Genomic DNA, 57,671 nt, shown 5'->3' on the forward strand with positions numbered 1-57,671 from the left:
TTCCTGTTCTCTTTGGCGGATTTTCTCGGCTTGCTCCTCTTTGAGTTGCTGCTCTTTGGCGTCGAGTCGGTCCTTGGCTTCCCGCAATCGGTTCAGTCGGTCCTCTTGCTCCCGGAGTTCCTCCGGGAGCTCGTCTCCGCGGTATTCCGGACCGTATTCATCGTCTTCTGCTACGTCGATCTCGGCGGCTTCCTCAAGGATGTCATGGATTTCCGCGGTGATCTGCTCACGAGTGCGATTTTGGTCGAGTGCGGCGTCGCCTTGGACGCGACGGCCGTCCAAGGCGACTTCGCCCATCTCGGCCATGCCGGCTTCTCGACAGAGGCGAAGAATCTCGACGAAGAGGTGTTCGAACTCTTCACGGTGGTTCTTTCGAAAGAGGCTGATCGTGCGGAAGTCAGGGTGTTGATTCGCAGCAAGGTAGCGAAAAGCGACGTCTCGTTCGAGGAGACGATCGAGCTTGCGGGAGCTGCGGACGCCGATACAGTAGCCGAAGACGAGGATTTTGAGCATCATGACGGGATGGAAGGGCGGCCGGCCACGGCCGTCCGCCCGTTGGTCTGGATAGAATGGGTCAAGGCGGTTCTCGTCGTCAAGATGATCGATGACATCGGAGACGTAGGCTTCGAGGCTGTCCGGTTGGACCCAATCCGCGACGTTTTTTGGCAGGAGGTGTTGCTGATCTTGATCGTATCGGACAAAGTTGGACGTCATGAGAATCCTTACGCTGTACAGGAGTTTCAGCTAGATAAGATTTATGTCATATGGCTCGAAATCCAGAGAATCTGAGTCATCCCGTCGATGTTTCTTGGACAGGCTCATATCAGGTATTAATCGAAGTTGTAGGGAAAGTAGTCTGCGTTCTGGGATTTCGACGCGTTTGGCACTGTCTAGATAAGGACGAGCAGGTCGAAGAGTTAGTGATTGATGCTACTCTCAAACCTGCTCAGAGAGAGTTTAGACACGGCTACGCTTGAATGTTGGGAGCGTGAGCGGACGGCGACGCCCGTCAGGGCGTTCGCCGTCTGGCTCCACGCGACCGGTTGTTCACTCAGAGAAACAAAATCAATCCTTGCGCTTCTCGGCGTAAAACGATCGCACCAAGCGATTTTTCAATGGGTTCATCGGATATCTGACAGCGTCTCCGACCCGCCGTCGGCAGCGCCGACGCGGGTCGCGGTGGACGAAACCGCTGTCAAAATCAACGGCGAGTGGTCTTGGATGTACGCTGCAATAGACACCGAAACAAAGCTGTTGCTTGATGTCAAAGTGTTTGATCGGCATGGGACCGATCAAGCGGCTGCGTTTCTTTCTGGATTGGTCGAGAAACACGATCTCTCGGACGCGGTGTTTCTCGTTGATGGCTATGGCTATCGGACTGCCCTCTTTCGAATTGGATTGAGCGGTCGGCTCAACTACACAGAACGAAACCTGATCGAAAAGTGGTTTCACACGCTCAAACAGCGGATCGACCGCTTCCATACCTCGTGGGTGGGCAGTCGGCCGAGCGCCCAGCGGTGGCTTGAACAGTTTGTGCATTACTATAACCATCAGCGACCGCATCAATCGCTCGACAATCAAACGCCTGTTGAGGAGGAGCTAAACTAGACAGTGCCCGATCACCGTGTTTGTCTGACCAAGTGGGATGAGGTTGAAGCCGCCCGTCGGTACGGGTTCGAGTTGATCAACTTGCATCTCATGAACGAGAGCAGGTGCGTTGCCAGTATTCTCAACCTCGACTTCGAGGTGATGGTCACTAATATCGAATGTTACTGACCCCACCTCGAGCTGCGGAGAAACCTTCCACGCAACCCTCCCAAGCGTATCACTCTCGGGTGCCGACTTGGAACCACGGTGCGCGACGAGCTGCCACTGTCCCGAAGGCACCTCACGTTCGGAATTCGCAATCGCACCAAAGACATCCTATCGGGGTCGGCTCTCCGGTCGCTCACCACACTACGCAGACGTACTTGCAGAAACGGCGATCTTACCATCATTGGCGACCTCGATTCGATAGCCACCGAAACGAATTGCGGTGGTTCCGATTGCGATTCTGGGATGGGAAGGAAATAGTGGGGTGAGCTGATAATCGGTTGGTCGACGTTTCAAGCGTGGTTTGTGGAGGAAGCAACTTTTCATAGGTATTGAATCACGTCTTTATCAGTCGAAATAACAGGGTCAAAGGGCTGAAGTCGAGGAATCGATTCTTCCATCGAAACCTGCCCTGTATGTCGTTAAAGAACGTAAGCGACAAACCAAACAAGCGGTGATGAACCGAGCGGGCGAGTGCGCATATGCTACTTTGAATTTCAAGACCCTCTCGCTTTGCAAAAAATCTCTGTAACGAGATGCTTGCTTACTTTCAATATTTTTGATTAGAATGTTATTGACTTGAACACTTTTGTGAGGATATGTTATTTTACTATGGTTTATTTTTTGAACAGAGCGTTCACAAAATATGTAACAATATTTTATACATTTGTTCTCGTAGCGGGAGGCTATGGCATGGACGTCAAAACGATCGCTGATAGCAGCACGAAGCAATGTCGGCAGTGGAGTTCTTAACGGGAAACTCTACATCTTTGGTGGGATTAGAAGCGCAACCGGATTGAAAGCAGTCACACAAACATATGTGTATGACCCAACGATTGGGTCGCTCGGAGAATGGAAAGAGCTGCAAGACAAACCCCTCCCGGAACCACTCTGGGGATCTTGCGGGGTTGCAGCAAATGGGAAAATCTTCAGTTTCGGTGGTGCACCGCCAGATAGTCCCTACACAACAGGTGACCCACCAACGGATAAGATCTTTGTCTTCGAGCCAGACACGGGCTGGCGAGAACTCGGAGAAAAATGCCCGTACCCGAATTGGGCAATGGGTGGCGTATACAATCCTAACGATGGCCTCATCTATTGTATGGGAGGGGGGACGTCTGTAGATTGGGGACTAGCGCATCCGAATGACGCTACTGCGTACACGAGCACAGGCGCAGCACGCTTTGACTGTAAACGGATCTGGACATTCGATCCGACGAGTGAGACCGTAGAGAACGGTAGTCTTGCGCTAATGGGCCAAGCAAAGCGGTGGCCTGTCGCTGCCCATGTTCTTGTGAACAATCAACACTGTATTCATGCGACTGGGGGCTGGAAAGGTAACTTTGGACCCACGGACACGAACTATCGATATAACACAGAAACGAAAACGCTTTCTACAAAACGGGTCACGCCCAGGTCCGGATATTTTGCGACGCGAAATAACCCAGTGATCAACAATCGCATGTATCTTAGCTACCAACTCGTTGGAACAAAATATCCTGATTCATATTTGTTGAATCACGTTCGCTACAATCCTTCAGAAAATACCTACACAACACTCGGGTCAACACTTGCACCAAAACGGACAGGCTCTGGGAGTGGAGTGATTAACAATAAAATATACGTCGCTGGAGGTCACTACAAAAAAGATACGAATCACATCTGTATTGCAGATATGGATATGTTCTCTCTGTAACTCGGGCTACAGCTGCTGGCACTCATTTTGCCTATTCGAAACAAGTAGATCATGGATTTGCATAAGATATTATTTGATAACAATCATTATTCGATCTATGGTACTCCGTTCTGAGCCGTTGAAAACGTCGGCTGCCGACTTCAGAGTCGATAATATACGTTACTTGTGAAATGTGTGTGGGAAGTCACCAACTAACAAAGGTTCGATATCTCGTTTGGTGGCGGGTAAAATGATACACGACATCACCAGACGTTTTTTCTCGGAGTAGTCGTACTCATCATCGTCACTGGAGGGATTGCCAGAGCATCAGTACACCAAGAACACACGCAAACTACGCCTTTGACTGCGGCAGGTGGGAGTAACGAGCATGATGCGGATCGTACCCAAGTAACCGAGTGCAACTATTCGAAGCTGTCCAGCAGTGTTTCGACCGCAGTTGTTGAAGTAGTAACCCACAATAGGGGTTCCGCGTGGGAGGCCTCGGGATGGATATATGAAATAAACGATTCAGGCGCGTACATCATTACAAACTGGCACGTGGCTGAACAAGGAAATCCGACGGATATCAACGTTCGATTTGAAGGTGGTCGATGGGCGGAAGCCACTGTTGTCGGGGCGAACGAACTCACTGACATTGCAGTGATTCGAGTAGAGAATGTCCCCGAATCAGCCAGCGCGCTACCGATCAGCCAAGATTTGGCTATACGGGGAGAAGGGATAGCCGTCTTCGGTTCACCGTACTATTATGAGGAGTCGATTACTGAGGGCATTATTAGCGGTGTCAACCGATCATGGCCGGTTCGACTGCCGTTCCAAGGCGTCACACGTCCGACGACACCGATGATACAGACGGACGCGAGTATCGAATATGGGAGCAGCGGCGGGCCGTGGGTAAATTGTCAGGGTGAAGTCGTTGGAATGACGGTACTTGGCCCCCACATCTGTGACGAACTTCGGCATCTCGTCGCGGGCACTTCGCGTGATAGTCCCGGCCATCATCGCCAATGGGTCGTACCCTCTCTCGTACCTCGGCACTGAAACGATTGATGTAGACGAGACTGTTGCCGAAGTGAACAACATCAACACTGCGCGAGGAGTGATGGTGACTAATCTGACCGCAGATAGCCCGGCACGGAACAAGCTGCGACCAGCTTCCACTATTTCGAAAGAAATTAGGCAGTATCCGATTCCCGTTGGTGGCGATGTTATCCTCGCCGTTGATGGCGTCCCCATCAACGATTTGGAAGACCTCTACACGTATCTCTACTTGGAAACTCGCCCAAACGAGACAGTGACGTTCACTGTCCTTCGTAACGGAGAGCAGTAAAAAGTACAGGTAACTGTGAGCGAATATCCGGCATTGCCGCCACCAACACCGACAACCACACAACCGACAGTTACCGAGACGACAACGACACGAACTACGACGGAATTGCCTTCAATTGAGACGGCGACGAATGGTCGGAAATAACAGACGAGCATATTTATTTAATAAAACATTCAAATATGGGCGACATAGGTAAATTTATGTCCTCTGGTTTAAAGGACAATGGTCGCCGATTGATGTGCTCTCTATAGCGTACAACCGGGTAACGGGTAGAAAATGGATGTCACGAGTTCCTGTCTACGAAGACTGCGCTTCCTACGTAACTTACGATAGCATTCGTCTTTAGCTAAGACTCACACCTCGGTTGCGTAGCGGTAGCGAGCGTCTCTTGCAGTATTGATCGTTGCTTGTGGATCTTCTGCGCGTCCTCGATCAACCGCTCCAACAGCGGCGGTGGCGAGTAGCCGAGATACTCACCCAGTTCGTGGAGGATGAGCTGGGCGTGCGACCGGAAGGTCGCCGCCCAGCGTTCCGGCGGAAACACGATCTCATCATCGGCCTGCTCGGTGACCAGATCCAACAACTCACGGCTCACCAACAGTGATAGCAACGCTGCGTACAGCAAGATTTCCACGACAACAGGGTTGCGTGTGTCAAACTCGTCTAGTTCGTACTGCGTCTTCAACTCACGGAACAGCGTCTCTACCTCCCATCGACACCGATACAGCGTCGCTAAATCCGCCGGCAGGAACTCCTCTCGCGGCAGATTCGTGATGTACAGATGGTAGTCGTCGGCGTCCACAACGGGGACGCCGACCACGCGGAACCGCTTCGTGTCCAGTGAGCGCGTACCCTCGTACTGCCCGCGCTTGAACTCCACTTCGACCTCAACGTCGATGTACTTCCGCGAGAGGTCATCGACCACATCGTGGATCTGCTCGCCTTCCAAGGGAATGGCGCGGGCGCGCCATTCCCGTAATTCTGTCGTTATCACCGGATTAGCGCTCTTCTTCAACCGACTCACGAAGTAGCCGTCGTTCTCGTCGATTAACGCAAAGCGGCGGTACTTGAAGTACGCTAGGTCGAACAAAACGAGCCGTCCGCACAGCCACGACCCCGTCTTAAACAGCGTGCTGTCGTGCGTTTTCTCGTCAGTCACGTCGAGTCGTTCAATCGTTTGGTCGGTGGCGTTGTGGAGCAGGTGGAGCTTCGCTCCAGCCTGCTCCTCGTGGCGGGCTTGGAACTCCTCGGAAAGGAACTTGTGCAACCGCAACACCGTTCCATCCGCGATCATCACGTCTCGGAATCGGTCGATATCAGCATCAACAGTGGCGGGAACAGCGACCTCGTCGAGACCCCGCTCGACGAGGTCGCGGAGGTACTCTGCGAGTGCTGGCGTCAACCGGTGATAGAAGCCGCCGGGAGAGATCGTCTCGTCAGCTGTCGAGTTGTAGCTCCGTCTGAACCCAGCGAGTGTTCGGCTCTCGCCTGCGGCGAAGCCGAACACGAGCGCCCACACGAGGACAGGAATCTGGAGCTTTCCGTCTCGTTCGACCACGCCGAGTTCCTCGGCGTGATCTTCGAGGAACTCGGAGGGAAACAGTGTAGTAAGCCGACGCATGATTCTCGATGAGGAGGCGTCTGTGTGCACAGCGGACATCTCCTCATTCCTCTCGAAAAGTAGCCTCGATAAGCCGCCGCTGTCACGTGATTCTACTCTTAGCTAAAGACGAATACCTTCGCGCTTTACGTACTAAAGACCGGGCGGTTCATTGGCATTTACAACGCTTCCATCATTGCAGTAAAAACGCACAAATAAACGATTTTAACGATGTCTCACTATTCTACGCTGTTTAGCAATTCTCAGGGGTCCAGCGAACTGCGTGTACCTGTGATTGACCGGGAATTGGTTGCTCACCTGTGGAACTCCATCCCGTGATTTCGCCAGCTGAATTAATGCTTGAAGCTGCAGCTAGATCATTCCCAGGATCACTCTGGAGCAAGGGAAGTTCCTGCATTCCTTCGCTTTCAGTCCAAATGAATGCGTGATAATCTAATTGTGATGTATAACTCTGACCGACAATTTGGCCACGTGAATTGATGTCGGAGGCGACACTCTCGTTTCCACCTAAGTGACCTAAATCCTGCATTCCGTCTTTTTTCGTCCAGAGAAATGCATGTTGTGCTCCATCCGAAGTCTGACTGTGCCCCACAATGTGTCCCTTTGAATTAATGCCAATGGCAGCACTGTTGTACCCACCAAGGGTTCCGAGATCCTTCATTCCGCATTTCGGTGTCCAAACAAACGCGTGCTCGGCACCAGTGTCCGTTTGGCTTCGGCCTACAATTTGCCCGCGTGAATTGTTGTCAAAAGCTATGCTTGTGAATCCACCAAGAGTTCCAAGGTCTTGCATTTCACCGTTTGCTGTCCAAAGGAAGGCATGTTCCAACCCATCAGACATAGTGCTTTGTCCAACAATCTGACCACGAGAATTAATGGCTTCAGCATAACTGTCCGCTCCACCAAGGGTACCAAGGTCCTGCATCCCCCTTTTTTGCGACCACAAGAATGAATGTATAGTTCCATCTCCTGTTTGACTCCCTCCGACGACTTGACCTCGAGAATTGATATCTGAAGCACTACTATATGTTCCTCCTTCTAATGTTTCTAGATTTTGCATTCCCTTCTTCTCGGACCAAATGAATGCATAAACAGGGAATAACGAATCAGTAGTTGTGCTTAGCCCAACAATATGACCAGTGGTGTTAATACCGTATCCCCAACTGTTGAGGCCACCAAGTGTCCCGAGGTCGGTGATCGTGTATTGTGTTGCAATTGATGGAGTGTTTTGTTTCTTCTTATTGGTTTGGCTTCTTCCAGTGTTGGCAACCTGCTTTAGGCCACTATCAGACTGTGGAAATCTGGACATCCCATTTAGTAGTCCAAGACCACCAATGCCCCCCAAAAAGCTCCGCCGGCCGACTGGCCCTCCTGTGTGATGGGTTGTGGACATATCATTCTGTTCACTTTCCTTCGAGTCAAATCGCTTGTCTTCCTCTGACATCAGTCTATTATACATGGTTAGAGGTATTAAAGGAACAACATTGTTTAGTAGATTTAACACGGTAAGCTACTCTTACTGCCGTTCTATTTAAATAGGAGAGGATCTGTAGAATACTATCGACAACTACTCGTCGCAGGCAGGAGTACAATCATATCCATCCTCTACAGAAACGCAAGAAGGCTATCGAACGGCGAGTAGTGACGGAGATCGTCTGATTCATCTGGTTGCTAGTCACCAGTATTCTCCTTAATTTCAGATACCTACACTGCTCCAAGTACACCAGCCACAAAGACATCGATTGTCCTACCGACTGTATCCATTGCAACTCTCATATGAATGAATATTCCTCAGAATTTGTCTGGTACGTCACTTCTTCGGCATCCCGTCATCAGTGACCTCAAGCATCCACAATCATTGCCACCAATCTGGGTACAATCTTCTGAAATACGGGATAGTGGGAGCAGATTTCAGGGGAGTACTTGTCATTAGTTCTATCGTTGCGTGCTACAGTGCGCGATCAGTGATTATCTGCCATACGTGCGCAACGTGATCAGTGATCGCGTCACCAGTTGTGGACCCCGAGGAAAGGGTATCGTATTAGAAGTGAAATGCCATTCATCATAGAATCTTTTCATTTCCCCTTTCTAACCGTAAGAGGTGGCCATAGACGATCATCTAATCATAATCGCTATCCGTGTAACGAGGTGCGGTTTTTGATTGTAGCCGATTAGGCCGGAAACAGAATTCAGGACTAGTCAAATATATTTGTATAATATTTAACTGTTTATGGGGCGTACTCCTCAGTTGGTCATGGAAATCAACTGGAAAGCTATCAGCGCAGGGTTTCTCATCGATTTCATTCTCGCACTACTCTTTACGTGGCTTATTCCGCCCGCTCTAATATCTGTGCCTGTGAAGGTGATTCCTGGCCTCATTGGTGGTCTCACTGCCGGCTTGATGGTGGTAGGTGCAACTCGTGGGGCTACTAATGGGCTGATCGCAACCCTGTTCGTCGCAATTATCCTCTTCGTCAGTTTTGGCGTATCTGGATTTTTTGTGAAAATGATAGCTTGGTCAAACACATTGGGTTTGGGCATCTTTACTCTACAGATCCTTTCAGGTGCTGTTGGCGGCTTTATCGGGGGATGGTTCACGGGTCGTCGCGCTACCGCTCGTGAAACCATTAAAGAAACCAGCTGATTAAATTGAAGTCCAGTATTATAGAGAGATAATGGAAAGGCAACCCTCTGTCACCGATCTATCTCCTCGTGTCCATCACTCATTAATTGTCATAGCCGAACCAGACGATATCTTGATCAAGGGTCGCGAAGCAGATGACCACAAGTGTGGATACAAGGACGTGCCCATCTAACGGTTGATGTCGAGGTATACCGAGAATACGATGATGCTCAAGCGTATACTGACTGCTCTCGCGTCACAAATCATTGATTTTCTACCGCCTAAAATTATGAGCGGTAGTCAACACAAATAAGTCGCCGCTTTCGGAGATGTACGAAATTCGTGATCGAGAGGTGTACTCGAGAGGTGTACTATTGACAGCTGTCTTCCCTCGAGAGTAATAGTTGATTGTTGTTCTGAGGTACTGTGGTAGCATCTGAACCAGATTGTAGGGTTATTGGATTGTGACCTATGGACATGTATTTAAGTAAGGCATAATTATTTGATACTAAATACTAAATAATAAGTAACTGGTAATGACAATAGACAGATCAACCTACAACACACGCCAGTCAAACCACCACTTCCGTAGCCGTGGATCATCATTTGGCCGTCGCGGATTCCTTGGAGGTATTAGCAGCCTTGGTGCACTTGGAACGATCCCCAGTATTGTTCCAGCTCGTAGTGGATCTGCGGCTTTCAAACAAGAGAGTCACAATGCGAGCCAAGGGACCGACCCGTATACGATCACTGATCTCGGGACTCTTGGCGGAACCTCAAGCAATGCCTTCGACATTAATGCACGTGGAGATGTCGTTGGGGGAAGCGAGACGAACGATGGAGAGCATCACGCATTCCACTGGACAAAGAAGGTAGGGATGACCGATCTTGGGACGCTTGGTGGCTCTCATAGCTTGGCGTCTGCGATTAATACACGAGAAACCATTGTCGGTGGGAGTGAAACTGCTGATGGATACGAGCATGCGTTCCGGTGGACAGAGAGCTGTGGGATGGAAGATCTCGGTACCCTTGGAGGTTCCTTGAGTATTGCTGACGGAATCAATCAACGAGGGGATATCGTCGGGACGAGTTTTACGGGCGAGGGCTATCCCCGTGCCGTTCGGTGGACAGAAAGATAGCTGTCTCTTTCCATTCTTATTTCGAGCTTAGTGCTATGTGAAAGCAACAACTAAGACGTCCAATGTTTACAAATAGGAGGCTAGTACCTCAGGATATACTTAGTCGGTTCGTCAGATTTTGTTTAAAGAGAACTCAGCGGACCATTTTGAGTTGCAGCCGAAGGAAAAGAAAGAGGAAGACCGTTTAGGCCAGTATAAAATACTAACCAACGAGCAACCTACTGATTGTTCTTTTCAACATGATCAGTCAAAAAAGTCGGGTGGACCAAGCACCGTCACGCTACTGTCTTTCTTCTTGCTGCTACCGACTGCGATGGCGGTATTGTCGTCCTGAACGTTCACGTTCGTCTGCTCGACCCACTGACCTTGGTTGACGTTGGCTTTGGCGTTCTGTTCGTTTTCCTGGTCTTGCGCGGCAACGTTGCCGATGAATCCACCCGCGAATACCGACATAACGAGCGCCAGTGCAACCAGAAGTCGAGTTGCTTTTTTCATGGTTGGTAGTTCTTCGGCGATTCCGTGACGAGACACCACTGCCGCCCTCACCCGGAACCACCTCGGGAACTACTGTCGACGGACGCCTACATTAACCAGTGTGATTGTTCTTGTTTTTTCACCGATCTTAACGATTCAACAGGCGTTCTATCTTAAGCCGCTGTGAGTTATCCCACGGTCGTGGGTAAGATGCTTAGTTTGGCCTTTGACTCTTCTTAGAAGTATCTACCATCTATAGAATGACCACCGGAAGATACTGGCAAGATGATACTATCTTCAGTGATGCGGAACCTACGCCTCTTCGAGGATTTCCTCGGCGTTCTCAGGCCGAGAGGGACGCTTTGTCCGTGGAATAGCTCTCGACAACCCGAGGTTGTCCAAAAACTTAGCAAGATAGTTTAGATGGTACTCAACGCCGAACTCCTCGTTGAGGAGATGCTGGATCTCTTGTGATTTCCACGGCTGACCTTCTCGAAGAAGTTTGAGGAGCTGTTTCTGTTCGTCTTCATCGAGCTTCGGGGGCCTGCCGCCCCCGAAGTTCGGCGTCAGTTGCCCGAGACCACCGTCATTCCAGCGACGAGCCCAGCGACTGCCCGTCGAAGCAGATTTTCCGACATCGTCGGCGGCTTCCTCTAGTGTCGCACCCTTGTAGAGGCGTTTAACGAACGTGAGTCGTTTGGTGATCTTTGGATCGTCTGCTTTGTCCAGCAGACGATCCAACTCATCCTCGCTCAGATGGTGGGCGATTTCACGCCGACGATCTCCACCCATTATTCACTTCTTTCCCTCTATGCCCAAAACTTCTGTCACTCATTATACGATATTGGGATAAATCTACTGTACTAACTGCGAGAGCTGAAAAGTAGCAAAACGTATTTGTATTCCGTTTAAGACAGCAGATGGAAAACCGCGTTCGGTCGAGCGGACGAATTCCATCAAAACCGAGTTCCTCATCGAAGTCGTGGTAGTCCGCGACCTGATAAACTGGTATATACTCAATTCGCTCGGAAAGCACCGATATTTGGACTGTGGCCTTGAGTGAACCCTCGTTCTCTATGATTACTGGGATCTTAGTATCTTCATTCCTAACTTAAATGTACCGGAGAGGTTCTTAGTCTGAAAACGCTCCTCTCATTTTACGTCTTTTACTTCTCTCGTTTGGGGTACCAACCCTAAACGCAGCTGAGAGGCAGTCGTTCGTGATGCCAAGGGACGAGAACACACTCAATACGAACCTCAACTTCAGAGAACATGGATTCCGACAACCGACGAACCACACGCAGATCCGTCTTAAGTAGTACTGTAATCGCACTTACCGGCCTTGCTGGCTGCGCGAGCCTTGGTGGGACATCGAATGAATCGACGCAAACGAGGCATCGCCAGACCACCACAGGTCGTCGTACGACGACGCAGACGACTACTACAACCAGTGAGACAACTACTACAACCAGCGAGACGACCGAGACCACGACGCAAGACGAACCGGGATACATCGATTACCACTGGCACGGCCAGCTCTTCTTCGACATCGATGGTCAACTCGTCGATTTCGACCGCCCGGCGTACTACCTCGACAACTTAGAGAAGCAACAGCCTGAAACGGTGTACTTCCATTTCCACGACTCTGCCCACGGTCCGAACGAGTGGAGTAACGAAAAGAAAGTTATCACGTTCGAACGGGGTCTAAATCTCCTCCCGAATATCGCATATCAAAATCGTGGTGGCAGCCACGTCGTCGGATATAACGGAACGATGTATCACGGCGGACGCTCCGGTATGGACGTTTCTATTCGCGAAGGAACCGAGGATATCGACCCGACAAAATACGAAATCGAACACGCCGACCAGTTCTGGGTTAGTATCTCGACAGAGAGTAGGTCTGGCGGGAACGGTGACACGCGGTCAGGGAAAATCATGTTCGATATCAACAACCGCCGACTGGACTTCACAGCGTCGAAGTACCAGCGTGCCAGGACGAAGCGGTTCCAGTTCGAGAACAGCGAGCCACCGTACTACGGGTGGACAAACGCAGGAGATCCGATTACGGTCGCAGAGGTATTCGACCAGCTACCGGATATTTCCTACACAAACCGTGGTGACCACGTTATCAAGTACGCGAGTGGCGACAGCCACGGTGGGACGTACAAGGCGTCCGACGAGGGAACGGAAATCAGCATTCGACAGCGAGCGACCGACATCGATCCCTTATCATATGAACTGCAAGACGGCGACATCATATGGGTGTACGTACATAGTGACACCGCTCCGGACAACGAACACTGATTTCAAGAGAGACTAATATGACCGAATATACACTTGCCTTTAAGCCCGCGATCGGGTTGTATGGCCGCCATGATCCCAGTGCAGTACTCTTCGAAGATGGTGATGTTGTCTACGGTATCGAAGAAGAGCGACTATCCCGACAAAAACATGCACCAGAGACGTTCCCGAACAAAGCAATACGTGCTTGCCTCGACTACCGTGATCTCGACCTTTGTGATATCTCGCAGGTGATTCTTCCCTACGATCCCTCACTCCAATCGAAGATCCTCGATCACTATTTACGAGATATGCTTCGCCTTGATGGCATCGATTCGAAGCTACGTCACTTGGAATGGGTCGTGAAGTCACAGGTGCAAGGGGAGTTTTTCCCAACCAAACAAGTCGAAACCCGATTAGCTGAAATTGGGACTCCTGTGCCGCCGATTGAGACGAAATCGCACCACGCTTGTCATGCTGCCAGTGCGTTCCATCCGTCCGGATTTGACGAAGCACTAGTGCTTACCGTTGACGCCAAGGGAGAGTACGACTCGACAGTCGTTTGGCGGGGTGACGAAGACGGTCTCTCGCGGATCCGAACGTACGAGCATCCCAATAGTCTTGGTCTCTTCTTCGCTGTCATCACCGAGTATCTCGGGTATCGGATGTTCAACGGGGAGGGAAAAGTGATGGGTCTGGCACCATACGGTGAGGAGAACGAAGCGATTGAAAACGCCCTCAGAGATCTCGTTACTCCGGGTGTTAACTATGACGTGACAGAGCTCACGAAGCGGTGGGGCACAGACTATGGCGTTCGAAAACTAGAAGAGACACTCGGCCGTCCACGAAACGACACGCCGGGCGAGTTCGACCAGTGGCAGAAAGATCTCGCGTATGCCGCTCAACAGTTCCTCGAAGAGACTGTCCTCGACATCACGACGACGTATACGAACGCTCTCGGTACAGCAAACATCGGGCTGGCTGGTGGTGTTGCATTGAACTGTAAGATGAACCAACGGATTATCGCGTCGGATGCTGCTGAGAACGTATTTATCCAACCGGTTGCCCACGATGCTGGGTTGGCACTTGGCGCAGGATGGCTCGACCAATCACCAACTGACGTACCCCAGATGACTGATGTCTATCTCGGCTCCGAGTACGACACTGACGAGATCATCAGTGACTTAGAGACGAACAAAATCGAGTACGAACGTCCCGACGACCTCGAACGCTACGTGGCAGAGCGACTCGCCGACGGGGCACTTGTTGGCTGGTTCTGTGGCCGCATGGAGATGGGGCCACGTGCACTCGGGAGTCGAAGCATCCTCGCCGATCCGCGAACGATCGCGTCCCGTGACCGAGTGAATAAGTTCGTCAAACACCGTGAGGAGTGGCGACCATTTGCCCCGTCGATGCTCGAAGACGCCGCCGAAGAGTATCTTGAAAACGGTCGCCCAGCGCCATTCATGATTACAGCGTCTGACGTCAAACAAGAGAAGCGGGCCGATATCGAGGCAGTCTTACACCCGGCAGACGACTCGACACGGCCACAAACCGTTCACAAAGAGCAACATCCACGATATTACAAACTCATCTCGGAGTTCGCCGACATCACCAGCGTTCCAGTGGTATTGAATACATCGTTCAATGATCACGCCGAACCGATCGTTGAGACGCCGACGCAGGCGCTCAAGGATTTCTATGGAATGGGACTGGACGTCCTCGTACTCAACAATGTGATCGTTGAGAAATCACCGAATACGTCGATAGAGAGACCGTCACAACGAGTAGATAGCCGACAGCCGAAACGAGACACGCTGGTGGAGCTTCAGACCTGAACTGCTAGTTTATCTTCATAGAGATTCTCTAAGTAGTATTCAGACTGGTTCTGAAGTACATCATGCCACGAACCCAGCAGTACGTTGTCAATCTGTCTGCCGACGAACGAGCTGAACCCGAAGCGATGCTAGCGGCTGGAACGCACAAAACGCGCTGTTCTCACGCGTGCGCGCTGTCTGTTACACGCGGAAGAAGCATGTCATCGGTTGTGATCGAGTAACTCGCGACGAGTTTCGAATTCGTCGTCCGAGAGTTCGCCACGAGCGTACGCGAGTCGCAACTCTTCAAGTGCACTGTCCGTTTCACTCGGTGGAGTGCGAAGAAGGGTTCGATAGAGAGCGTACCCGATCCCGATGAGTATGACAAGCCAAATCAGCATCATCCCCAATCCCCACCATGGTGAGACGCTCCCGGCATATCTGCCGTCCATCATCCATCCACCTCCCCAGCCCATCATCGGAAACATAACAACCATCATCAATACCGGAAGGAGGACTAATACGGCCAATATTGCAACGATGCTTCGGGCAAGCGTACTATCGACATCTGATGTCGTCATAGTATCGTGTAGTACTTCAGATGTTATACCCGTTTTGTGAGTGTTGAGGATACGTTGTTAATTCCGCCATTGAGCAATACATGGATTTATATAGCGTTTGTTAGAGAGGTAGTTAGGACAAAACATGACTCTCTCCTAACTTCCCATCTCCACCTACCTTTAAACACTCTCTCGCTTGCATTACAAGGCTATAGATGTAATGAACAAGGGTTCAATCGAGATTCCGGACATAGGTTCGATAGTTCGTTAAGCAGATCCAATTTGATTTCTATCATGTATGGAAAGAAACCGTAAGTACCCGATTCAGATACTCATATACACCACTTTGGTTGCTAAGGCTCCTCAAAGATAAATGTTCGCTCTCAGTGCTATGTGACACTGTTGTACTCCCAACGATTGGTATATGCTCTGACCAGTCGCCGTCGAATCGCCGAAGTTTGAACGAGACGAGCAAGCAATTTCGGTCGCTGAACAACACGTGTGTACACCCGCCACGGACATCGGGTCACATCGTTGACGGTCAGTCCATCAATAGCCGTTGCAATCTGGGCGACAAGCAGTACGTCATTGGTATCTTCCAACACGCCCCGCATCAGTGTTGCAAGCCGATATTCTGACTTCATCTGCTCATAGAGGTGTTGTGGATAGTCGGATTCGTTACTCTCTCGAACCAGTCGTGCGAGAAGATTCGATGAACGAATTGCCTGACAGATTCCTTCACCCTGATAGCGGTTGGCGATTCCAGCAGCATCACCAACGAGGAACACACCCTGTTCGGGATGAAGACGTTCTGGATTGAGGCTCGGCCCTTGGGGAATCGTGGCAGCGTTAACATCCTCACGATTAGGTTGTGGAATGTCCATCCGATCACAGGCGCTCCAAAGCGCTTCTATGTAGTTGGTGGGGCGATCGGTCCCGGCCCACCCGATTCCAATGTTTGCTCGGGTCTTAGTTTTCGGAAAGCACCACCAGTATCCGACGTATCCCTCAAAGACGATTCGTGGCAGATGAAGATACTCAGCAAACTCACCTTCGACGTCAGCGTTAAGCGCAATCATATCGCCAGTATACTGATTCGTTTCACCTGCTGCTTTGGTCGTGAGTGATGGGTGGCCTGTCGCGTCAACCACGTAGTCGTAAGCTTCGACGAGTTCCCAGTACTGGCCAATCGAGATGTTTATTTCATCACGGACATCCACTGCCGGGCCATCCTCACCGGTGGCAAGTCGTGTGGCCCATTGGCGCTCCACGACATTTCTGTCCGTGATGTATCCGTATTTTGGATCAATACTTGATGTGGCGAGTGGTGGTTTGTTTGCGTGATTCGCAGAGCCATAGATTTCGATTTCGAACTGCTTGACACGGTTTACGAATCCGTTCTCGGCGATTTTTTCGAGGGGAACAACGAAGCCTCGTTGATTGCCTCACCACAGTTGACTCGCTTATCATCGTATGACTGGCGCTCGAACAGGGTTACATCTGCGAATTCTCGAAAACGCTCTGCGGCAGCGAGCCCAGCGACAGCCCCTCCGAGCACTGCAACCGTTGGCTGATTTACTGATGATTGCACGTCACCACGTCGTGCCATTTTACTACTTACGTTCCTCGTAGTGCTATGTTTTTCCCCCGTCTTTCCGGATCCCGGCCAAGAATTGTGGATATCAGGCTTCAACAGACGGCAATCGTTGGCGGTCAGTTCTGGTGAATCAAACGGCTGAAGTTTATCTTAGAGACCGTTGAACACTCTTTTCATGCCACATCCGGGGATTGGGGTACACGCCATTTTCGGCGAGTTATCGGCGGTGTTGTTTCTCTGGACGTTCGTCGAATTCTATCGTGGCGTTGACCAGACAAACATAGCACGCGTACGGCGTATTTCGCTTGTGGCACTTGGTTCATTGGCGGTGGCGTGGATCGTTGGTGGCAACTACTACTTAACCGGCTATCAGCAGATAAAAGACGTCATCGTCAGTGGCCCCCAACCGTGGAGTCACGAAATCTTCATGGAAGCAAAGGAACATATTTTCCTATTCCTTCCTGGCTTAGCGCTTCTTCAGGCGGGGGCGTTGCGGACACGCGACGAATTTACTGGCGATGCACGGTACGCACTCCTTGTTATTACAGGTCTTCTTGTCCTCACTGCCTTCGTAATGGCCGGGATGGGGTACCTGATATCGAGCGGCTTCCGTGCGGCAACGGGCCCGACGACGCTCCTCGGAGGGAGTATCTAACATGGCAAATACCTCTTTGTATCGGTACTATGTCGCGGCGGTCGGTACTATCTGGTTTGTCACTGCAGTCACGCTTGCGACGGAACTAATACCTGCTCTCAAAGATTTGATTGAGGGAGTGTTTCTCCACCACTGGCTTGGCAAGAGCGTTTTGACGCTTATCGTCTTCGGACTCCTCGTTCTCGTCACGCCTGAACGGAACTTCGACGAACGGCGGTGGGCGAACTACGTACTCGGAAGCGTCGTTGTTGGCGGGCTCGTCATTCTTGGTTATTTCGTTTTTCACTACTTCACGACGTGATCAGCTAAGACAACATTATGATAATCGGGTTTCGGCGGTGACTCGAATACACTGCTAACGAACGAAAATCACACCATCATATATGGGCCTGAAAGAATGTGGTTGGTCTTAATTCTCTGTCTCCTCCGTCTCAGAGCCGCTCGTGTTCTCACTGCGTGGCGTCGAAGTGTACGTCATGTCGACGCTCTGGTTGAGTCGGGAAAGAAGCAGTCGGAGTGCCGTTACTCCTGACACGAGCGCAGCCCGAGACTCGTGATTTTGATCCCAAAATTCTGTAGACGTGTATCGACTGGTGTCATCTTGCAGGGTGTCGATTATTTGAGTGAGTTCGTCAGTCAGTACCTTGTCCTCCACGTCAACTGCCCTGTCAACAGCCATCAATGGTGTGGACTCAGCCTCTGTCTCGTCATCACTACGTTCTTCGAGTCGCTGGAGTTCCGCAGCAAACATTCGAAGTAATCCAAGGCTCGTCTCGAGGAGGACGTGGTGCTCTGGATGTTCCTGCCAATACGCTGCTGATGTGTACTCGGGAACGTCGGCTTGAATATCTTGAAGCAATTCGTCGATATCGTCAGTCCAAACATTGACGAGGGTACGAATCACCTCCCGCCGGAACGCTGCTTCTTCAGGGGCCGACGAGGAGGGGGCCTCACCGCCGATACCGCCCTGTCCGAGAAGTATCCAGTCGACCAATTCACCCCACGCCCGATCCAGTGTGGCCCGCGGTGTCGCCTGTTTCGCGAGCTCCTCGGCGACGATTGGCCGGATTTCCTCACTAAAGCGGTATTCAGGCGCGAGTACGAGCGTGAGTGACTCTGCTGTGACGACGGCTTTTGCCTGAAGAACCATCTCAGAGGGGAACACAACACCGTGTTCCGCTCCGGCATAAACGATTTCAAGGTATGTCTGCGCAAGACTCCGTTCTGAGAGATCCTTGTCATAGAAGCGGTCGAGGAGAACATCGTACGCGTCCCGATAGGAGTCTGTGTCTGCTTGTTCAGTCGATTCAGCCATCTCGATGAGGTGGTGAAACGCTCGGTCGCGCTGGCGACGCGTTATCGCAATCCAGTACGCGAGAAAGCGATCTCGCTGGTCGGGTCGCATCCGGCCGACCATCCCAACGTCAAGTAGTGCGATCCTCCCGTTCCGCTGGAAGAATATATTGCCGGGGTGGAGATTTGCATGGAAGAATCCGTCAGCGACGAATATCTTGATGAGCAGTTCCGAGAGGCGCTGTGCAAGCGTGTGCCGGCGCTGCTCGGACACAACGTCTGCAACCTCATGGAGCCGCATCCCGGATACCTTCCCCATCGTCAGTACGCGTTCCGTCGTCAACTCCCAGTACACGGCGGGGAACGTCACGTCGTCCCAGTCCTCGAAGTTCCGACGAAACTCCTCGAGGTGGTGTCCCTCGACATCGAATTCCAACTCTTTGAGCGTCCAAGAGGCGAATTCGTCGACGATACGGGTGAGTGGAAGGGTACGGGGTGTGAGACGAAGGGTACTCACAATCCAGGCGACCGAGCGAATAATCCGGAGATCTCGTTCGACGCGATTTCTGATACCTGGCCGCTGTACCTTAACCGCGACCTCGCTACCATCGTCGAGCGTCGCGAAATAGACCTGACTGAGTGACGCTGATGCGATGGGATTGGTGGGAAAGTCTACGAACAGATCCTCGGGAGGTGCCCCGAGTTCGTCTTAGATAACTGCCCGAGCCTCCGTTGACGCGAACGAAGGAACGTTCTCTTGGAGGTCTTCCAACCGCTCGGAGATCTGGCGACACCAGATCCGGTCGCGTCGACGCAATTTGTCCGAGCTTGATGAATGTCGGGCCGAGTCGAACGACGAGTCTGTGGATGTGTTCCGGCAGTGGTTCTCGATCGAAGTAGTACCGAATCGTCTCGTGGCACGTCAGCCCCAGTATCTCGATGAATCGATCGAGGGTCCGCAGAGCCTCTCCAAACCTATTGCCCATTGTTATCTGTCTCCTTCGCATGGTTCCAGAGCCGTTTGAGATCGCGGAATTCTCGGTTGAACTTTGGGGAGGGAAGAGCCTCGGCAAACGTCTCAGACAGTTCGACGAGAAGTTCCTCGTACGAGATGACTCGGTCTGGTTCGAGTGTCAACGCTTGCTCGGGCCACGGCCGTCCTTCCTGTAAAGGCCAGTCGTGCGCGATACGCCGGTTCGCATCGAACAGGTAGGACGTGTCCTCCTCGGTGAGCTCGCCATTCTCCATGAGCCGCTGGAATCCATCGGCTTCTTCGTAGATATGGAACGTCTCGAACTCGATGTCGAAGCCGGGAAGGGTTCCGAATCCACCGAACACAGGGAGGTACTCCGCTGGCAAGTCGATGTAGAGGACGTGATATGCAGTTGTGCCGCTATCTGCGCGTTGCGTGAGTTGGAGCGACGTTCCGATGAACACTTTCCTCCACTCGGCGAACGGGGCCCGCCACGCGAACCGTCGATTCCGCTCACACTCGGTCACAATGCCGTAGTGCATGACGTGTCGATCCCTCGGTTTTTCCCAGATGAAGAATCGTGAGCCGACGCCGCCGTCCTTGACATCGAGCCACTCACACCCGACGTGGATGTCACGCGTCCAGTCTGCATAGCGAGCGAAGCGCGTGAACGCATTGAACACCTCGTCCGTCGGTGCATCGAAGTCGATTTCACCGTCAGCATAGAGGACGCGAACCCACTCGTCTTCGGAGATTCGTCCGGCCCAATCAGTAGCCACGTCACGGTCTTCGGTGAAGAGAAACGACTGCTCATCTGCGGGGATCGAATCCTCCTGCAGGAGTGAATCGAGTCCCTGTAGCCGAGTTTCGAGAAACGTTTCGATGCGTTCCTGTTGGAGGCTCGCCGTTTCCGTGAATCCGGCCAGAACCGGGAGATGTTCCTCTTCAACGTCGAAATAAAGCATCTCCGTGACAGTCGTCGATCCCTGATCCGTTTGTTCACATTCGAGTACCGTGCCGATGTACGCTCGCTGCCACTCGCTGAACGGGGCCCGCCACTCGAAACGCGTTGGTTGTTCGAGGTCGATGACTTTGCCGTAATGGGCGAGATGGGTGGTTCCAGGTTTGTCGTAGGCGATAAACTGCGACCCCGGACCTCCCTCGCGAACGGTTAGCCAGTGGGCCGACCCCTGCAAATCGGGTGCCCAACGGTCGTACTGTGTGAACCGGGTGAATGTGTCGAAGAATGCTTCTGCTTCCGCCTGGATTGTGACGGTCGCTTGAGCGTGTTTAATCCGGAGGAACGAAGAATCGACTGGACTCTCGCCAATCACGTCGAACTCGGTCATCATCTGGTTATCACCGATGGAATGGTCAATGGTGAGTTTACGGTGTGTCATGATGTTTCTCCATTGAGTTCAGGATACCGACGGTGGATTTGGGCTGCGTACCAGCGCAGTTCTGGCCACTGGAAGCTACCCTCTCGAGAGACTTCGAACACGCTGCACCTGATATCATCGCGAATAATTTCTGCTGGCGATTCATCATGTGTACCGGAGACCTGCTGAATCGACGATGACGAGTTGTCGGAGACATGGTTCATACTTCATCTTGGACTTCCATAATGTTGTGTGGAGAAGGAGTTTGACGAGCAAGTATGAGGGGGTAGTTCACGCAAGAAATGCGCTCTCAGAAGTAGAGCAGAACGAACTACACTCTCGAAACTTAATTATATGATTCTGGTTTCGAATCGAATTTTTGCTTACAATCCTCGCTGCAGAAGTAGTATGTTTGCCCTTCATACTCTGTCTTTGTTGCTGCCGTGCTTTTTTCGATGCTCATCCCACAAACCGGATCAACGACATCGTTTTCGCCCATTATTCATGTATTCAGTCTAAAGTATAAACGGCTTTCCGGTCACAGAACTCTCTGCGGGTGCGTTTTCTCCTCGATATGTTGGAACCTCTCAGTTGCCTCTTTCTATTGAATATCTTTATCCGAATAGATGCTGTGAGTATATACAGGACTGAGATGACGTGGTTTTCTGTCAGGTTGATTCGTATTGTTGGTCAGTTTTTCCCATTTGTCGTGACGTTTCTCCGCGACCGACGACGATTTCTGTTCTTTGGTAAGTCACGCACGGTTTCCCAGGAACAACATCGCGAACGAGCACGTCAACTGCGTGATGTCATGCTCACACTCGGCCCGACATTCATTAAAATCGGGCAGGTTCTCTCCACTCGGCCCGACGTCGTGCCGGAGGTGTATGCCGAGGAATTCGCCACGCTCCAAGATGCTGTTCCACCGAGCCCATATAGTGAAATGATTCCGTCACTCGCCACAGATGTGGGATACCACTCGTACGACGAGTTCGATCCTGATCCGATCGCAGGCGGGTCGCTTGCACAGGTGTATGAAGCCGTGTACGACGGAACCCGTGTCGCTGTTAAGGTTCGGCGACCTGGGATCAAAGACCGCATTGACATCGATCTCCGCGTCATTCGGCGGCTACTTCCCGTCGTTACCTTCGTTGCTCCAGAACGGTACCGCTTCTCGCTCAGCAATATGGCCGATGACTTCGAGCGGATCATTCAGGAAGAGCTTGATTTCGAGCGTGAAGCACGGATGATGGACGAAATTCGAGACAACTTCGGTGACGATTCAACGACCCGCATTCCCCAGGTGTACCCAGACGTCTCATCCAAACGCGTCCTCACGATGGAATACATTGCCGGGATCAAGATCACTGACGTTGACCAGTTGGAAGTGGCTGGCTTCGATCCGAAGACGATCGCACACAAGGTGGCGAATGCGTACTTTACGATGGGACTTGTCCACGGTGTCTTTCATGGCGACCCGCACCCAGGGAATCTCGCTGTCGACGACGACGGTCGGATCGTGTTCTACGATTTCGGCATGTCTGGCCGGTTTACACCAGCAATGCAGGAGAACGTCATTCAACTCTATCTTGCCGTCGTTAACCGTGATGTTGATACTATTACGGATATCCTCATCGAAATCGACGCCTTGGATCCGGCCGTCGATCGGGTCAAAATGGCTGCGATGCTGCGTCTCATGATCGACGAATTCGAGGGGAAGGGGGATGTCGACTGGCGTGATATCCTGACCGACGTCCTCACCGAACTCCGGCAGTTCCCGTTCCGCCTTCCGCCAGATATCATGCTCGTCATCCGCGTTGGGACGGTCAGTGAAGGGGTTCTCCGAGAGCTCGATCCGGAGTTCAATTTCGTTCAGGCTGCTCGAGAATTTCTTCGACAGCACGGATTTATGGAGCGAGGGGCACGCATGATGTTCGGTGAAATGCGAACGGATGTCGAAGCATCAGCGAAGGCACTGGTTCGCATTCCACCGAAACTAGAACGCGCCCTCGACACCATCGTTCAAAACGAGGCTCAATCCCACCGACCCACCCCAGATCAAGTGCAGTTGCAATCAGTCGCTAAACCACTCGGATACGCTCTTTTAGCTGGTTTTATGACACTTGGTGCATCGATCCTGTCGATGGTTGATCTCTGGTACGGTCTCGGTGGATTTCTCGTAACAGGGCTCCTAATCATCCTCTTCTATCGCTCGGTCCGTACGAAATTGTAGTTCTATTCTCAGGTATGTTCGCGTGGATGACCCCAACCAGCAGAACATCCAATGGGATAACATAATGACAATAAATATCGTCACTCGGAATTTCTTCGTACTGATAAGGCTGGCACGTGTGTCTCTGCCTATTGAGCACATAGACGTGGCGATTGTCGGAGGCGGACCTGCTGGGTCTGCAGCCGCACACGCGAGTGCGAGTCGGGGTGCTACTACACTCGTATTGGAAAGGGGGTTCCACGAAGTGACCGAAACGGCCTCGGTCCCGATTCTACTGACGCTGGAGGTCTCCTAGACTACTGGGTAGATCTTATGGGAATCCATCCCGATGAATTTCCTGACGGCGTAGTTCAACAAGAACTCGATTGTGCGAAGTTCATCGGCCCACACACTGCGCATACACTGACCAACACCGGAATCGATTCGTCGTACGACCATTTCGGATATACCTTTCATCGGGCCAAATTTGATGACTGGATGCAAGAACGTGCAGAAAATGCTGGTGCCGACTATTGGATGGGCGCTCGCGTGCGGGATGTCCAGACGAATCCAGACGTCCGAGCGGCTGACGATGAGCCACGTCACATCTTAACAGTGGGAAACGAAGCCACAGTTAGTGCCGACTTCCTCATCCTCGCAGATGGCCCTCAACGAACCGTCACTAACCGAGTTCTTGACCGTTTTCTCCCCACGAACGCGCCAGCGAGTGACCGTCTTGCCTCTCGCAACGCCAACCATATCGCCTATCAAGAATATCGGCGTTTTCCCGACGACGTATTCGAGACACTACGAACTGCCATTACATTTTGGTGGGGGTGGATGCCAGGCCATTCGGCGTATCCTTGGATCTTCCCCAACCAGGACCGTGTCTGCCGCGTTGGACTCACGATGCCAATCGGCCTCGATATCGATTCAATCCCAAACCGTGAAGAGTACAAACTGCTTCGCCCGGCGGATGACTACATTCCAACCGGAGAGACATATGTTCGCCGTTTGCTCGAGTGGCAGTACGGCGATGAGTACGACATAGATGCAGATTTTCCGATCGTAAAGAGCGCTGATAAGTCTACCAGTACAGAGACGTATCCAATTTCGTCGATGCGTCCTATCGACTCGCCTGTGTCCGCAGGGATCGCCGTCACGGGTTGTGCAATGGGTGCGACCAGTGCCTTCCACGAAGGCGGCGATCACGTTGCCGTTCGAACTGGAAGTCTTGCGGGTAGGCTCGCCGCAACAGGGAATCTATCAACGTACAACGACCGGTGGAAGAGTGCCATCGGTGACGAAATCGTGCGGAACGTGACCGTTGCTGACATTGTCCGTGATTACGGGCCAGGTGACTGGGACCAAATCATTGATGCTGTAGATGTCCTCCTTGCTGCTGAACCTGGTCGAAGGATTCGCAAGCGGACAGTTACGGCCAGTTGGGACGTACTAAAGCTGGTGTTTGCTTACTGGCGACGCAAGTGGCGACTGAAACGCGAAGGGTACGTGCAAATCTTCGAGGACGATTACAACTACTGATCGGTGAATGAATTGATGCAACCGCTGACTGCAGGATTGTCAGACGGGGACAGCAGTTGTTGCACCCTCCTCCTTTTCCTGTCACAAGTAATAAAACAGACTGATGCGAAAGCGACTATCTGTCGTCGGGCACTTGTTACCGTTGTTATGATGTATTTAGTGGCGAAGAATGTTGGCAAATATGGTACTGCTCAGCGGTCAAAAGAACTCAATCTACCCACCAGTGACTCGCTGAGGAATGGATAACATGAATATCGTGTATCTCTCCCTTGGTATCGTCTTGCTCACCACTGCCGTCGTCGATCTGCTGTGGACCACAGTTTGGGTCGAAGGTGGCGCTGGGCCACTCACCTCGCGATTGATGGCTTGGTCATGGCGATTGCTCCGAAGAGTAGGAAATCAGAAATCATCGATTCTGACTCTTGCAGGCCCATTTATATTTATCGTTAGTCTAGCGACATGGATACTACTACTCTGGGGTGGGTGGACACTTATCTTCGCCAGCGCTGAGGGTGCTCTTATCGACACGCTCAACCGAGGTCCCATCTCATGGGTGGATAGAATCTATTTCACTGGGTATACACTATTCACGCTTGGAACTGGCGATTTTGTTCCCCAAGACGGCGTCTGGCAACTCGCCACTGCACTCACTACCGGTAGTGGACTTCTTTTTGTGACGCTGAGTGTCACCTACATCCTCTCGGTTCTTGATGCTGTTACCCAGAAACGTGCATTCGCAAGCGATGTGACCGGACTCGGCATGCAAAGTGAGGAGATACTTCGAACGGGCTGGAACGGTGATGAATTCCACAACCTTGAATTATCTCTGAACTCATTTATTTCGCAACTCAACACCCTCACATCGAACCATAAAGCATATCCGATTCTCCATTACTTCTACAGCAGGCACCCCGAGCAGGCACCAGTGATCGGTATTGCAGTCCTTGACGAGACCTTGACGGTACTACAATTTGGTGTCCCTGAACAATATCGTCCCAGTGATGTGGCTCTTACAAATGCACGTGCAAGTGTCCAGAATTACTTGAATACCCTTCATACCACGTTTATCGAACCCGCACAACGGTCTCCACCACCACTAGATCTTGATGCTCTCCGTGAAATTGGTGTCCCAACTCTATCCGATGAAGAGTTCGCTGCGTCACTTGCAGAATTAGACGAGCGAAGACGGACGGTTCTTGGTCTTGTTGAGTCTGATGCACGGCAATGGCCTTCCTCAGATGAAACCTGACATCCTCCACGACTAAAGCAGGGGATCCCTCACTTCGGGTGGAATCTACGGGGACAATGGGGTTTACAGGTTCGCCACGTTAGACGATGACCTGTATTTCAGACCATGCCAGTTACGGCCAGCGATAAACACCTTACTTGGGTCATCTGTAGCCGTGGTCAATTTGCGCGCTATCGTCCATTGGTATGTGAGGTGACTAAACTTTAGAAACGAAGTGAGGTTCGTCGGGAGCCTATTGAGACTGTCAGTACAGATACTTCCAGTAAAACGGGTAAGTCTTGGCAGCCAGCTCCCGCAGGACCGACGGACTTCGGCCACAGTGAACGATACCATTCATTGTGAAGAGTGCAGTGTTCTCTCCGAGATATATCACGCGGGGATGCCATCTGACGTCGTACTCTTTTAAATGTCGGCCTCGAATCGTTCGGAGAACGTTTATCGCCGCCGTTCTGGCTTCTCGTCCCGCGGTGTATCCGTCTGTTACTTTCGCGGGATAATCGACGTTGTCGCCAGCAGCATACACGTCGTTGGCTCGTAGGCAGCGAAGTCGTGAATCGACGCGGAGTCCTCTCTCATTTCTCGGGAGCGTAAACCTCTTAATCACAGGATTCGGTCGGATTCCACCCGCCCAGATCGTCAAGTCGGATTGTACCTCCCGTTCTCCGTCCACGACGACGCTATCCCGAGTCACCTTCGTTACTCGTGCGTTTGTCAGGACCCGCACGTCACGCCGCCGTAACTCACGTTCCGCGAGTCGACTCGCACGCGCTGGCAAGTCGGACAGAAGACGAGGACTCGATGCGATGAGAGTCACACCGAGATCCACGGTAATGGAGGAAAGGGTCGCGCTTGTCTCGACACCGATCGGGCCGCCACCGACTACGACGGCATTGGCAACGTCATCGGTGTGAGCTGCGCGCCGTATCTCCCTGGCGTCGGTTCGAATATCGAATACGTGTCTCCGGTCGTCGATACTGTATCGTGTCACTCCGCCCAACGCGATCAGAAGTTTGTCGTACCACAGTGACCCGGCTCGGAGTTCGACTCGTCTCTCAACCGTGTTTAGCCCTTCAACATGTGCCTGAGTAAAGGTGACGTCCTTATCACGAAATACACCCTGGAGGTCTATACAGGCCTTATTGAACGGCATCCCCTCCAGGACGTGGTAAAGAAGAAATGAGAAGACGTGGCGATCACTCTCGGAGACGACTATCACGTCGGTTTCTGGAGCCCGTTCCAAGTGCGCTGCGGCTATCAGCCCCGCCTCACCGCATCCGAGGACGACGGTTCGTTCCATACGGCCCACCGGAATCTTCCTTGAGTGACCGTTGCACATCATTTCTTCGGCCGTCTATTACGTCGTTCGTCAGTCAATGAGTTATCTTCGAACGTTTGCGCTCAATCGTCCCCTGTCTCACGTAGATCGCCTTTATCCTGGTCGTCCGACGGTCAGTGTCGGCCGTGACGGTGCTTGCCGCCTCTGTGGCATCCGTGGCGGGGTGACTTTCGCTTAACGGGCGCGGGTACCCGTTCGTCCTCGTTGGTCGACACGGAGTTGATGTCTAGTCGGTTCTCGACGTCGTCGACCGTCTCACTCTCCAGCAGAGTCTCCAGTCGGCGTTCGAACTCCACGTCGTCAATGTCGCCGACCGCGTACTGCTGTTTGAGCATACCCAAGGCCGCGTCTTTCTCCGTAGAATCGGTTGGGCCATCACTGGAGCTCGCGGTGTGGCCGTTCGATCGTCTCTTCGTCGATTCCCATATCATACCGGTCCCCACGAGAATGGTGGGGAGAAGCCAATACCAGGTAGTTGTCGACCGAGTATAGATGCCCCCACCGATGAGCATTAGGGAACCGACGATCAAAACGCGGGCTAACCACCGGCTTTGAATTGTACGTTTCACACATTACTATTGCACCCTTGGAACCAAAAGGTGCACGGCTTCACGCATGGTCGATCGTAGTAACCGCTCTTGGTGTCAGATGACAAGTGTGTCCGGACCGTGAGGAACGTGATTCAGTCACAACCAAACCGTGAATCCATGTTACATCCGTTCTATTCGACGACTATCGTGACGTTTTCACACCGTGAATCTCTTATCCCCGTCACAACAGGTGTAACGGAATCCGCGATTGTTTTCTCGTCTATAGCTTCAACAAAGGAGAGTCTAAGATACCGGCCTTCCAGTTGTCGTCCAACCTTTATGCGCCAGTGCTGGGTTGCACGCCCTTAAGAATGCAGTACTGTCGAAATTCCCAGTCGAGCTTCTTTTTGAGCGTGGTTTGTACGTCGATATCACAGTACGTCACAGCTTTCGTCTTCGAGTGCTCAATCATCGTCTCAACGACTTGGTCGAACTCACCGGACACTGGTCTCTATATTGTGGTCTCCATGCAATATAGCTCTCAATTAGTTAGCTAGACTGTAAGGTTTCGAACTGGTTGTCTCAGATAGACGCGTCTCTGCAAGAGCGGTCACTGGAGGGGTTATTCGGCACGCTCCAGTTGCTCACGCCGCTGTTCGAATTCGTCGTCCGAGAGCTCACCACGCGCGTAGCGCTCTCTGAGGACCGCCAGCGGCCGTTCGTCGGTTCCGTCTCCGTCACGCCTCGCGAGCACCAAGACGAGGTAAAGCGGGATCGCGATGAGCAATCCCATCCAGAGGAGCCCCCAGAGGCCCATCGTGCCACCGAACAGTCCCCAGCCGCCGCCCATCATGCCGCCGCCGTAGCTTCCGCCCATGGCGGCAGCCGTTCCGGTCGTCGCGACGAGCAGGGGGACGGCGAGTAGCGTGAGTCGACGAGCGGTGCGTCCGAAGTGAGTAGTAAATTGGGTCATGATCGTGAGTTGTGGGGTGAGTTTCCGTGCTCGTTCAATGCGTTCGGTACGGTCAGGGTTCGTCAGCAGTGGCCCTGCCCGTACATCCCGCCGTTGTTGTGACCGCCATTGTTGTGGCCATCGTCAGCCATGTCCTGGGCCATCTCGTCGACGGTCACACCCATGTGTGACTCCATCCACTCGACGCTACCGGGGCCCATGTGCTCGGTCATCTGTGCTTCCATCCAGGCCGCCCAGTCAGCTGCGTTCCCATCGTACGGGGGCGCGTTGTCAGCGGTTGTTTCGTTGCCGTGTGCGCTGACGGCAGGGGCGACGAGCGCGAGTCCGATGATCGCGAGCGTCACGAGCAGCCAGCGTCCGATTGTGAAGGTGGTCATAGTTCTTCTCCTCGGTTACTCATAGGACCGCTCGGGAGTTATTACAATGGGTGTGAATCCGCGCAGGAGACCGTTCGAGAACGTGTATGGGGCGCTCTAATCGTTTTTCAGGAATAGAATCGTTCATCTCCGCCGAATCCGGTGGTTTCGGGGTTAGTCTCGCTTCGTCCCATGGACGGCACCCATAGACGTCCCCATCATCGAGCCCATCTGGTCGAAGGCTTGCTGCTGTTGGAACGCTTGCCAACTGAGCGCACTGCCGACGAGGAGGATGGCAGCAATGAGAATCCCGACGACCATGTCGCCCCGACGTCGATTCATCCACTCCACCTCAGTCTAGCGTGTCGGTTGGTCATGCGATTTCGTTGGTGAGACAACACTGTACCAGTTTTGATTATCCGGTGCAAGACTTCGGTGGTGCCTGACGCGCGAACGGATACTGGAGTGCTGCGGTCAGCGATGGTCATGCCCTTGCGTTGACCTCGTCCACTGGACGGCGTCGAATCCCGAGGAACACTACGGACTCGAATACGATACCCCCGACAATCGTCCGCGTGAAGGGGCAACATTCCATCAGCGTGAAGAGGTCGCCGGGATGGACGCCGACCTCCACGGCCGATTTCCGTACATCGATCATCCGAACGTGGCGGTCTGGAGTGGGAGGGCGTACTATCCCCACCTTTGCGGACTCGTCACCGTTCGTATTCCCGGGGGTGGTACCATTCGACTCGAAGAGATTGAAGCCGGAACTCGGATGTCACATGCCGTCTGGATGGACTTCCCAAACTCACAGCGGGAACGTGCCCTGATGTGGCTGTGTACTACCGTCCTTGACGGCAAATCGAACCCCTATGACCACACAAATTAGGAACTCATCTTCTTCAAAGAACGACTGGAATCCACGGAGCACGCGCCGACATCATGAACATACCCCGTGAACCATATCCCCACTCGGGCGCCACTATTCATTTACTATCTGAAATTATATCGTCACGTTTTGAACCTGACCTCTGCAACATCCCGAACCGGTTCTGCCCCATCTGAAGTCGTGTAGTGTGGGTCACCACCTGGATGATTAAATTCCTCGTCACCATCGTCCTTATGGAGTACCGCAGTAAGCGTTTGGGAGCCAGTCTCAGACGGGGACACCGCTATCTTGAGTCCACCGTAGTGACCCGGTTCAAGATACTCGGAGTGACCAATGATATTCATCATCTGATGATCACCTTCGCCGTGCATTTGGTCTTCATGTTGACCTTCATGGATTACGATCCACCCACCTTCCGGAAGATCCGCCCGCGGAACTACGATGGTGGTCGGTTTATCTTCTTGAACGCGACTGGTCTGTTTATTGAACGTGATACCGGGGAGTTCTGGAACGTGGCTCGCCGCTGCAAGCCCGCTTCCGAGTGCGGTAGTTATTCCTCCTCCAAGGAGACCTATAACTGTTCGTCGTGGTAATTCGTACATTGAGGAGTAACCCTCTGGTGCATCCGTCACAATACCCCACAATAAAGATATCGCATATATGATTGATTGTTAATATCCCAATATATTAATTATATGTATTTAAGAATGATTAAGCTGTGTTCCACCGTGGCGCACTCTCCACACACGTACCACCCCTGTTCAACCTTACTTTTGAAAGTACCAACACTGTTCGACTCTTTCGATATCACTCCCGAGCCCCTACACAGACAATCGAACTCATGACAAGCCATATCGAAGCCGCTGTAGCCCCCCCCCCCCACCACCGTCGGGTTCTCCTTGCACAGTTGCGAGATCACGGCTCAGTATCCCTCTCCCAGCTTACAGAGGCTATGGTGAGAGAGATAGCTAGTACTGACCAATGCCAATTAGAGACTGTCAACAAAAAACGGATTCGGGCTCGGTTATACCACATTGATATTCCACTCTTTGCCGATCTCGGATTACTCTCATATGATACGAAATCTCAATGGGTTTCGCCGACAACAGCTCTTTACAGCCTTAATCCCACTCTCCTATCGATCGGGTAATGCTGCGGTGATACTTTCGGACTCGTCGAAGTCACCAATGAGAGCCACGACAATCCCGCAGATCACCAGTACACTGTCTTCATCGATGACGTGACTGAGGAACTGATGGCCTGCACGTGTCCGCATCACGTCCACCGCAACACCTTCTGCAAGCACATGGCCGCCGTCGAAAACGCAACCGACGACGGGACACTTGACGCCTTCCCATCGGACGACGAGCGTATCAGTGGCCCGCACACTGGCTACGACAAGTACGGCACCGTCGATCACAACTACTGGAAATGTGAAAACTGTGGCGCGGAAGCCACCCAGAAGGGCGCTCTCACCGACTGCTGCTAACCCACTCACTTTTTCATTTATGTCTCGTCAAACAACGCTGTCCGATGGTACCCAGCGAACGCTGACCGAGTGCAAGCGCATGCGTCGGCCGAACACTTCCCCCGCTTTGTCGGTCAACGCGATTGCGTGGGACGTGTCGCACCGTGACGGCAAGCCGAGGTGTCAAAGTACGACTCGACACGGACGTGATTACGATCACGCTCAGCTGGGACGCTTTCGAGCAACAGGGCTGGGAGCAATTCAATCAGTAATCTACTCGCTTCTTCGAATGACAACAGTATCTCCAGCGACGGAAATGCAGCACCCGTTAAAGCTGAACGTCACCGAATTCTCCTTGTGGCCGGTTCGGCTGCTCAACTCGCCGAAAAGGCCGTCAAGATGATCAGGATCTATCACAGAGTAGAGTGGATCGAGGTCGATCACTGGCGTGTTCGTCAGGGCGGCAGTTGCCCGAACGACGGCCTCGCTCGGTGATTCTCCCTCTCCGATTTCGCAGGTGAGTTCGGTGGCTTGGGTGGCAGTCTCGTTTTTCTCGCTGCTGCACAGACGTTCCTCCGTGAGCACGGCTTCATGGAGCGAGCGGCCCGGATGAAACTCGCCGAGATGCGGGGTGAGCTTGAGACGTCGCTCTGGGCGCTGCTTCGACTCCCGACGAAACTCGAACGAGAGCTAGATGCGAGAGAGAAAGAGCGGAGGCGAACCCTCGTCCGCACGCAGCAACAGGACTCCCGCTCAATCGGCTATGCGATTCTAGCAGCGGCGTCGCTCATCGGAAGTGCACTGCTTGTCTCAATAGATCCGATGTACTCGCTACTCGGAACGGTTGTCGTCCTCGTCTTCCTCTTTTTGTTCGTCCGCTCGTCACACGACGGGGGGTAATGATTGGACGGCGATCCTCAAACCTGCAGATGGGGCCAGTGTCCCTCCTATTCGTGGACGCTCGAAAGTGCAATCATTAGACCGAGTCGCGATAGACAGTTCGTCCTCCCCGGTAGACAACGAGTGCGGCGACGCCAAGCGCAGTTCCGGTGAGGAGGACGAGACTGAGGTCGTGGAGGATCCGAATGCCGTAGGTGTGGCTGACCGTCTTACTCGCCACTGCGATGCTATCGAGAAGCAGCATTACCGCAAAATAGCCCATCAGCGCGCTCTCGTCGACGATGTCGGTGAGGCGCGAACCGACGTATGACCCGAGGACACTCCCGCCGAGTAGCGGAAGGATGACCGAGAAATGGACTGCATCTTTCTGAAGATAGCGAACCGACCCGAATGCACTGGATCCTGCAATCTGAAAGATATCGGTGCCGACTGCGATCGATTTCGAGATACCAACCCCATAGACGAGACTCGGAATCATCAGAAACCCGCCCCCGACGCCGAGGAAGCCAGAGAGTATTCCGATAGCGAGGCCAACTATGAGGATCAGCCAAACAGAGACGCGTACATCCGACTGGAGACTGAGTACTGGGGGCAATTGACTCAGGGTGTACTGTTCGAACACTGGTGAGGAACGTCGGTCACCGGGGTTGACGAGACGATCCCGTCGCACCCGTCTGAGGATGAGTAAACCGACCGCTGCCAACAGGAAGACGTAAGCGATGCTAATGGTGAAATCTGCGAGCCCCTTTCCGGCGAGCCAGAAGAGTACTCGTCTGCCAGCCTCGATACCGACAGCCATCCCGAGGATGAGGAGAACTCCCAGTCGGTAGTCGATGTGTCCGGCAGACCGGTGAGTGATTGCAGCGGCGATAGAGGTACCAAAGACGAAGACGAGACCGGAGCCGACAGCGGCTTCGGCAGGATGGCCGAGTACGAGGAGCGCCGGGGTGACAAAGAAGCTCCCGCCCAGTCCGAAGAATCCGAAGAGGATACCCACTACGAGCCCGAATCCGACGAAGAACAGTGCTTCTGATCCGACGAGTACCATCGTTCTTTAGCTGTTCTCTCTCCATTGATTTGGGACGTGTTGGCGACTCACGAAACGCGAGAGAAATGACGTCCCATCGTGTCGTTTGAGCGTTCCGCGGACGATGGGAACGAGTCGGGAGTGGCTCCTCTCGATTTTAGTGTAATCGACGAGTTCGAACCGGTCGTCAGTCCGAAACACCTCGTCCGTCTCTCGATTCAGATGGCAGCCACCAGCCACGGTGTGCCATGCTGGTGCGAGTACATCGTGGGCAATTCCGACCGTGCCGTCGCCCCGAACGTGTTCGAGGAACCGGAATTCACCGCCTGGTTTCAGCACTCGCGCTACTTCGGAGAGTGCGCCCTCGACATCGGGAATCGTACAGAACACCAGTGACGCGATTACCACATCGAACGACTCGTCTGCGAACAGCAGTGCTTCAGCGCCGGCGTCCTCGACCGTAATCTTCAGTCCAAGATCGCGGGCTTGCTTGACCGCCTGTCGACGCATGTACGGATCCGGTTCGATTGCGGAGAGCGTGACGGGCACCCCCGCTGCCGTGACTTCTTTGAAGTATGGAAACATCGCACCCGTCCCCGCACCGAGATCTAGAACTGTGCCAGAAATCCCATCGACGAGATACCGGCGGTGTTCGGCGAGAACGGTGCTCTCTGCCGGTCGCATTACCGGGTCGTACAGTCGTGCAAATATCGGATGATGGGGCTCAGTCATCGGTATCACTCGTCTCGGAGGGATGGGTCTCCCCATCGCTGGGTCTGGTGGAGTACGTCGCGTCGACGCTCTGGTTCAGCCGTGAGAGGAGCAATCGGAGTGCCGTCAGTCCCGAAACGAGCGCCGCTCGCGATTCATGGTTCTGGTCCCAAAATTCCGCCGACGTGTACCGGTCCGTATCGTCCTGCAGCGTGTCGATCATCTGGGAGAGTTCACCAGTCAGGATCTTCTCATCTACACCATCTACATCGTCGACCGCATCCAAGGGTACAGCATCGGTTTCGCTCTGGATGTCGCTGCGTTCTTCGAGGCGCGCGAGTTCCGTCGCGAACGTCCGCAGTAACCCGAGCGCCGTCTCGAGAAGGACGTAGTGCTCCGGGTGGTCACGCCAGTACTCTCCGGATGTGTACTCTGGCACGTCGTCCTGAATGTCTTGGAGCAATGCATCGATATCGTCCGTCCAGACGTCGGCAAGCGCCTGAATCGCTTCCCTGCGAAACGCTGCCTCTTCAGGAGCGGCTGCCGATGGCGCTTCCCCACCGACACCCTGTCCGAGAAGGATCCAGTCAACGAGTTCACCCCACGCTCGATCTATTGTGGCCCGGGGCGTTGCCTGCTTGGCGAGCTCCTCGGCGACGATAGGGCGAATCTCTTCGCTGAAGCGATATTCGGGTGCGAGGACGAGCGTCAGCGATTCGGCCGTCACGACCGCTTTCGCCTGTAGCACCATCTCCGAGGGGAAGACGACACCGTGTTCGGCGCCGACGTAGACGATCTCCAGGTAGGTCTGTGCGAGACTGCGCTCCGAGAGATCCTTGTCGTAGAAGCGGTCGAGGAGCACGTCGTACCGGTCGCGGTAGGCGTCGAGGTCCGCGTTGTCAGTCGATTCGGCCATCTCGGTGAGGTGGTGGAAGGCTCGGTCGCGCTGCCGACGCGTGATGGCGATCCAGTACGCGAGGAATCGGTCTCGTTGGGTCGTCGTCATCCGACCGACCATCCCGACATCGAGGATCGCGATACTCCCGTTCCGCTGGAAGAAAATGTTCCCTGGGTGGAGGTCGGCGTGGAAGAAGCCGTCCGAGACGAACATCTTAATGAGCAGTTCCGAGAGGCGCTGGGCGAGTGTATGCCGACGCTGCTCGCTCACGGCCTCAGGTACCTCTCCAAGTCGCATTCCCGAAACCTTCTCCATCGTCAGGACGCGCTTCGTCGTGTGGCTCCAGTAGACCGAGGGGAACGCTACATCATCCCAATCTGCGAAATTCCGTCTGAACTCTTCGAGGTTGTGGCCTTCGACCTCGAAGTCGAGTTCTTTTAGCGTCCACGAGGCGAACTCGTCGATGATCTGGGTGACGGGAAGCTGTCGTGGCGTCAATCCGAGTGCTGACCCCAGCCGGGCGAGCGTCCGGACGATACGGAGGTCCCGCTCCATACGCGGGCGAATATCCGGACGCTGGACCTTCACGGCGACATCAGCCCCGTTATCTAACGTCGCGAAGTACACCTGACTCAACGACGCCGATGTGATGGGTTCGGTGGGGAACTCCTGGAATCGCTCCTCTGGTGGCGCGTCGAGTTCGGATTCGATGACTGCTCGTGCTTCGTGGTGGGGAAACGCAGGGACGTTCTCCTGTAATTCCTCCAGTCGCTTGGAGACCTCGGGCGGTACTAAATCGGGTCGCGTCGAGGCGATCTGTCCGAGTTTGATGAACGTCGGCCCGAGTTGGACGACGAGACGGTGGACGTGTTCTGGCAACGGGTCCGTACTGAATCTATAGCGAAGCGCTTCTGCGAGCGCGTATCGAAGGATCTCTACAAACCGAGCGGCCGTTCGAACTTCCTCCTGGATTCGCCCGATCATTGTTCGTCCTCCCGGTCAGCGTGTGCCCAGAGTCGCTTCAGGTCGCGATACTCGCGCGTGAACTTCGGCGACGGGAGTGCGTCGGCGAAGACTTCCGACAGCTCGACGAGCAGCTCCTCGTAGGAGATGGTTCGGTCCGGTTCGAGCGTGAGCGCCTGGTCGGGCCACGGCCGTCCCTCCTGCATGGGCCAGTCACGGGCGTACTGGCAATCTTCGTCGAACAGGTACGAGGTGTCCTCTGTGGTGAACTCCTCGTTCTCCATGAGACGCTGGAATCCATCGGCTTCCTCGTAGATGTGGAACGTCTCGAACTCGATGTCGAATCCCGGAAGCGTGCCGAAGCCACCGAAGACCGGGAGGTACTCGACTGGAAGATCGACGTAGAGGACGTGGTACGCCGTCGTCCCGCCGTCGGCACGTGGCATTAGCTGAAGCGATGTCCCGAGGAAGACCTTCCCCCATTCAGTGAATGGTGCCCGCCACGTGAATCGTCGATTCCGCTCACATTCGGTCACCACCCCGTAGTGCATCACGTGACGGTCACCGGGTTTCTCCCAGATGAGGAACCGCGACCCGACGCCGCCCTCCTTCACGTCGAGCCACTCGCAGCCCACGTGGATATCACGCGTCCAGTCTGCGTAGCGCGCGAACCGGGAGAAGGTGTTGAACACCTCGTTTGCGGGGGCGTCGAAGTCAACCTCACCGTCAGCGTAAAGCACACGAATCCACTCGCCGTCCGAAATCCGCCCGACCCAATCTGCGGCCACCGTACGGTCTTCTGTGAAGAGGAACGACCGTTCATCCTCCGGGATGTCGTCCTCCTGGAGGAGTGCGTCGAGGCCCGTGAGTCGCGTCTCGAGGAACGTTTCGATGTGTTTCTGCTGGAGGCTCGCCGTGTCGGTGAAGCCGGCGAGAACGGGGAGGTGCTCCTCTCGAACGTCGAAGTATAACGTCTCGGTGACGGTCGTCGTCTCCTGATTCGTCTCGTCGATTTCGAGAATCGTCCCGAGATAGGCTCGTTGCCACTCGCTGAACGGTGCTCGCCACTCGAATTGAGTGGGGCGATCTACATCGACGACTTCGCCGTAGTGTGCAAGGTGGGTTGTCCCCGGCTTGTCGTAGGTAATGAACTTCGACCCTGGTCCTTCCTCCTCGACGGTTAGCCAGTGAGCAGAGCCCTGTACCTCGGGTGCCCACCGATCGTACTGCGCAAACCGGGTGAACGCGTTGAAGAACACTTCCGGCTCTGATTGAATTGCGATGCTCGCTGTCGCATGCTCGAGTCGAAGGAACGACTGATCAACCGGGCTCTCACCAACCACGTCGAACACCGTCGTTGTTTGCTCGTTTCCACCGGGCCGGTCGACTGTGAGTTTACGTCGTGTCATGGATATCACCACCGTGTTCAGCGTTCGGTTGTTGGCCGTGTTCTGCGTACCAGCGAGGTTCGGGCCACTGGAACCCGCCCTCGTGGTAGACGTCGAAGACGCCCCGCTCGATGTCGTCGCGAATGATGTCGGCAGTCGACTCGTCGATGCTCACGAAGTGACACAGCGGGTGGCCTGGGTACGCCACCGCGTTCTCGAGAACGCCGACGACGAGCCCGGTCGACGGTGCACGAACGACTTCGACATCAACTTTGAAGTGATCGGAGATCGTGAACAGCGGCTCTCCCTCTTCGACGAGCGGGTGCGGGCCCCACTCCATCTCGACGAGTCCCCCGGTCTCGGCGCGGAGCCACGTCTTCTCGCCGTCCCGAGCAACCACGCGCGTCCAGCCGGGCCAGGAAACCGGTCGGTCCGGAAGGACCTCGTGTTCGGCGAGGATGCTCGCGACGCAGTGGAGCGCTCTGTCGAGATGCGCCGTTTGAAACCGGTGGGCTCGCCCCATCTCGACTGTCACCGTCGGAATATCGTCCCGACAGGCCACGCTCCGGAGCGTCCCGCGTGAGCCCTCGCCGTCGAGGATGATACTCGTGCCGAACGCCCGAGCGAGGCGTTCGACGGCCGGATCGCCCATATCGGCGCGGACGTGGTACATCGTCGTCCGATTGCGCGTCGACGTGTGGAAGTCGAGTCCGAGATCGCACTGCGAGATGAATTCCTCATAGATCGTGTTCGCGAGCCGTTTGGCCATCGTACTCCGGGCGTTCCCGGGAAACGACCGATTGAGGTCCTCGTCGTAGATGGGGATGTAGCGCTGCTGGGCGAGAAATCCCGGCACGTTCAACACGTGGAGGCAGACGAGTGCCCCGTGGAGGTCCTCGGGCTCGTAGCGAGCTGCGACCTCCTGGATGATCTTGACGCCGTTGAGTTCGTCGCCGTGGACGGCCGCAGTCAGGAAGACACACGGACCGTCCGACGTGCCGTTGATGACCGTAACCGGGATCTCGAGTGCGTCCCCGTGATATGTCTCGCCACACGCGAAACGGAACGACTCCTTCTCCCCGGGTGCGATCGTGCGTCCACCGACGGATACTGGCTGTGTCGTCATCGGTATCGCCTCATGGTGTTGGAGTGAGTGTCTCGCTCGTTGTGCGAACCCGCTCGCTGTTCGTGAGACGGTATCCCCGTTCTCGCAGCACGTCGAGAATCGGTTCGGCATCCAGAATCTCGTGGACGTGGTGAACCCCGTCGGGAACCGTCGTATCGTGGATGGCCATCGACACGGTTGCCGCGACGATACCGGTCACTTGACTCTGTTCTCGGCCATCGATTGCCGTCATCAGTGTCTTCGCGGTCGAATCCTGCTGGCCATCGATCTCGACCGATACGGCGAACCCATCTCCGCCGACCGAGAGCGTCGAGACAAGTTCCGTCAGTCGGTCGAGTCCGATTGCGTCGACGGCAGGACTGTACAACCCGAGTCGCGAGAGGCCGTATGCTGCCGACGTAATTACCCGCGAGTCGAAACACAGAAATGTTCTCGCTGGCACGTCGAGCGTCCGATGGAGGACGTGTTGGTCCGCGAAGTCGAAGCTGTAGGCCCGGCGGCGACCGTCCCGGTGGAACTCTACTGCCTCCGGCGTCGCAAAGCCACGGACTGAACGGGTGCCACCCGTAGCAGGAATCGTAAACTCTCGCCCGATTCGCTTGAGCGTCCACCGACTCGCCGCAGGCCCGAACGCTTCACCAAGGCCGAGGAGCACCCCGATCCGGATCTCTGAGACAGCGGACAGCTGGTCAGCCATTCGTTTCGCAAGCAGGTTCGTGACGCCAGGCGCGAGTCCGACGCTCAGTACGACTGTCGCGCCGCCATCACGGGCGCTGTCGTCGAGCTGTTCGACTTGGCGGAAGAACTCGTCGGAGGCCGTGACGTCGATGTAGTCGATGCCTCGCTCCAGACAGGCCTCGACGAACGCCGTCCCCGATTGGTCCACGCACATCACTACTTGGTCGATGTCTTCGAGGACACGAGCGTACGAGTCCGTCTCCTGGAGATCGAACGCGACACCGGAGACGTGCTCACCGAACTCGGCCGCGACGGCGTTCGCCTTCGTTCCATCGCGGCCAGCGACGACCACCGAGCCCGGTCCATCGGATGCTGTGGATAGTTCCTCCGCAATCGTGTGGCCGACCGACCCGTATCCTCCGACGATCAGCGTCCTCATGCCGAGAGATCGACCCCTCTGAGCCGGCGGGCGTTGATCGCGACGATGATCGTCGACAGCGACATGAACACCGCACCAATTGCTGGCGACAGCAGGATCCCGATGGGGGCGAGAATCCCGGCGGCGAGCGGGAGCGCAACCACGTTGTAGCCGGTCGCCCACACGAGGTTCTCCTGCATCTTCCGGTAGCTGGCCTTCGACAGGCGGACGAGGCGGACGACGTCAAGGGGGTTGTTGTCGACGAGGATGATGTCACCCGACTCGATCGCAACGTCAGTCCCTGATCCGATGGCGATTCCGACGTCTGCTCTGGTCAGGGCGGGCGCGTCATTGACGCCGTCGCCAACCATCGCGACGAGTTTCCCCTCAGACTGGAGCTGCTCCACTTTAGTGTCCTTCTCCTCTGGAAGCACCTCCGCGAAGTACTGGTCGATGCCGAGTTCCTCGGAGACCGCACGTGCGACATCCTCGGAGTCGCCCGTCAGCATCGCCACCTCGATGCCCATCTCGTGGAGCGCCTCGATGGCCCGCCGGCTCTCTTCACGGATCACATCCGCGAGGGCGAACGCCGCCACGACCTCGGATTCGTCCCGGATGAGGTAGATGACGGTCTGTGCGTTCGACCCCGCCTCGTCGGCGAACGAGACGAGCTCGCCAGACCGCTCGATACCGAGTTTCTCGATTAGGTTCGGTCCGCCGAGGTGGATCGTGTCGCCATCGACTGTGGCTCGGACACCGAGCCCGCGGAGGTTCTCGAAGTTCGAGACACCGGCTCGCTGGACACCACGTTCCTCGGCCGCGGTCCGGATGGCACGCGCGATCATGTGCTCGGAGTCACCCTCGACGCCCGCAGCAACCTCGAGCGCACGCTCTTCCTCCCAGTCGCCCGCCGTCTCGACGCCGACAACGCCCTGCTCGCCTTTCGTGAGCGTCCCCGTCTTGTCGAACATCACCGTATCGAGGTTTCGAGCCTCCTCCATCGCGATACGGTCACGGATGAGCATCCCGTTCTGGGCGGCGGTGGAGGTGTTGATCGCGACGACCAGTGGGACCGCGAGGCCAAGTGCGTGGGGACAGGCAATAACGAGGACCGTGACGACGCGTTCGAGGACGCCGATGTTGAATCCGACCGCGACGACCCACGCGACGGCCGTAATGCCCGCGACGGCAAGAGCGATGTAGAACAGCCACCCGGCTGCCCGGTCGGCGAGCAACTGCGTGCGGGACTTCGACTTCTGGGCCTCGTCGACCAGGCGCATAATGCCCGCGAGGGTCGTCTCGTCGCCGGTCTTGGTCACACGGACGCGGAGACTGCCGTCCTGGTTGACCGTGCCCGCGACGACCTCCGACCCGGGGTCCTTATCGACGGGCCGAGACTCGCCCGTAATCATCGACTCGTCGACCGACGACTCGCCCTCGACGACTTCGCCGTCGGCGGGGACCGATGCCCCCGGCCGGACGAGCACGACGTCGTCCTCCGAAAGTTCGGAGACGGGGACATCCTCGGTGTCCCCGCTCTCAGTGATGCGCTCGGCCGTGTCGGGCATGAGCTTCGCCAGTTCGTCGAGCGCGCCGGAGGCCTGCCGGACCGAGCGCATCTCCATCCAGTGACCCAGCAGCATGATGTCGATCAGCGTGACCAGTTCCCAGAAGAAGGGCGTCGTCCCTTCGAGGAACAGACTGGCGATGGAGTAGACGAACGCGACGGTGATCGCCAGCGAGATGAGCATCATCATCCCCGGCTCGCGATTCTCGAGTTCGGTGCGAGCCATTGAGAGGAACGGTAGACCACCGTACGCGAAGATGATCACAGAGAGGACGGGCGTGATCCAGACGCTTCCAGGAAACGTCGGTGCCGTGTAGCCGAAGACGTCCTGAATGAATTCACTGAAGAAGATGACTGGAATCGAGAGGACGAGCGATACCCAGAACCGCCGGCGGAACATCTGCTCGTGGCCCGAGTGGTCGGTGTGGGCCTTGTGGTCACCGTGTCCACCTTCGTGGACGTGCGCACCGTGGTCGTATTTGGCCACGCCCGTGTGGTCGTGTTCGGTTTCGGCGTGGCTGTGTCCGGACGCAGTGTCGTGCTCGTGATGTACGTGTTCGTCCGTCTCTTTGGGCTCCGCGGTAGTCTCGTCAGAGTGTTCGTGGGCCGTGTCTTCGGACGAGGGAGCTGTCGATCGCCGTCCACCATCTGCTTCTAATTGGCAGATACGACAGCAGTAGACGGCCTTCTCGGAATGGGGTTCCGTCGAAGACCTCCGAGAGTGGTCGTGGTTTGAATGGTTGCTCATAGGTTGGATGTTGGTACCGTCCCCCATTATTCTGTCCGGGCCTCGGTGCTGCGCGGTGGAGGAGCGGACCCGAAAGAGAACGGAGGTAGTCGTCTGCGACCGTTCTAGATGCTCTCAGGCGTGGGCGGTGTAGCCATCGTCTTCAACGGCCTGCACGAGAGCCGTAACATCCGCGTCGCCGTCGACGCTCGCCTGCTCAGCCTCCCGATCGGCGGTCGCGTCGGTCACGCCAGACACGTCCCGGAGCGCTTCTTCGACTGTCTGTTCACAGTGACCGCAGGTCATTCCCTCGACGGAGATTGTTGTCGTCATACAAGGGTATGTACGCACCCCTCTCTTATGTGAATTATCCCTTTGAGGATTTGGTAATATCTACATCTAACTTTAGAATCGAAGCTCGTGTCGCCGTGGTGCTTTAGTTCTCTGGCTGTGTTGTTCCACTATGCGCGACCTCGACGAAACCGACCTCGAAATTCTGCAGCTCCTGACGGCGAACGCCCGGCGACCGTACAGTGACATCGCGGACGTCGTCGGCCTCTCGGCACCGGCCGTATCGGATCGAGTGGCGAGATTGCAGGAGATGGGTATCATCAATCGATTCACGCTCGACGTGGATCGATCGCAACTCCGGGCGGGGATTCCGGTTCTGATCACGCTCGATATCGCTTCGACTGGTCCAGGTGTTCCGTCAGTCAAAGAGCACCTCCTGAACGATAGTGCGGTCGAGCACGTGTTCACCACCGCCGAAGCCGACCTCGTCGTCTTCGCCAGAGTGCCGGACAACGACATCGCAAGTTGGCTCACCGACACCCTCGACGAAGGCGCATTCGACGATTTCGGAGTGACACTCCTGGCAGGCGCTGACTGGTCGCCCGACCTCGGCGGGACAGAGTTCGCACTCACTTGTGCCCAGTGTGGAAACACGGTTGACAGCGAGGGAACGGCGACCCGTATCGACGGGGAGTTGTACCAGTTCTGCTGTCCATCGTGTGAAGCCCGTTTCGAGGAGAAATACGAGCAGCTGCAACAGGGCGCGGATTGATGCGAAGGGCTCGCCCCATAATACTTTGTATTCGAAACTATCGAGCCACAAGTACTGAATGACTGAAAGGGAAAGTCGATTGAATAAGGGGTCCGTATGTCTATGTAATGAGTCAGCGGAAAAGCCACATCGACATTCAAGGGATGAGTTGCGCGAACTGTTCGCAAACCATCACCGACGTGGTCGGATCACTCGACGGCGTCTTCGAGGCGAACATCAACTTCGCCACTGACGAGGGATCGGTGGAGTACGACCCCGACGAGGTGTCTTTGGGGGAGATCTATGACGCCATCGAGGACGCCGGGTATTCGCCGGTGTCTGACTCGGTGACGGTCGCCATCACCGATATGTCGTGTGCGAACTGTTCGGAAACGGTGCAGGACGCGCTCGAACGGACGCCCGGTGTCGTCACGGCGGACGTAAACTTCGCCACTGACGAAGCACAGGTCACGTACAACCCGGCCGAGGCGAGCCTCACGGACTTCTACGATGCCATCGAGGACGCGGGCTACTCGCCCGTCCGTGTGGATAGTGATAGCGAAGAGGGTTCTGGAGGTGACGCCAGGGAAGCAGCCCGGCAAGAAGAGATCCGGCGACAGTTGCGGCTGACGCTGTTCGGCGCGGCGCTGTCGGCGCCGTTGTTGTTCTTCCTTGTCGAGAAGTTCTTACTCGGTGGTGATGTCCTGCCGGAGACGATTCTCGGCATCGAATTCGGGTGGGTCGAGTTCCTCTTGGCGACGCCTGTCCAGTTGGTGCTCGGCTGGCCGTTCTACAAGAATTCCTACAAGGCACTCGTGAAGAACGGCCGCGCCAACATGGACGTGCTGATCGCCCTGGGTTCGACCACCGCGTACGTCTACTCCGTGGCCGTGTTACTCGAGGTGATCGCTGGCGGTCTGTACTTCGACACGGCGGCGCTCATCCTCGTGTTCATCACGCTCGGGAACTACCTCGAAGCCCGCTCGAAGGGCCAGGCCAGTGAAGCGCTCCGGAAACTGCTGGAGATGGAGGCCGAGACGGCCACCGTCGTCAACGAGGACGGGAACGAGGAGGAAATCCCGCTGGAAGACGTCGAGGTCGGCGACCGGATGAAGGTTCGTCCCGGCGAGCAGATCCCAACCGACGGTGTCGTCGTCGACGGCCAGTCGGCGGTCAACGAGTCGATGGTCACCGGCGAATCCGTCCCCGTCGAGAAGAGCGAGGGCGACGAGGTCGTCGGCTCGACCATTAACGAGAACGGCGTCCTCGTGGTAGAGGCCACGAAGGTCGGTAAGGACACTGCGCTCCAGCAAATCGTCCAGACCGTAAAGGTAGCCCAGTCGCGCCAGCCCGACATACAGAACCTCGCCGACCGGATTTCGGCGTACTTCGTGCCTGCAGTCATCGCGAACGCCGTGCTGTGGGGCGCCGTCTGGTTCCTCTTCCCCGAAGCCCTCGCGGGCTTCGTCGACTGGCTCCCGCTGTGGGACCTCGTCGCTGGCGGCCCCGTCGCCGCAGGCGGCGTCTCAGTATTCGAATTCGCCATTATCGTGTTCGCCTCCGCGGTCCTCATCGCGTGTCCCTGCGCGCTCGGCCTTGCGACGCCCGCCGCCACGATGGTCGGGACGACGCTCGGCGCCCAGAACGGCGTCCTGTTCAAAGGCGGCGACATACTCGAACGCGCGAAGGATGTGGACACGGTCGTCTTCGACAAGACGGGCACGCTCACGAAAGGCGAGATGGAGCTGACCGATGTCGTCGTCTTCGACGGCGATGGCCAGCCCGTCGCGGACGGCGGAGAACCGGCTGCCGATGGAGGCCAGCTAACCGCACAGGAGCGCCTCAGCGAGGACGACGTACTTCGACTCGCAGCTACCGCCGAGAGCGGGAGCGAGCACCCGCTCGCCCGCGCCATCGTTGATGGTGCCAACGACCGCGGTATCGACGTGACCGACCCCGATGACTTCGAGAACGTCCCCGGACACGGCATCAAAGCGACGGTGGGCGACAGTGAGGTGCTGGTCGGCAACCGGAAGCTACTCCGGGACAACGGGATTGACCCCTCGTCCGCCCAGGAAACGATGGAACGGCTGGAGAACGAGGGGAAGACAGCGATGCTCGTCGCTTCCGAGGGCGAACTCGTGGGTGTGGTCGCGGACGCCGACACGGTCAAGGAGAGCGCGACGGACGCCGTGAGCCAGCTTCAGGAGCGCGGCGTCGACGTGATGATGATCACCGGCGACAACGAGCGCACCGCCCGCGCGGTCGCCGAGCAGGTCGGCATCGACCCCGAGAACGTCCGGGCTGAGGTCCTCCCCGAGGACAAATCCGATGCCGTGGAGTCCATCCAGGACGAGGGCCGGAAGGCGATGATGGTGGGCGACGGCGTCAATGACGCGCCCGCGCTCGCCGTCGCGTACGTCGGCACGGCCATCGGGTCGGGCACGGACGTCGCGATCGAGGCGGCAGACGTCACCCTAATGCGCGACGACCCGGTCGACGTGGTGAAGGCAATCCGCATCTCGGATGCGACGCTCGCGAAGATCAAGCAGAACCTGGTGTGGGCGCTCGGCTACAACACGGCGATGATCCCACTGGCCTCCCTGGGACTGCTCCAGCCGGTGCTCGCCGCCGGTGCGATGGCGTTCTCGTCGGTGTCGGTACTGTCGAACAGCCTGCTATTCCGCCGGTACACGCCCGATCACGACTACACGCTGCTCGGTCGCCTCCGCTGACCGCCACTCGATCCACCCATGTCTAATATTTCCCGCCAAACGGTGCACTCGTATCTCGTAGAGACGGCCAGCTCCGAGCCCACGTACCTCCGTGCTAGTGAGATAGCCAAGGAGTTAGATGCATCACCGAAAGCCGTCGCACAGTACCTCAGTCAGCTTCAGGACGACCTCGTCGACGTCTCCCTCGAACAGTGGGGCCGGTCGAAGAGTACGACGTGGCGACTGGAGGTGAGCGAGTCGTGAGCACTGTCAGCAGACGTGTGGAATCTGCACTCCCGGAGACCGGGACGCGAGAGTGGTGGCTGCTGTATCTTCTCGCACCGATTGTACTCGTCGGTACGGCAATTATCGCGTTTCCAACGCTCGTCTACGACCAGTTCATCTGGCAGTACCTCTGGGGGCCGGTCGTCGCCGACGCCGCTGGCCAGCCGGCCACACACGAGGGAATTCGGGCGGTCAGCGGCTACAACGCGATGAACACGGTAACGTACCTCGCCGCAGTCGTGTACAGTATTCCGGGCCTTCGGGCGTATCTCGACCACCTCGACGTGACGTTCGACGCTCGGTTGGCATACGGGTTCGCACCGCTTATCGTCGCCGGCGGCGCGATGCGTGCACTCGAAGATGTCGGCGTGCTCGGCGACTACGCTGTGCTGTTTATCACCCCTTCTATCTACTTCGTCGTCACCGCAGTTACTGTTCTTGCGCTCGGAGTCGGAGCATTGGCCCGCAACCGGGGATTCGCTTCGATTCCGCAGACGGTCGGGGCGGTCGGGTCGATCTGGGCCATCGGCACCGTCGGCTGGCGTTCTGGTACGGCGCGACGAGTTCGGCACTGCTTCGACTGTGGGTGCCAGTCGCGACGACTGGAATCGCCCTTGGTGTAACTGCCCTCTATTATTGGGGCGCAGGGTTCGTTGCGAGCGTACCGTTACGGCACCCTCTCTTCCTGCTCGCCGTCTTCGGACAAACGTGGGACGGCGCGCAGAACCTCGTCGGCGTGACGTTCCTCGGCTACTCGCCAAAGCTGGTCGTGACGAACCTCGTCTACCAGGCGACCGGCTTCTCCGGATCGACGTTCGTCCTCAAACTGCTCGTAACCGGGGGGATCGTGTGGTATCTCGCGGATGCGAAGGCAGAGATGAACCACACGTGGTGGTGGATCATGACGTTCTTCATCGGGGCGATCGGGCTCCCGATGGGCGTCAGAGGCTCGCTCCGAATGATGCTCGGGGTCTAACAATGGATACGATGAACACAACCGCTACGACACGGCAGTACGGCGCGGCAATCGCTCTGGTTTCGGGGCTCTACTCGCTGGTTTCGGCGACTGGTGGCACCGGGATGATGGGCTCGAACAGCGGCTTGCTCATGGCGCTCCTTGGCGTGGTCGTCGTTGTTCACGGGGTTATCTTGCTAACGCCCTATGCGAGTCGGCTTGGGAACGCGAGTGGTCCCCTGATGATCGGCTACTCGCTCGTGATGTTACTCAACTAGGCACTCGTCGGCGTCACTGGGAGTATGAACTGGGGGATGGGTATGGGGTCAGGAATGGACGGTGGAATGACCGGTGGCATGGGATCGACGATGACCGCCGGAATGGGGTGGGATCTCGGTATGGTTGCACTCGCGGTACTGATGCTGATTAGCGGAGTCATCATGACGAACCAATCCGGATCTGGAACGGAGATGTAACCCGCTCGTCGTAAGCATGATGCGTTGATTCTTCTTGGTGACCCGAGAGAGACGGGAAATCAGCCGAGAAGGTACCGTGCCCAGGGATACCGTTCGACCAGCGGAACGCCACCAATCTCGTACTGTTCGATATACGCATCGAGGCCGAGTATTCGCCCTGCCCCGAACGCGGCGACAGAGAGGAACACGAGCATATACGCGAAATCACCGTTAATGTAGCCGTGTGCGATGTCCCAGTTCCCGAAATAGAACAGGAGCATCATGAACGCCCCCCAGAACGCGGCGAGACGAGTGAACGCGCCGACAAGCAGGCCAAGTCCGATGAGCACTTCACCCCACGGAACCGCTATATTCACGAAGTCAACGAACCACGGCGTGTTCCCCATAGCGACGAAGAGGTCCGCAAGCGGACTGCCGCTATTTGGAACGGCTCCCGTCAGATAGCCGCCCGCGCTAAATTCCCCAGAGAGGACCTTATCGAGGCCACTCTGGAAGAACGCCAGTCCCATCATTAACCGAAGTGAAAAGATGAACCAGACACTCAGCGTGTGGAGTCGACCCCTTGCAGTGAATCCCCCGATCGTACTTTCTAACTGAACCTCCTGTGATGCCATGACGTGTGCTAATTTCCAATGATGTATTATAAAATCGCGGTGGGGTCTCGCCACACCGCAATAGAGAGCCTTTTGTGAGGCATCCGACCCGACAACGATGATCTGTCCACTGCTCTGCACGATGATCGCCTGAAAATCCATCGCGTCTTGCTGAACCGTACCGTGAGGAAATACTCTAGAACTTTGTTGTTTCAGTATCTCGAGGGCCATCACGAGCTGCTGCCACGAAGTCTCGCCACTGCCCCCATCAGGGAAAGAACATAGGAACCTGAACTCGGTACCTCCTGTATTCCGCATCAAATTCCTCGATCACGTCACGTTCTTCTTTACGAGCGAGCCATGTAAACGCAAGGACGATTACGGGAAAGAGGCCGACGGAGAAAACTGTAGGCCAGTGAATGATACCTTCGCCAAAGAGAGCGACGAACAGGCCAGTGTACTGTGGATGGCGGACGTAGCCGTATACTCCCTCCGTGACCAGTCGGTCTTCCCGCCGAGCCTGGTGGAGCTGTCGCCACCCCTGCACAACCAAGCTGATGCCGAGAAACACCACTGTATAGCCGACGAGCATCGAGAGGAACATCCCGAGTTCACCGACCCCAAGCAATGTGGACCAGAGGTTGGTACTCACGTAGTCGCGATCCAACCCGAAGAACCGGACCAGGAGATAGATGGTAAGCGGGAAGCCGTACATCTCGGCGTAGAGCGCGATAATGAACGCTTGGACGACACTAGCCCCGACCCACTCGCGCCAGCTTTGGGGCGCGAAATATCGGTAGAACATCCACGAAACCAGAACGATGATGATCAATGCGAGCCCCCAAGCGCCGGGATTCGCAATGGAGAAGTCTATTGCCAATATGTCGATATGGATTCGGAGCATTCTCGGTGATGATTCTACCTCTAGGCTACTATAAACTGCTCACGAGGCGTCTTATCCGCGAGATATCCACGTCCCGTCGTTCGGAGTTCGTGTCACACTGGCCGGAGCGTATCGTACTCCCAGGCGTCTTTCAAGGCGGCATATGTCTGCTTGAGTACCGATAGATTGGAGAAGATCCGAGCAGCCACTCGTGGATGCTGCAAGAGGCGACGAAGCACCGCACGTGGGGACCGATCGATGTCCTCGATATCGATTCCAGACACCACCTGGACGGCATCACCGAGAACGGCCATCTGGCGGGTCTCGACGAGGTGTCGCATGATCCGGGCGAGCAGGTACTCCCCTTTCATCGTCCGATAGAGCGTGTCTGGATACTCGTTGAGGCGTCCCTCTGCTGTCAACCTGGCTGCGAGATACGACGACTGAATCGCTTGTGAGATTCCTTTCTCGGTCAGCCGATTTGCGATTCCAGCCGCATCCCCGACGCGAACAACGGGGTACTCCGGTAGATACGTCAGCGCAGGATCGAGACTCGGTCCTTCGGGGATAACCGCGATGTTCGTCTGGCCCCGAGACGGCATCGGCCAGCCGTTTCGTAGGCACGCTGCCTCGAATTCGGTCATGTAGTCTGCAGGCCGTTCGCTCTCGGTCCACCCGATGCCGACGTTGGCACGCTCGGGCGATTTCGAGAATGCCCGCGCGTATCCAGTGTAGTTCTCGAGAACGATCTGGCTAGTCGGGTAGAGATCCGAGAAGTCGCCCTCCACGTCAGCATTGAGCGCGATCATCCGACCTGCGTATTCGTCCGTTCTCCCCCGAACTTTACTGGTGATCGACGGTTGGCCGGTCGCGTCGACCAAAAGGTCGTATTCTTCGGCAAACGTCCGGAACTCCTCTGTCGAAATTGGGTGGGTCCCGTGAATCGAAACGCCCCTCTCAGCGAGGCGCTCGGCCCATCGCCGCTCAACAATATTTCGGTCGGTGATGTACGTGTCGGAGGCCGGGAACCACCCCTCACCGGTACGCTGTCTGCCGGCTGTCGTTCCGTCGTAGATGTCTACCCGTAACTCTGGAAGCGCATTGACGAACCCATTCGCTGGCGTCGGATCGAGTGGAATCTTCGAGACGGCCGTCATCGCCTCCCCACAGTTGACCCGTTTGTCGTCGTACGACTGGCGTTCGAAAAGGTCTACTTCGAAACCCCGCTGGGAAAACCCTTCAGCAGCCGCGAGACCGCCGACTGCCCCGCCGATTACTGCCACGCTATGGATTCGCGGGGACGGGTCAGACGACCGTTTCGAACCGGAATGACGATTCCCAAATCCTGATGAGGTGTTCTCTGGCATGATTTGTCGCGTGGAAGACGTGCTACGCCTCGGTGAGCAATCGACGGAGTACGAGATGAAGGATGCCGCCGTTCTCGACGTACCGAACGGCTGCGGGTGTCCCCACCTGTGCCGTGACCGGGAACTGCTGTGGTCGATGACGAGGTCACACGGGACCTCCGTGCCCGGGTTCTTCCCCTTCCGGTCGACCGCCGAACGGAGACCCGCGAGGGCGTGAACGGGAGTTCGACGTCCGGGACGTCGGGCTCCCAGGACGCGGCGTTGCGAACGTCCTCGGCCGTAATTGAGTCGTCGTCGACGTTGCGGAGGACGGATTCAAGAAGGACGCGAATGCTGACTGGTAACCGATCTAATTCGCAGAGTCCTTCGTCTTTAAGGACGGTGAGGTCGGCCATCTTGTAGCTCGTACCGTCGAACTCGAATCGGCGAATTGCATCGAATGGGTCAGAGGTTGGTATTGGTTATGATACGTTGAGAGATTTATTAATCGTACTCACGTACGGGGTCCGTGACATATTCGCTATTCTCCTCGAATTGTCAGCACCGGTGTCTCGGCGCTCCGGATCACTCGTTCGGACACGCTCCCGATCAGCTGGCGTGAAAGACCCGACCGACCGTGTGTACCCATGGCGACGAGGTCGACCGCGTGCTGATCGCAGTAGTCCAGTATCGCTTGATGGGGAACGCCGTGCTGAATCTCTGTGACGACTAAAACTCCGTCAACAGTGGCCTGAGATTGAACGTCTTCCAAAATTTTCTCTCCGCTTTGCACCAGCACACGCTTTAGTTCGTCCCAGGTCCATCCCGGGCGAGACGCGTACGCACCTCTATCGACGACGTAGAGTACATGGAGTGTTGCTTCATACGTCCGAGCTAGATCAAGAGCATGCTTGACGGCTTCCTGTGCTTGTTTGTTCCCATCGGTCGGAACAAGGGTGTTCTCGAAGTCTTCACCAAGGTCGGAATCTGATGTCTCTTCGGTTGGCTTCGGTTTGACGCAGAGGATAGGGACATCAACAGTGCGGACGACTCTGGCCGTGACGCTCCCCAGCATGAATCTGTCGAGTCCAGTATGTCCCCGAGTTCCCATACAAACGAGGTCAATGCCAGCGTCAGCGATGTAGGACGCGATCTCCCGCGCTGGAATGCCACGGCGAACCTCCGTTACTACGCTCAGGCCGTCTTCTGAGGCTTTGGCTGCAATCTGTTGGGTGGCGGCATCGCCAGCATCGTACCACGTGTCCGGTAGTGTCTCCAGGTCTGTTTTGAGGGCGGTCAGTTCGAGCTTTCGTTCGATCGGCGAACTATCGACGACGTGGAGCGCGTGAACAGTCGCATCGTATCGTCGAGCGAGGCTCAGGCCGTACCGGATTGCGGGCTCGACGTGATCACTTCCATCGGTTGGGATGAGGATGTCGGTGTACATGGTTGGAGTTGGAAGACCGATTGTGCTAGGGACGCTCCTCTGTGGGTTTGGGCGGCTCCCGGGCGGCTGCCTCGATGCGTTCCTCGAAGAAGACGAGCTCCTTGTTGGTGTGGTCATAGAGTTTGGCCCTCCCATCGAGGACGGTCGTGAACAGCCACTTCAACAGCTGGCCACGACGGTTGTTCGGGAAGTCCATCCAGACGGCATGCGACATCCGGGTTCCGTCGTCCGTCTCTTCGAGTCGGATGGTGCCACCTTCCGGGATTCGAACGGTGACGAGTCCCCGAAGGATCGGATAGTACGCCGTTCCCGTCCAGACCGCTACGTTCGGATGATCGATGTACTGGAATCGGCCGTGGAGGTCGGCGAACATCCCCGCAACCTCCTCGGCCTGATGGAACGTCGCACCCTCATGCGGCCGGTTGTCGGGCGTGTCGTATTCGAGTCCGTAGTGCTCCTCTGGGTTTGACGCCGTCCAGTGGACGGGGTCGGTCACGTACTCCCAGATCTCCTCGGGTGATGCGTCGATGACGATCTCCGCTTTGTCGGTGACGTACATGGGATTGTCCGTTTTTTGTCCTACCGAGCGACCGCGTTGTACACCCATGCAAAGGCGTACGCGAGGATGAACCCGATGACAGCTGCTTCGATCATGCCCGCCACCGTCCCGACGATGGTTGGTTCGAAGAACAGGTGCCACTGCTCCATCATCTCGACTGCGCCCTCGTAGACGCCGACCGCCCCGAATACTCCGAGGAGAAGCATGACGACGGCAGAGACGACTGCCGCGGCGGCACCGAGTGCCGGCGCATCAAGCGCCATCGGTTCGTGGGACATCTCCATGTCATACTCTTCGCGATTGGTGGTTGTGGTGCTCATATGTAATGGTACGTCAGGAACATTCAATCTGATTTCTCCTTAGAATCGAAGCACTCATCGAGTGGTTATTCGGCGTGGAACCACGTCGAAGCAAAACGAGGAGCCAACTCGCGAATCGAGAAACATTTCAAAGTTTGTATTTTCTTTATGAATAGGATTGAGAAGGCCATCGAAACGGTTTCGGTCACTCCTGGAGGACAGTTGTGAAACTTTCTCGCGGTTTTCGATGGTCTCACCGAGGATTACCTTTCAAACTATGGATGTAGGTGGTCTCGTTCTTCATTTTCGTAAGAGCAACTGGCAAGACTGATGCCAATGAATATTCATGTATGGAGACCACTCTCGTCGGCGGGATTCTCTCCTTGGAGAAAGATAGGCAAGGTACGTGGCACCCACTCCGAAGAAGGCGACCACGTAAGCCAGATTGCTCCACACCGAGTCGTATGTTGAGCAGTAGCCCCAACAGACCAGTGTGTACGAGGGCACATTCCACGTTGGCGGGTGTAGTTTGGGCCAGAAGAAGCGACAGTAGGTGGTGAACGTGAGCATCACCGTGACAGGAAGCGCCGCGAGCCAGGTATTGGGATGAACCGAAAATCTCAGTCCATACCGGTGATAGGCGTTCAACAGGACGAATGGGTGGGTGAAGACAATTAGCCACAGGCCGATGGTATACGTGACTGGCCAGTGTTCGATCCGCGGTTGTGTGTATTCGAGTCTCAATGATTCAGGAAGCGTTGCCCAGGGAAACGATGGGTCGGGAACTGGATTCGTGAGAAATGATAGTCCCATGAGGACGAGTCCGCCGATAAGTGCATAAACGCCCCAATTCGCAATCCGAGCGAGTAACTCTGATACTGGATTGTGGATGTGAGTGTTCACGGTGCTCTAACCGTAAGAACAGGGACTGTCGCTGTTTGGAGCACTCGTTCCGTTACGCTCCCGATCATCCATTTGGAAAGTCCCGTTCTGCCGTGTGTCCCCATGGCGATAAGATCGATTTCGTGTTCGTTCGCATATTCGCCAATGATTCGATGCGGCACACCATCACGGACGGCTGTCACCACGGAAAGACCAGCTTCGTCTGCCGTGTCGGCAATGCGGTCAGTTGCCCTTTTTCCGGCCCTCTCAAGTATTTCTTTGCTATCATCCCACTCCATCCCGGGTCGTGAGGCATACACAGTACGATCGACAACGTTGAGCGCATGTACGGTTGCATCGTAGGTGCGTGCTAGTTCCAACCCGTGGTCGGTTGCTCGACGCGCACTCTTACTCCCATCCGTCGGGATGAGAATGTGCTCGTATGAGAGTTGTGAGGGAGTCAGTTCGATGCGTTCCTCTGATCGCCGTACGCAGAGAACTGGCACAGAAGCACCTCCAACTACCCGTTCGGTCACACTCCCGAGCAGGAATTTCTTGAGTCCGCTTCGCCCGTGCGTCCCCATGCTGATAAAATCGATATCATGATCGTCAACATAGTTGAGAATGACTTCGTAGGGCGTCCCCCGAGAAACGTCTGTGATTACGTCAAGATTGAGATCCCTCGCCTGGTCGGCAATCTGCTGTGTCGCAATATCTCCTTCACGCTTCCATTCGTCTGGAATATCCGGTAGTAATTCCTCTTGAATGTCTGTTAGATCAATGACATGGAGAGCATGAATAGTCGCATCATACGTGTTTGCAACGTCAAGCCCATGTTCGATGGCGGGTTTCACGCCTTCGCTTCCGTCCGTTGGGATGAGAATGTCGTCGTACATGGTTCCCCCAACCATGTATGTCGTTAGCAAGCAGCATAAATCGAGGGATTCGTTCTCACTCTACAAGCTGAATAGGCTGAGTGCGTGGGACGTGACCCTGAGACTGTTCACAAGAACGATGGGGTGGATTACTCTCTTCCAGATATCCTAATCTCTTATCTTTCGATTTCATTGTGGTAATAGCAAGAGAATAGAGCATCATTTCACACGAATCATTGGATACGTGACTGAACGTGCGTCTTAGGTTTCTACCGTACCAGTACTAACGTCCAGGTTGTAGGCACCCATAGTACCGGGGAGTGAATCAATCTGTGATCGATTTCGAGGCTCACAACTGCTCGACCAACGCTTCACCAGCGGATAGAAGACGAACTGGTTTTCGATCGTTGCAGAAGTCTCGTGCCTGCTCCAGTTTTTCCTCTTTTTCGGCGTACAGGGTAAGCAGTGAATCGCCAGTTTCGATTTCGTCCCCTACTCGACAGTGAAGAGATATTCCTGCACGGCGGTCTTTCGGCGCCCCTGCCCGTCGGGCAAGTTCGTTCGTTACCCGATTGTCGATGTGTGTAACGACTCCGTCTTGATTAGCCGAAACGGTCGCGTCGTGGGAACCTGGTTCGAGATCATTGAGGGAGATATTCGGATTGCCTCCCTGTGCCTCGATAATATCTCGAAACTTCGAGGCCGCCTGTCCAGTTTCGATGAGTTCTGTTGCTGTCTCGTCGACACCGCATGCGTCAAGAAGGACTTGCGCGAGACGTTCGCTTTTCACACGGAGATCATCAGGGCCATCTCCGTCCAGAACCGTGAGTATATCGCGTGCTTCGAGAACCGGCCCGATCCCACGTCCGATCGGTTGTGCTCCTCGCGTAATTGTGCAGTCGATCCCCATTCCAAGATTTGCTCCAACGCGACTGAAATCCTCGGCCATCTCACGCGCATTAGAAAGGCTCTCTACCTTCGCACCTTCACCGTATGGGATGTCGATGACGACGTGAGTAGCACCGGCACTTTTCTTTTTCGAGAGAACTGATGCGATTACTTGTCCTGGTGAATCCAACGAAAGCGGCGTCTCTGCCCGGATGATTTTATCGTCGACAGGCGACAGGTTCACTGCCCCACCCCAAACCATACAGCCGTTCGTTTTCGCAACGATCTCTTTGATCTCTGCAATCGAGAAATCGACGTTACAAAACACTTCCATTGTGTCGGCAGTCCCCGCAGCGGATGTCACTGCGCGTGATGAGGTTTTCGGGATGGTCAGCCCCGCTGCAGCGACGATGGGAACCACGATTGGCGTGACGCGATTGCCAGCCACACCGCCGATCGAGTGTTTGTCGACGATCGAATCGAATTCCCACTCGATAGTTTTGCCGACGTCCACCATACAGGACGTGAGACACAGCATCTCTTCACGAGACAGCCCGTTTGCGTATACTCCAGAGACGAACGCGCTCAACTCGACATCGTTCAAGCGATCCTGGTTAATGTCCCGAACGATAGTACCAATCTCGTGCATTTCGAGTTCAACATCATTGAGTTTCTTCGTGAGATAGGCTACTGAGCCGGGTTTCAGGGCGATTGTTACGTCAACGTCGCCTGTGATGTGGCCAAGTGGACGAGTGACGCCGAGAAGTCCGGGATCGACAAGTTCGTCCGTGATTTCCACAATCCCGGTCGAAATTTGATCGTCGTACTCGATCTGAACACGGTCAAGTGGATGGACACCAAGTTCGCTCGCATCGATTGAATTAAGTAAGACCGTTGGGGTGTGGGTTCCAATATCGATCTCTTCAGCGACAAGTTCCATAGACACTATTCAACCACCGGCATTATCAGCACGAGCTTCTTTTATCACGGACTACGCCGATGCATTCTATGCTGTTGCATACTGGTGTTCATCGAGGAAATGCAGTCCCATACCGGACATCATAGGGCAGATTCCGTGCAGCGAGTCGATCAAAAAACCACTCGGGGTCGATAATCTCTTCAGAGAGCCAGACGCCCGGTGTGTCGACGCGGTCTTCATACAGGGCACGACCTATCGTGGCTGCACTGATGCCTGTGGCACGGGCTTGATGCCGGTCGACGAGTGTGTATTCTACCGATCGATTATCCCCACCGACGGTGACGGTGATCGCGAACCAGTCCTGACCATCATACAGCTGATGAATCCCACCAATCGCTTCGGTGAGTATACGACGAGAAAGTGGTCGTTCTGTCAGCATCGAAGTTCCGCCCACATTCGCAATGGTTGCTAATAAACGGCCAAGCCAGGGTGGATCAAGGGCGAAGCGGACGGTCACCGTCTCCGCACCGAGCGTCCGCGCATAATAGAACTGGTCGGAGAATGGAAACAGATAGGTTCGTCGTTCGCCGATCGGCTCTGGGAACCTGACGGCTGATTCGCAGTCGAAAGGTGAGACCTGCTTCTGGCGTCCGTCCGCGGTGATTTCATATGGGTGACTAGCAAGTTCCATCACTTCAGACAGGCTGGCGGGACCAAACTCATCGCCGATGGAAAGAATCAGCGCCGTTGAGACCTTTTCAACAGCACCGAGATGTGTAGCACCCAGTCGTGCTAGCATGTTCGAGATACCTGGTTGGATCCCGGCGCCGAGGACGACCCTCGCGCCAGTTTCTTCAGCTCGCTCACTGAGTGATTGTGCAGCCGCCCAAATCGGTGGAACTGCTGTGGTGGACGTGAACGCGAGACCCCGGTCAACAACGGCACGAAGCAATCTCGCGTCGGGCTGGTCAACCGTGCTAATGACGAGGTTTACACCGTCAAGCGCTGAGTCGATTGAATCGTCGTCAGTGACGTCCAAGTGCTCTGCACCAACATCGTCACCTAGTTTGGCGGCAAGTTCGGACGACTTCTGCTGGTCACGTCCACCGATGATTATGTCCCCCGGAACCGTCGATGCAAGCTCAGCAGAGATATAGCTCCCCACGCTCCCGTAGCCGCCAGCAACGAGGATGGACGAGTCCGCCATTTCGTAGGCAACTTCGGTAGTGGCATAGAAACCCCTTTGCCTGAGTGAACACCGTAATGGCCGCGGTGACTCCGTAACGACTCCCCTGTTTCGC

The 57,671-nt window shown here is 55.3% G+C and carries 54 protein-coding genes and 4 pseudogenes (1 of these 58 running past the window's edge); 23 read left to right on the forward strand and 35 right to left on the reverse strand.

All coding sequences use genetic code 11. The features are described 5' to 3' along the window. Nucleotides 1–714: transposase (locus ACR3FF_RS04790; protein ID WP_458186529.1), on the reverse strand; the 714-nt coding region annotated here is incomplete at its 3' end. A gap of 213 nt (nt 715–927) precedes the next feature. On the opposite strand from ACR3FF_RS04790, the gene ACR3FF_RS04795 reads away from it, so the two are divergent. The 4 genes from ACR3FF_RS04795 to ACR3FF_RS04810 all read left to right on the forward strand — a co-directional run bounded on the left by ACR3FF_RS04795 (nt 928) and on the right by ACR3FF_RS04810 (nt 4,835). After that, complete coding sequence (locus ACR3FF_RS04795) at nt 928–1,608, forward strand: IS6 family transposase (RefSeq protein ID WP_458186531.1); 681 nt, start codon at nt 928–930, stop codon at nt 1,606–1,608. 892 nt (nt 1,609–2,500) lie between these two features. After that, nucleotides 2,501–3,508 carry a Kelch repeat-containing protein gene (locus ACR3FF_RS04800; RefSeq protein ID WP_458186533.1) on the forward strand — a complete coding sequence of 336 codons (1,008 nt, stop codon included), beginning with the start codon at nt 2,501–2,503 and terminating at the stop codon, nt 3,506–3,508. A gap of 339 nt (nt 3,509–3,847) precedes the next feature. Continuing rightward, nucleotides 3,848–4,546: a S1C family serine protease gene (locus tag ACR3FF_RS04805; protein ID WP_458186534.1), complete on the forward strand. Its 699-nt coding sequence runs from the start codon at nt 3,848–3,850 to the stop codon at nt 4,544–4,546. Next, nucleotides 4,437–4,835: a S1C family serine protease gene (locus ACR3FF_RS04810; RefSeq protein WP_458186536.1), complete on the forward strand. Its 399-nt coding sequence runs from the start codon at nt 4,437–4,439 to the stop codon at nt 4,833–4,835. The genes ACR3FF_RS04805 and ACR3FF_RS04810 overlap by 110 nt, the downstream gene beginning before the upstream one ends. Before the next feature lie 346 nt (nt 4,836–5,181). Here the strand turns inward: ACR3FF_RS04810 and ACR3FF_RS04815 are convergent, their stop codons facing one another. Next, nucleotides 5,182–6,456 carry an IS4 family transposase gene (locus ACR3FF_RS04815; RefSeq protein ID WP_458186670.1) on the reverse strand — a complete coding sequence of 425 codons (1,275 nt, stop codon included), beginning with the start codon at nt 6,454–6,456 and terminating at the stop codon, nt 5,182–5,184. A gap of 232 nt (nt 6,457–6,688) precedes the next feature. After that, nucleotides 6,689–7,900, reverse strand: a complete 1,212-nt coding sequence (locus ACR3FF_RS04820) for a hypothetical protein (protein ID WP_458186538.1) — start codon at nt 7,898–7,900, stop codon at nt 6,689–6,691. A gap of 810 nt (nt 7,901–8,710) precedes the next feature. Here ACR3FF_RS04820 and ACR3FF_RS04825 point away from each other — a divergent pair. After that, nucleotides 8,711–9,100 carry a DUF5518 domain-containing protein gene (locus ACR3FF_RS04825; RefSeq protein WP_458186540.1) on the forward strand — a complete coding sequence of 130 codons (390 nt, stop codon included), beginning with the start codon at nt 8,711–8,713 and terminating at the stop codon, nt 9,098–9,100. 515 nt (nt 9,101–9,615) lie between these two features. Beyond that, nucleotides 9,616–10,218, forward strand: coding sequence for a hypothetical protein (locus ACR3FF_RS04830; protein ID WP_458186542.1), 603 nt, complete (start codon nt 9,616–9,618; stop codon nt 10,216–10,218). A 243-nt stretch (nt 10,219–10,461) separates the two neighbouring features. Here ACR3FF_RS04830 and ACR3FF_RS04835 read toward each other — a convergent pair whose 3' ends face one another. After that, nucleotides 10,462–10,713: a hypothetical protein gene (locus ACR3FF_RS04835; RefSeq protein WP_458186544.1), complete on the reverse strand. Its 252-nt coding sequence runs from the start codon at nt 10,711–10,713 to the stop codon at nt 10,462–10,464. Between the two features lie 297 nt (nt 10,714–11,010). Next, nucleotides 11,011–11,484: pseudogene (locus tag ACR3FF_RS04840) on the reverse strand (IS630 family transposase); the annotation flags it as partial. A gap of 480 nt (nt 11,485–11,964) precedes the next feature. Between ACR3FF_RS04840 and ACR3FF_RS04845 the strand changes: the two are divergent. Both ACR3FF_RS04845 and ACR3FF_RS04850 read left to right on the forward strand, forming a co-directional pair. Next, on the forward strand, nt 11,965–12,996 hold the full coding sequence (locus ACR3FF_RS04845) for a hypothetical protein (protein ID WP_458186546.1): 1,032 nt from the start codon (nt 11,965–11,967) through the stop codon (nt 12,994–12,996). A gap of 17 nt (nt 12,997–13,013) precedes the next feature. After that, nucleotides 13,014–14,810, forward strand: a complete 1,797-nt coding sequence (locus tag ACR3FF_RS04850; RefSeq protein WP_458186547.1) for a carbamoyltransferase family protein — start codon at nt 13,014–13,016, stop codon at nt 14,808–14,810. A gap of 200 nt (nt 14,811–15,010) precedes the next feature. Here ACR3FF_RS04850 and ACR3FF_RS04855 read toward each other — a convergent pair whose 3' ends face one another. Both ACR3FF_RS04855 and ACR3FF_RS04860 read right to left on the reverse strand, forming a co-directional pair. After that, on the reverse strand, nt 15,011–15,370 hold the full coding sequence (locus ACR3FF_RS04855) for an SHOCT domain-containing protein (protein ID WP_458186549.1): 360 nt from the start codon (nt 15,368–15,370) through the stop codon (nt 15,011–15,013). A gap of 368 nt (nt 15,371–15,738) precedes the next feature. Then, a complete protein-coding gene (locus ACR3FF_RS04860) occupies nt 15,739–16,620 on the reverse strand; it encodes a geranylgeranyl reductase family protein (RefSeq protein ID WP_458186550.1) in 882 nt (293 codons plus the stop codon). A gap of 501 nt (nt 16,621–17,121) precedes the next feature. Between ACR3FF_RS04860 and ACR3FF_RS04865 the strand changes: the two genes are divergently transcribed. Both ACR3FF_RS04865 and ACR3FF_RS04870 read left to right on the forward strand, forming a co-directional pair. Beyond that, nucleotides 17,122–17,601, forward strand: a complete 480-nt coding sequence (locus tag ACR3FF_RS04865) for a hypothetical protein (RefSeq protein ID WP_458186552.1) — start codon at nt 17,122–17,124, stop codon at nt 17,599–17,601. A 1-nt stretch (nt 17,602) separates the two neighbouring features. Next, nucleotides 17,603–17,902, forward strand: coding sequence for a hypothetical protein (locus ACR3FF_RS04870; RefSeq protein WP_458186554.1), 300 nt, complete (start codon nt 17,603–17,605; stop codon nt 17,900–17,902). Between the two features lie 108 nt (nt 17,903–18,010). Here ACR3FF_RS04870 and ACR3FF_RS04875 read toward each other — a convergent pair. The 3 genes and pseudogenes from ACR3FF_RS04875 to ACR3FF_RS04885 form a co-directional block, all read right to left on the reverse strand. Beyond that, nucleotides 18,011–19,588: pseudogene (locus ACR3FF_RS04875) on the reverse strand (ABC1 kinase family protein); the annotation flags it as partial. Between the two features lie 281 nt (nt 19,589–19,869). Continuing rightward, on the reverse strand, nt 19,870–21,267 hold the full coding sequence (locus ACR3FF_RS04880) for an SRPBCC family protein (RefSeq protein ID WP_458186556.1): 1,398 nt from the start codon (nt 21,265–21,267) through the stop codon (nt 19,870–19,872). Between the two features lie 325 nt (nt 21,268–21,592). Continuing rightward, nucleotides 21,593–21,745, reverse strand: coding sequence for a YHS domain-containing protein (locus ACR3FF_RS04885; RefSeq protein ID WP_458186557.1), 153 nt, complete (start codon nt 21,743–21,745; stop codon nt 21,593–21,595). Nucleotides 21,746–21,898: 153 nt separating this feature from the next. Here ACR3FF_RS04885 and ACR3FF_RS04890 point away from each other — a divergent pair, with 153 nt between their 5' ends. The 3 genes and pseudogenes from ACR3FF_RS04890 to ACR3FF_RS04900 all read left to right on the forward strand — a co-directional run bounded on the left by ACR3FF_RS04890 (nt 21,899) and on the right by ACR3FF_RS04900 (nt 26,252). Continuing rightward, nucleotides 21,899–23,479, forward strand: a complete 1,581-nt coding sequence (locus ACR3FF_RS04890) for an ABC1 kinase family protein (protein ID WP_458186559.1) — start codon at nt 21,899–21,901, stop codon at nt 23,477–23,479. A 130-nt stretch (nt 23,480–23,609) separates the two neighbouring features. Further along, nucleotides 23,610–25,003, forward strand: a pseudogene (locus tag ACR3FF_RS04895) (NAD(P)/FAD-dependent oxidoreductase). Nucleotides 25,004–25,250: 247 nt separating this feature from the next. Beyond that, a complete protein-coding gene (locus tag ACR3FF_RS04900; protein ID WP_458186561.1) occupies nt 25,251–26,252 on the forward strand; it encodes a potassium channel family protein in 1,002 nt (333 codons plus the stop codon). A 244-nt stretch (nt 26,253–26,496) separates the two neighbouring features. Here the strand turns inward: ACR3FF_RS04900 and ACR3FF_RS04905 are convergent, their stop codons facing one another. The 6 genes from ACR3FF_RS04905 to ACR3FF_RS04930 form a co-directional block, all read right to left on the reverse strand. After that, nucleotides 26,497–27,549, reverse strand: coding sequence for an NAD(P)/FAD-dependent oxidoreductase (locus ACR3FF_RS04905; protein ID WP_458186563.1), 1,053 nt, complete (start codon nt 27,547–27,549; stop codon nt 26,497–26,499). A gap of 152 nt (nt 27,550–27,701) precedes the next feature. Then, complete coding sequence (locus ACR3FF_RS04910) at nt 27,702–27,923, reverse strand: SHOCT domain-containing protein (RefSeq protein WP_458186565.1); 222 nt, start codon at nt 27,921–27,923, stop codon at nt 27,702–27,704. A gap of 817 nt (nt 27,924–28,740) precedes the next feature. Further along, on the reverse strand, nt 28,741–29,091 hold the full coding sequence (locus ACR3FF_RS04915; protein WP_458186567.1) for an SHOCT domain-containing protein: 351 nt from the start codon (nt 29,089–29,091) through the stop codon (nt 28,741–28,743). A gap of 62 nt (nt 29,092–29,153) precedes the next feature. Then, entirely contained in the window at nt 29,154–29,468 is a 315-nt protein-coding gene (locus ACR3FF_RS04920; protein WP_458186568.1) for a hypothetical protein, read from the reverse strand. A 153-nt stretch (nt 29,469–29,621) separates the two neighbouring features. Then, on the reverse strand, nt 29,622–29,789 hold the full coding sequence (locus ACR3FF_RS04925; protein WP_458186570.1) for a hypothetical protein: 168 nt from the start codon (nt 29,787–29,789) through the stop codon (nt 29,622–29,624). A gap of 669 nt (nt 29,790–30,458) precedes the next feature. Further along, nucleotides 30,459–30,968: a DUF7282 domain-containing protein gene (locus ACR3FF_RS04930; RefSeq protein WP_458186572.1), complete on the reverse strand. Its 510-nt coding sequence runs from the start codon at nt 30,966–30,968 to the stop codon at nt 30,459–30,461. Between the two features lie 209 nt (nt 30,969–31,177). Here ACR3FF_RS04930 and ACR3FF_RS04935 point away from each other — a divergent pair, with 209 nt between their 5' ends. Both ACR3FF_RS04935 and ACR3FF_RS04940 read left to right on the forward strand, forming a co-directional pair. Then, on the forward strand, nt 31,178–31,486 hold the full coding sequence (locus ACR3FF_RS04935) for a DUF7344 domain-containing protein (RefSeq protein WP_458186573.1): 309 nt from the start codon (nt 31,178–31,180) through the stop codon (nt 31,484–31,486). 90 nt (nt 31,487–31,576) lie between these two features. Beyond that, nucleotides 31,577–31,825, forward strand: coding sequence for a DUF8118 domain-containing protein (locus ACR3FF_RS04940; RefSeq protein ID WP_458186575.1), 249 nt, complete (start codon nt 31,577–31,579; stop codon nt 31,823–31,825). Nucleotides 31,826–32,077: 252 nt separating this feature from the next. On the opposite strand, the gene ACR3FF_RS04945 is transcribed toward ACR3FF_RS04940, so the two are convergent. Continuing rightward, entirely contained in the window at nt 32,078–32,389 is a 312-nt protein-coding gene (locus tag ACR3FF_RS04945; protein WP_458186577.1) for a HalOD1 output domain-containing protein, read from the reverse strand. A 6-nt stretch (nt 32,390–32,395) separates the two neighbouring features. On the opposite strand from ACR3FF_RS04945, the gene ACR3FF_RS04950 reads away from it, so the two are divergent. Next, a complete protein-coding gene (locus ACR3FF_RS04950; protein WP_458186579.1) occupies nt 32,396–32,704 on the forward strand; it encodes a hypothetical protein in 309 nt (102 codons plus the stop codon). Between the two features lie 76 nt (nt 32,705–32,780). On the opposite strand, the gene ACR3FF_RS04955 is transcribed toward ACR3FF_RS04950, so the two are convergent. From ACR3FF_RS04955 to ACR3FF_RS04990, 8 genes are all read right to left on the reverse strand, one after another. Beyond that, complete coding sequence (locus ACR3FF_RS04955; protein ID WP_458186581.1) at nt 32,781–33,752, reverse strand: sulfite exporter TauE/SafE family protein; 972 nt, start codon at nt 33,750–33,752, stop codon at nt 32,781–32,783. A 6-nt stretch (nt 33,753–33,758) separates the two neighbouring features. After that, nucleotides 33,759–34,463, reverse strand: coding sequence for a class I SAM-dependent methyltransferase (locus ACR3FF_RS04960; RefSeq protein ID WP_458186583.1), 705 nt, complete (start codon nt 34,461–34,463; stop codon nt 33,759–33,761). Further along, nucleotides 34,456–36,324 carry an ABC1 kinase family protein gene (locus ACR3FF_RS04965; RefSeq protein ID WP_458186585.1) on the reverse strand — a complete coding sequence of 623 codons (1,869 nt, stop codon included), beginning with the start codon at nt 36,322–36,324 and terminating at the stop codon, nt 34,456–34,458. The genes ACR3FF_RS04960 and ACR3FF_RS04965 overlap by 8 nt, the downstream gene beginning before the upstream one ends. Next, complete coding sequence (locus ACR3FF_RS04970; protein WP_458186587.1) at nt 36,321–37,712, reverse strand: SRPBCC family protein; 1,392 nt, start codon at nt 37,710–37,712, stop codon at nt 36,321–36,323. Before ACR3FF_RS04970 ends, ACR3FF_RS04965 begins: the two co-directional genes overlap by 4 nt. Then, nucleotides 37,699–38,817, reverse strand: a complete 1,119-nt coding sequence (locus ACR3FF_RS04975; RefSeq protein ID WP_458186589.1) for a succinylglutamate desuccinylase/aspartoacylase family protein — start codon at nt 38,815–38,817, stop codon at nt 37,699–37,701. The genes ACR3FF_RS04970 and ACR3FF_RS04975 overlap by 14 nt, the downstream gene beginning before the upstream one ends. A gap of 10 nt (nt 38,818–38,827) precedes the next feature. Then, the gene (locus ACR3FF_RS04980; RefSeq protein ID WP_458186590.1) at nt 38,828–39,934 is read right to left on the reverse strand and encodes a saccharopine dehydrogenase family protein; all 1,107 of its coding nucleotides are present in this window, start codon (nt 39,932–39,934) and stop codon (nt 38,828–38,830) included. After that, entirely contained in the window at nt 39,931–42,228 is a 2,298-nt protein-coding gene (locus tag ACR3FF_RS04985; RefSeq protein WP_458186592.1) for a copper-translocating P-type ATPase, read from the reverse strand. The genes ACR3FF_RS04980 and ACR3FF_RS04985 overlap by 4 nt, the downstream gene beginning before the upstream one ends. 114 nt (nt 42,229–42,342) lie before the next feature. Further along, nucleotides 42,343–42,540 (reverse strand): heavy-metal-associated domain-containing protein, encoded by a 198-nt coding sequence (locus ACR3FF_RS04990; protein ID WP_458186594.1) that lies wholly within the window; start codon nt 42,538–42,540, stop codon nt 42,343–42,345. A gap of 130 nt (nt 42,541–42,670) precedes the next feature. On the opposite strand from ACR3FF_RS04990, the gene ACR3FF_RS04995 reads away from it, so the two are divergent. The 7 genes from ACR3FF_RS04995 (at nt 42,671) to ACR3FF_RS05025 (ending at nt 47,679) form a co-directional block, all read left to right on the forward strand. Continuing rightward, nucleotides 42,671–43,270 (forward strand): AsnC family transcriptional regulator, encoded by a 600-nt coding sequence (locus tag ACR3FF_RS04995; protein WP_458186595.1) that lies wholly within the window; start codon nt 42,671–42,673, stop codon nt 43,268–43,270. A 107-nt stretch (nt 43,271–43,377) separates the two neighbouring features. Next, nucleotides 43,378–45,984, forward strand: coding sequence for a heavy metal translocating P-type ATPase (locus ACR3FF_RS05000; protein WP_458186597.1), 2,607 nt, complete (start codon nt 43,378–43,380; stop codon nt 45,982–45,984). A gap of 18 nt (nt 45,985–46,002) precedes the next feature. Next, nucleotides 46,003–46,227: a DUF7123 family protein gene (locus ACR3FF_RS05005; protein WP_458186599.1), complete on the forward strand. Its 225-nt coding sequence runs from the start codon at nt 46,003–46,005 to the stop codon at nt 46,225–46,227. Next, nucleotides 46,224–46,871 (forward strand): DUF63 family protein, encoded by a 648-nt coding sequence (locus tag ACR3FF_RS05010; RefSeq protein ID WP_458186601.1) that lies wholly within the window; start codon nt 46,224–46,226, stop codon nt 46,869–46,871. Before ACR3FF_RS05005 ends, ACR3FF_RS05010 begins: the two co-directional genes overlap by 4 nt. Next, the gene (locus ACR3FF_RS05015) at nt 46,835–47,224 is read left to right on the forward strand and encodes a DUF63 family protein (protein WP_458186603.1); all 390 of its coding nucleotides are present in this window, start codon (nt 46,835–46,837) and stop codon (nt 47,222–47,224) included. Before ACR3FF_RS05010 ends, ACR3FF_RS05015 begins: the two co-directional genes overlap by 37 nt. An 11-nt stretch (nt 47,225–47,235) precedes the next feature. After that, nucleotides 47,236–47,481, forward strand: a complete 246-nt coding sequence (locus ACR3FF_RS05020) for a hypothetical protein (protein WP_458186605.1) — start codon at nt 47,236–47,238, stop codon at nt 47,479–47,481. Nucleotides 47,482–47,523: 42 nt separating this feature from the next. After that, entirely contained in the window at nt 47,524–47,679 is a 156-nt protein-coding gene (locus tag ACR3FF_RS05025) for a hypothetical protein (protein ID WP_458186607.1), read from the forward strand. A gap of 59 nt (nt 47,680–47,738) precedes the next feature. Here the strand turns inward: ACR3FF_RS05025 and ACR3FF_RS05030 are convergent, their stop codons facing one another. From ACR3FF_RS05030 to ACR3FF_RS05075, 10 genes and pseudogenes are all read right to left on the reverse strand, one after another. Next, entirely contained in the window at nt 47,739–48,293 is a 555-nt protein-coding gene (locus tag ACR3FF_RS05030; RefSeq protein WP_458186608.1) for a DoxX family protein, read from the reverse strand. A gap of 247 nt (nt 48,294–48,540) precedes the next feature. Continuing rightward, nucleotides 48,541–49,176, reverse strand: coding sequence for a methyltransferase family protein (locus ACR3FF_RS05035; RefSeq protein WP_458186610.1), 636 nt, complete (start codon nt 49,174–49,176; stop codon nt 48,541–48,543). Nucleotides 49,177–49,268: 92 nt separating this feature from the next. Further along, nucleotides 49,269–50,438, reverse strand: a complete 1,170-nt coding sequence (locus ACR3FF_RS05040) for an NAD(P)/FAD-dependent oxidoreductase (RefSeq protein ID WP_458186612.1) — start codon at nt 50,436–50,438, stop codon at nt 49,269–49,271. Nucleotides 50,439–50,648: 210 nt separating this feature from the next. Beyond that, nucleotides 50,649–50,980, reverse strand: a pseudogene (locus ACR3FF_RS05045) (aconitate hydratase); the annotation flags it as partial. A gap of 62 nt (nt 50,981–51,042) precedes the next feature. Continuing rightward, nucleotides 51,043–51,948, reverse strand: coding sequence for a universal stress protein (locus tag ACR3FF_RS05050; RefSeq protein WP_458186614.1), 906 nt, complete (start codon nt 51,946–51,948; stop codon nt 51,043–51,045). Nucleotides 51,949–51,973: 25 nt separating this feature from the next. Continuing rightward, complete coding sequence (locus tag ACR3FF_RS05055) at nt 51,974–52,507, reverse strand: SRPBCC family protein (RefSeq protein WP_458186616.1); 534 nt, start codon at nt 52,505–52,507, stop codon at nt 51,974–51,976. Between the two features lie 20 nt (nt 52,508–52,527). After that, nucleotides 52,528–52,827, reverse strand: a complete 300-nt coding sequence (locus ACR3FF_RS05060; RefSeq protein WP_458186618.1) for a hypothetical protein — start codon at nt 52,825–52,827, stop codon at nt 52,528–52,530. Nucleotides 52,828–53,705: 878 nt separating this feature from the next. Beyond that, the gene (locus ACR3FF_RS05065; protein ID WP_458186620.1) at nt 53,706–54,584 is read right to left on the reverse strand and encodes a universal stress protein; all 879 of its coding nucleotides are present in this window, start codon (nt 54,582–54,584) and stop codon (nt 53,706–53,708) included. Between the two features lie 328 nt (nt 54,585–54,912). Next, nucleotides 54,913–56,391: an AMP phosphorylase gene (locus ACR3FF_RS05070; protein WP_458186621.1), complete on the reverse strand. Its 1,479-nt coding sequence runs from the start codon at nt 56,389–56,391 to the stop codon at nt 54,913–54,915. A gap of 88 nt (nt 56,392–56,479) precedes the next feature. Further along, nucleotides 56,480–57,671, reverse strand: partial view of a saccharopine dehydrogenase family protein gene (locus tag ACR3FF_RS05075; RefSeq protein WP_458186622.1) — the 3' portion only. It continues 113 nt past the right edge of the window; 1,192 of the gene's 1,305 nt are visible here — the last part of the coding sequence; its start codon lies beyond the right edge, outside the window — the gene reads right to left on this strand; the stop codon is at nt 56,480–56,482.

The organism is Haladaptatus ordinarius, from assembly GCF_054177595.1.

Coding starts and splice junctions, on each gene's coding strand:
- ACR3FF_RS04795 (WP_458186531.1), top strand. CDS start 928: ATGCTACTCTCAAACCTGCTCAGAGAGAGTTTAGACACGGCTACGCTT.
- ACR3FF_RS04800 (WP_458186533.1), top strand. CDS start 2,501: ATGGCATGGACGTCAAAACGATCGCTGATAGCAGCACGAAGCAATGTC.
- ACR3FF_RS04815 (WP_458186670.1), bottom strand. CDS start 6,456: ATGCGTCGGCTTACTACACTGTTTCCCTCCGAGTTCCTCGAAGATCAC.
- ACR3FF_RS04820 (WP_458186538.1), bottom strand. CDS start 7,900: ATGTCAGAGGAAGACAAGCGATTTGACTCGAAGGAAAGTGAACAGAAT.
- ACR3FF_RS04825 (WP_458186540.1), top strand. CDS start 8,711: ATGGAAATCAACTGGAAAGCTATCAGCGCAGGGTTTCTCATCGATTTC.
- ACR3FF_RS04830 (WP_458186542.1), top strand. CDS start 9,616: ATGACAATAGACAGATCAACCTACAACACACGCCAGTCAAACCACCAC.
- ACR3FF_RS04835 (WP_458186544.1), bottom strand. CDS start 10,713: ATGAAAAAAGCAACTCGACTTCTGGTTGCACTGGCGCTCGTTATGTCG.
- ACR3FF_RS04845 (WP_458186546.1), top strand. CDS start 11,965: ATGGATTCCGACAACCGACGAACCACACGCAGATCCGTCTTAAGTAGT.
- ACR3FF_RS04850 (WP_458186547.1), top strand. CDS start 13,014: ATGACCGAATATACACTTGCCTTTAAGCCCGCGATCGGGTTGTATGGC.
- ACR3FF_RS04855 (WP_458186549.1), bottom strand. CDS start 15,370: ATGACGACATCAGATGTCGATAGTACGCTTGCCCGAAGCATCGTTGCA.
- ACR3FF_RS04865 (WP_458186552.1), top strand. CDS start 17,122: ATGCCACATCCGGGGATTGGGGTACACGCCATTTTCGGCGAGTTATCG.
- ACR3FF_RS04870 (WP_458186554.1), top strand. CDS start 17,603: ATGGCAAATACCTCTTTGTATCGGTACTATGTCGCGGCGGTCGGTACT.
- ACR3FF_RS04880 (WP_458186556.1), bottom strand. CDS start 21,267: ATGACACACCGTAAACTCACCATTGACCATTCCATCGGTGATAACCAG.
- ACR3FF_RS04885 (WP_458186557.1), bottom strand. CDS start 21,745: ATGGGCGAAAACGATGTCGTTGATCCGGTTTGTGGGATGAGCATCGAA.
- ACR3FF_RS04890 (WP_458186559.1), top strand. CDS start 21,899: ATGACGTGGTTTTCTGTCAGGTTGATTCGTATTGTTGGTCAGTTTTTC.
- ACR3FF_RS04900 (WP_458186561.1), top strand. CDS start 25,251: ATGAATATCGTGTATCTCTCCCTTGGTATCGTCTTGCTCACCACTGCC.
- ACR3FF_RS04905 (WP_458186563.1), bottom strand. CDS start 27,549: ATGGAACGAACCGTCGTCCTCGGATGCGGTGAGGCGGGGCTGATAGCC.
- ACR3FF_RS04910 (WP_458186565.1), bottom strand. CDS start 27,923: ATGCTCAAACAGCAGTACGCGGTCGGCGACATTGACGACGTGGAGTTC.
- ACR3FF_RS04915 (WP_458186567.1), bottom strand. CDS start 29,091: ATGACCCAATTTACTACTCACTTCGGACGCACCGCTCGTCGACTCACG.
- ACR3FF_RS04920 (WP_458186568.1), bottom strand. CDS start 29,468: ATGACCACCTTCACAATCGGACGCTGGCTGCTCGTGACGCTCGCGATC.
- ACR3FF_RS04925 (WP_458186570.1), bottom strand. CDS start 29,789: ATGAATCGACGTCGGGGCGACATGGTCGTCGGGATTCTCATTGCTGCC.
- ACR3FF_RS04935 (WP_458186573.1), top strand. CDS start 31,178: ATGACAAGCCATATCGAAGCCGCTGTAGCCCCCCCCCCCCACCACCGT.
- ACR3FF_RS04950 (WP_458186579.1), top strand. CDS start 32,396: ATGGAGCGAGCGGCCCGGATGAAACTCGCCGAGATGCGGGGTGAGCTT.
- ACR3FF_RS04955 (WP_458186581.1), bottom strand. CDS start 33,752: ATGGTACTCGTCGGATCAGAAGCACTGTTCTTCGTCGGATTCGGGCTC.
- ACR3FF_RS04960 (WP_458186583.1), bottom strand. CDS start 34,463: ATGACTGAGCCCCATCATCCGATATTTGCACGACTGTACGACCCGGTA.
- ACR3FF_RS04965 (WP_458186585.1), bottom strand. CDS start 36,324: ATGATCGGGCGAATCCAGGAGGAAGTTCGAACGGCCGCTCGGTTTGTA.
- ACR3FF_RS04970 (WP_458186587.1), bottom strand. CDS start 37,712: ATGACACGACGTAAACTCACAGTCGACCGGCCCGGTGGAAACGAGCAA.
- ACR3FF_RS04975 (WP_458186589.1), bottom strand. CDS start 38,817: ATGACGACACAGCCAGTATCCGTCGGTGGACGCACGATCGCACCCGGG.
- ACR3FF_RS04980 (WP_458186590.1), bottom strand. CDS start 39,934: ATGAGGACGCTGATCGTCGGAGGATACGGGTCGGTCGGCCACACGATT.
- ACR3FF_RS04985 (WP_458186592.1), bottom strand. CDS start 42,228: ATGAGCAACCATTCAAACCACGACCACTCTCGGAGGTCTTCGACGGAA.
- ACR3FF_RS04990 (WP_458186594.1), bottom strand. CDS start 42,540: ATGACGACAACAATCTCCGTCGAGGGAATGACCTGCGGTCACTGTGAA.
- ACR3FF_RS04995 (WP_458186595.1), top strand. CDS start 42,671: ATGCGCGACCTCGACGAAACCGACCTCGAAATTCTGCAGCTCCTGACG.
- ACR3FF_RS05000 (WP_458186597.1), top strand. CDS start 43,378: ATGAGTCAGCGGAAAAGCCACATCGACATTCAAGGGATGAGTTGCGCG.
- ACR3FF_RS05005 (WP_458186599.1), top strand. CDS start 46,003: ATGTCTAATATTTCCCGCCAAACGGTGCACTCGTATCTCGTAGAGACG.
- ACR3FF_RS05020 (WP_458186605.1), top strand. CDS start 47,236: ATGAACACAACCGCTACGACACGGCAGTACGGCGCGGCAATCGCTCTG.
- ACR3FF_RS05025 (WP_458186607.1), top strand. CDS start 47,524: ATGGGGTCAGGAATGGACGGTGGAATGACCGGTGGCATGGGATCGACG.
- ACR3FF_RS05030 (WP_458186608.1), bottom strand. CDS start 48,293: ATGGCATCACAGGAGGTTCAGTTAGAAAGTACGATCGGGGGATTCACT.
- ACR3FF_RS05035 (WP_458186610.1), bottom strand. CDS start 49,176: ATGCTCCGAATCCATATCGACATATTGGCAATAGACTTCTCCATTGCG.
- ACR3FF_RS05050 (WP_458186614.1), bottom strand. CDS start 51,948: ATGTACACCGACATCCTCATCCCAACCGATGGAAGTGATCACGTCGAG.
- ACR3FF_RS05055 (WP_458186616.1), bottom strand. CDS start 52,507: ATGTACGTCACCGACAAAGCGGAGATCGTCATCGACGCATCACCCGAG.
- ACR3FF_RS05060 (WP_458186618.1), bottom strand. CDS start 52,827: ATGAGCACCACAACCACCAATCGCGAAGAGTATGACATGGAGATGTCC.
- ACR3FF_RS05065 (WP_458186620.1), bottom strand. CDS start 54,584: ATGTACGACGACATTCTCATCCCAACGGACGGAAGCGAAGGCGTGAAA.
- ACR3FF_RS05070 (WP_458186621.1), bottom strand. CDS start 56,391: ATGGAACTTGTCGCTGAAGAGATCGATATTGGAACCCACACCCCAACG.